The sequence below is a fragment of the Kitasatospora sp. NPDC114501 genome, assembly GCF_055633695.1.
Genome location: NZ_JBVKDS010000002.1, coordinates 618,137 through 668,050, shown reverse-complemented (window position 1 = coordinate 668,050; position 49,914 = coordinate 618,137). Strand labels below are relative to the sequence as shown.

46 protein-coding genes and 1 rRNA gene (1 of these 47 running past the window's edge) are annotated in these 49,914 nt (G+C 72.0%); 7 read left to right on the top strand and 40 right to left on the bottom strand.

Annotated features, from left to right (window positions below; translation table 11 throughout):
• The 10 genes from ACZ7RU_RS06400 to ACZ7RU_RS06355 form a co-directional block, all read right to left on the bottom strand.
• Positions 1 to 87 (bottom strand): 16S ribosomal RNA (locus tag ACZ7RU_RS06400); the annotation flags it as partial.
• A 634-nt stretch (positions 88 to 721) separates the two neighbouring features.
• Entirely contained in the window at positions 722 to 2,245 is a 1,524-nt protein-coding gene (locus tag ACZ7RU_RS06395) for a CoA-acylating methylmalonate-semialdehyde dehydrogenase (protein ID WP_470339746.1), read from the bottom strand.
• Between the two features lie 222 nt (positions 2,246 to 2,467).
• The gene (locus ACZ7RU_RS06390) at positions 2,468 to 3,241 is read right to left on the bottom strand and encodes a nucleotidyl transferase AbiEii/AbiGii toxin family protein (protein WP_470339745.1); all 774 of its coding nucleotides are present in this window, start codon (positions 3,239 to 3,241) and stop codon (positions 2,468 to 2,470) included.
• Between the two features lie 105 nt (positions 3,242 to 3,346).
• A complete protein-coding gene (locus ACZ7RU_RS06385) occupies positions 3,347 to 3,778 on the bottom strand; it encodes a hypothetical protein (RefSeq protein ID WP_470339744.1) in 432 nt (143 codons plus the stop codon).
• Positions 3,779 to 3,910: 132 nt separating this feature from the next.
• Positions 3,911 to 5,305 carry an NAD(P)/FAD-dependent oxidoreductase gene (locus ACZ7RU_RS06380; RefSeq protein ID WP_470339743.1) on the bottom strand — a complete coding sequence of 465 codons (1,395 nt, stop codon included), beginning with the start codon at positions 5,303 to 5,305 and terminating at the stop codon, positions 3,911 to 3,913.
• A 113-nt stretch (positions 5,306 to 5,418) separates the two neighbouring features.
• The gene (locus ACZ7RU_RS06375) at positions 5,419 to 6,222 is read right to left on the bottom strand and encodes an ABC transporter permease (RefSeq protein WP_470339742.1); all 804 of its coding nucleotides are present in this window, start codon (positions 6,220 to 6,222) and stop codon (positions 5,419 to 5,421) included.
• Entirely contained in the window at positions 6,222 to 7,151 is a 930-nt protein-coding gene (locus ACZ7RU_RS06370; protein ID WP_470339741.1) for an ABC transporter permease, read from the bottom strand. Before ACZ7RU_RS06370 ends, ACZ7RU_RS06375 begins: the two co-directional genes overlap by 1 nt.
• Positions 7,148 to 8,290, bottom strand: coding sequence for an ABC transporter ATP-binding protein (locus ACZ7RU_RS06365; RefSeq protein ID WP_470339740.1), 1,143 nt, complete (start codon positions 8,288 to 8,290; stop codon positions 7,148 to 7,150). Before ACZ7RU_RS06365 ends, ACZ7RU_RS06370 begins: the two co-directional genes overlap by 4 nt.
• Before the next feature lie 40 nt (positions 8,291 to 8,330).
• Positions 8,331 to 9,581 carry a polyamine ABC transporter substrate-binding protein gene (locus ACZ7RU_RS06360; protein ID WP_470339739.1) on the bottom strand — a complete coding sequence of 417 codons (1,251 nt, stop codon included), beginning with the start codon at positions 9,579 to 9,581 and terminating at the stop codon, positions 8,331 to 8,333.
• Between the two features lie 55 nt (positions 9,582 to 9,636).
• The gene (locus ACZ7RU_RS06355) at positions 9,637 to 11,148 is read right to left on the bottom strand and encodes a gamma-aminobutyraldehyde dehydrogenase (RefSeq protein WP_470339738.1); all 1,512 of its coding nucleotides are present in this window, start codon (positions 11,146 to 11,148) and stop codon (positions 9,637 to 9,639) included.
• Between the two features lie 252 nt (positions 11,149 to 11,400).
• On the opposite strand from ACZ7RU_RS06355, the gene ACZ7RU_RS06350 reads away from it, so the two are divergent.
• Positions 11,401 to 13,053 (top strand): PucR family transcriptional regulator, encoded by a 1,653-nt coding sequence (locus ACZ7RU_RS06350; RefSeq protein WP_470339737.1) that lies wholly within the window; start codon positions 11,401 to 11,403, stop codon positions 13,051 to 13,053.
• A gap of 61 nt (positions 13,054 to 13,114) precedes the next feature.
• On the opposite strand, the gene ACZ7RU_RS06345 is transcribed toward ACZ7RU_RS06350, so the two are convergent.
• The 3 genes from ACZ7RU_RS06345 to ACZ7RU_RS06335 all read right to left on the bottom strand — a co-directional run bounded on the left by ACZ7RU_RS06345 (position 13,115) and on the right by ACZ7RU_RS06335 (position 17,412).
• A complete protein-coding gene (locus tag ACZ7RU_RS06345) occupies positions 13,115 to 14,314 on the bottom strand; it encodes a polyamine ABC transporter substrate-binding protein (protein WP_470339736.1) in 1,200 nt (399 codons plus the stop codon).
• A 69-nt stretch (positions 14,315 to 14,383) separates the two neighbouring features.
• A complete protein-coding gene (locus ACZ7RU_RS06340; RefSeq protein ID WP_470339735.1) occupies positions 14,384 to 15,742 on the bottom strand; it encodes an aminotransferase class III-fold pyridoxal phosphate-dependent enzyme in 1,359 nt (452 codons plus the stop codon).
• A gap of 176 nt (positions 15,743 to 15,918) precedes the next feature.
• Positions 15,919 to 17,412, bottom strand: coding sequence for a gamma-aminobutyraldehyde dehydrogenase (locus ACZ7RU_RS06335; RefSeq protein WP_470339734.1), 1,494 nt, complete (start codon positions 17,410 to 17,412; stop codon positions 15,919 to 15,921).
• A 252-nt stretch (positions 17,413 to 17,664) separates the two neighbouring features.
• Here ACZ7RU_RS06335 and ACZ7RU_RS06330 point away from each other — a divergent pair, with 252 nt between their 5' ends.
• The 4 genes from ACZ7RU_RS06330 (at position 17,665) to ACZ7RU_RS06315 (ending at position 21,716) form a co-directional block, all read left to right on the top strand.
• Positions 17,665 to 18,138 carry an Lrp/AsnC family transcriptional regulator gene (locus tag ACZ7RU_RS06330; RefSeq protein ID WP_030243538.1) on the top strand — a complete coding sequence of 158 codons (474 nt, stop codon included), beginning with the start codon at positions 17,665 to 17,667 and terminating at the stop codon, positions 18,136 to 18,138.
• Positions 18,135 to 19,529 (top strand): aspartate aminotransferase family protein, encoded by a 1,395-nt coding sequence (locus tag ACZ7RU_RS06325; RefSeq protein ID WP_387759407.1) that lies wholly within the window; start codon positions 18,135 to 18,137, stop codon positions 19,527 to 19,529. The genes ACZ7RU_RS06330 and ACZ7RU_RS06325 overlap by 4 nt, the downstream gene beginning before the upstream one ends.
• 235 nt (positions 19,530 to 19,764) lie before the next feature.
• Entirely contained in the window at positions 19,765 to 20,520 is a 756-nt protein-coding gene (locus ACZ7RU_RS06320; protein ID WP_470339733.1) for an ABC transporter ATP-binding protein, read from the top strand.
• 44 nt (positions 20,521 to 20,564) lie between these two features.
• On the top strand, positions 20,565 to 21,716 hold the full coding sequence (locus ACZ7RU_RS06315) for a hypothetical protein (RefSeq protein ID WP_470339732.1): 1,152 nt from the start codon (positions 20,565 to 20,567) through the stop codon (positions 21,714 to 21,716).
• A 19-nt stretch (positions 21,717 to 21,735) separates the two neighbouring features.
• Here the strand turns inward: ACZ7RU_RS06315 and rlmN are convergent, their stop codons facing one another.
• The 6 genes from rlmN to rpsB all read right to left on the bottom strand — a co-directional run bounded on the left by rlmN (position 21,736) and on the right by rpsB (position 28,104).
• On the bottom strand, positions 21,736 to 22,866 hold the full coding sequence (rlmN, locus tag ACZ7RU_RS06310; protein ID WP_470339731.1) for a dual-specificity RNA methyltransferase RlmN: 1,131 nt from the start codon (positions 22,864 to 22,866) through the stop codon (positions 21,736 to 21,738).
• 85 nt (positions 22,867 to 22,951) lie between these two features.
• Complete coding sequence (locus tag ACZ7RU_RS06305; protein WP_470339779.1) at positions 22,952 to 24,208, bottom strand: phosphatidate cytidylyltransferase; 1,257 nt, start codon at positions 24,206 to 24,208, stop codon at positions 22,952 to 22,954.
• 320 nt (positions 24,209 to 24,528) lie between these two features.
• Positions 24,529 to 25,086: a ribosome recycling factor gene (gene frr, locus ACZ7RU_RS06300; protein WP_470339730.1), complete on the bottom strand. Its 558-nt coding sequence runs from the start codon at positions 25,084 to 25,086 to the stop codon at positions 24,529 to 24,531.
• Positions 25,087 to 25,182: 96 nt separating this feature from the next.
• A complete protein-coding gene (gene pyrH, locus ACZ7RU_RS06295) occupies positions 25,183 to 25,947 on the bottom strand; it encodes a UMP kinase (protein WP_030056790.1) in 765 nt (254 codons plus the stop codon).
• A gap of 261 nt (positions 25,948 to 26,208) precedes the next feature.
• Positions 26,209 to 27,048, bottom strand: a complete 840-nt coding sequence (tsf, locus tag ACZ7RU_RS06290) for a translation elongation factor Ts (protein WP_470339729.1) — start codon at positions 27,046 to 27,048, stop codon at positions 26,209 to 26,211.
• A 129-nt stretch (positions 27,049 to 27,177) separates the two neighbouring features.
• Positions 27,178 to 28,104: a 30S ribosomal protein S2 gene (gene rpsB / locus ACZ7RU_RS06285; RefSeq protein ID WP_470339728.1), complete on the bottom strand. Its 927-nt coding sequence runs from the start codon at positions 28,102 to 28,104 to the stop codon at positions 27,178 to 27,180.
• 825 nt (positions 28,105 to 28,929) lie between these two features.
• Between rpsB and ACZ7RU_RS06280 the strand changes: the two genes are divergently transcribed.
• Positions 28,930 to 29,346 (top strand): peptidoglycan DD-metalloendopeptidase family protein, encoded by a 417-nt coding sequence (locus ACZ7RU_RS06280; RefSeq protein WP_470339727.1) that lies wholly within the window; start codon positions 28,930 to 28,932, stop codon positions 29,344 to 29,346.
• 56 nt (positions 29,347 to 29,402) lie between these two features.
• Here the strand turns inward: ACZ7RU_RS06280 and ACZ7RU_RS06275 are convergent, their stop codons facing one another.
• From ACZ7RU_RS06275 to proS, 18 genes are all read right to left on the bottom strand, one after another.
• Positions 29,403 to 29,987, bottom strand: a complete 585-nt coding sequence (locus tag ACZ7RU_RS06275) for a TetR/AcrR family transcriptional regulator (protein ID WP_470339778.1) — start codon at positions 29,985 to 29,987, stop codon at positions 29,403 to 29,405.
• Between the two features lie 166 nt (positions 29,988 to 30,153).
• Positions 30,154 to 31,002 (bottom strand): RNA polymerase sigma factor WhiG, encoded by an 849-nt coding sequence (whiG, locus tag ACZ7RU_RS06270; RefSeq protein ID WP_470339777.1) that lies wholly within the window; start codon positions 31,000 to 31,002, stop codon positions 30,154 to 30,156.
• A gap of 590 nt (positions 31,003 to 31,592) precedes the next feature.
• Positions 31,593 to 32,789, bottom strand: coding sequence for a DNA-processing protein DprA (gene dprA, locus ACZ7RU_RS06265; protein ID WP_470339726.1), 1,197 nt, complete (start codon positions 32,787 to 32,789; stop codon positions 31,593 to 31,595).
• Positions 32,786 to 34,501, bottom strand: a complete 1,716-nt coding sequence (locus ACZ7RU_RS06260; protein ID WP_470339725.1) for a YifB family Mg chelatase-like AAA ATPase — start codon at positions 34,499 to 34,501, stop codon at positions 32,786 to 32,788. Before ACZ7RU_RS06260 ends, dprA begins: the two co-directional genes overlap by 4 nt.
• A gap of 1 nt (position 34,502) precedes the next feature.
• Positions 34,503 to 35,006: a YraN family protein gene (locus ACZ7RU_RS06255; protein ID WP_470339724.1), complete on the bottom strand. Its 504-nt coding sequence runs from the start codon at positions 35,004 to 35,006 to the stop codon at positions 34,503 to 34,505.
• Between the two features lie 168 nt (positions 35,007 to 35,174).
• Positions 35,175 to 35,501 carry a DUF2469 domain-containing protein gene (locus tag ACZ7RU_RS06250; protein ID WP_188301739.1) on the bottom strand — a complete coding sequence of 109 codons (327 nt, stop codon included), beginning with the start codon at positions 35,499 to 35,501 and terminating at the stop codon, positions 35,175 to 35,177.
• Positions 35,502 to 35,555: 54 nt separating this feature from the next.
• Complete coding sequence (locus tag ACZ7RU_RS06245; protein WP_470339723.1) at positions 35,556 to 36,029, bottom strand: NUDIX hydrolase; 474 nt, start codon at positions 36,027 to 36,029, stop codon at positions 35,556 to 35,558.
• 112 nt (positions 36,030 to 36,141) lie between these two features.
• A complete protein-coding gene (gene lepB / locus ACZ7RU_RS06240) occupies positions 36,142 to 36,894 on the bottom strand; it encodes a signal peptidase I (RefSeq protein WP_470339722.1) in 753 nt (250 codons plus the stop codon).
• Between the two features lie 160 nt (positions 36,895 to 37,054).
• Positions 37,055 to 38,062: a signal peptidase I gene (gene lepB, locus ACZ7RU_RS06235; protein ID WP_470339721.1), complete on the bottom strand. Its 1,008-nt coding sequence runs from the start codon at positions 38,060 to 38,062 to the stop codon at positions 37,055 to 37,057.
• Positions 38,063 to 38,304: 242 nt separating this feature from the next.
• Positions 38,305 to 39,084 carry a signal peptidase I gene (gene lepB, locus ACZ7RU_RS06230; RefSeq protein ID WP_470339720.1) on the bottom strand — a complete coding sequence of 260 codons (780 nt, stop codon included), beginning with the start codon at positions 39,082 to 39,084 and terminating at the stop codon, positions 38,305 to 38,307.
• Positions 39,085 to 39,292: 208 nt separating this feature from the next.
• Complete coding sequence (lepB, locus tag ACZ7RU_RS06225; RefSeq protein ID WP_470339719.1) at positions 39,293 to 40,270, bottom strand: signal peptidase I; 978 nt, start codon at positions 40,268 to 40,270, stop codon at positions 39,293 to 39,295.
• Between the two features lie 78 nt (positions 40,271 to 40,348).
• Complete coding sequence (gene rplS, locus ACZ7RU_RS06220; protein WP_030056776.1) at positions 40,349 to 40,699, bottom strand: 50S ribosomal protein L19; 351 nt, start codon at positions 40,697 to 40,699, stop codon at positions 40,349 to 40,351.
• A 154-nt stretch (positions 40,700 to 40,853) separates the two neighbouring features.
• A complete protein-coding gene (trmD, locus tag ACZ7RU_RS06215) occupies positions 40,854 to 41,672 on the bottom strand; it encodes a tRNA (guanosine(37)-N1)-methyltransferase TrmD (protein ID WP_470339776.1) in 819 nt (272 codons plus the stop codon).
• Between the two features lie 104 nt (positions 41,673 to 41,776).
• On the bottom strand, positions 41,777 to 42,349 hold the full coding sequence (gene rimM, locus ACZ7RU_RS06210; protein WP_470339718.1) for a ribosome maturation factor RimM: 573 nt from the start codon (positions 42,347 to 42,349) through the stop codon (positions 41,777 to 41,779).
• 157 nt (positions 42,350 to 42,506) lie between these two features.
• The gene (locus ACZ7RU_RS06205) at positions 42,507 to 42,746 is read right to left on the bottom strand and encodes an RNA-binding protein (protein ID WP_030056773.1); all 240 of its coding nucleotides are present in this window, start codon (positions 42,744 to 42,746) and stop codon (positions 42,507 to 42,509) included.
• 2 nt (positions 42,747 to 42,748) lie between these two features.
• The gene (gene rpsP, locus ACZ7RU_RS06200) at positions 42,749 to 43,177 is read right to left on the bottom strand and encodes a 30S ribosomal protein S16 (protein WP_045700219.1); all 429 of its coding nucleotides are present in this window, start codon (positions 43,175 to 43,177) and stop codon (positions 42,749 to 42,751) included.
• 374 nt (positions 43,178 to 43,551) lie between these two features.
• On the bottom strand, positions 43,552 to 44,130 hold the full coding sequence (locus tag ACZ7RU_RS06195; protein WP_049650398.1) for a hypothetical protein: 579 nt from the start codon (positions 44,128 to 44,130) through the stop codon (positions 43,552 to 43,554).
• A gap of 444 nt (positions 44,131 to 44,574) precedes the next feature.
• Positions 44,575 to 45,987: a proline--tRNA ligase gene (gene proS / locus ACZ7RU_RS06190; RefSeq protein ID WP_470339717.1), complete on the bottom strand. Its 1,413-nt coding sequence runs from the start codon at positions 45,985 to 45,987 to the stop codon at positions 44,575 to 44,577.
• 212 nt (positions 45,988 to 46,199) lie between these two features.
• Here proS and ACZ7RU_RS06185 point away from each other — a divergent pair, with 212 nt between their 5' ends.
• Entirely contained in the window at positions 46,200 to 47,024 is an 825-nt protein-coding gene (locus ACZ7RU_RS06185) for a class I SAM-dependent methyltransferase (protein WP_470339716.1), read from the top strand.
• A gap of 52 nt (positions 47,025 to 47,076) precedes the next feature.
• On the opposite strand, the gene ftsH is transcribed toward ACZ7RU_RS06185, so the two are convergent.
• From ftsH to ffh, 3 genes are all read right to left on the bottom strand, one after another.
• On the bottom strand, positions 47,077 to 49,113 hold the full coding sequence (ftsH, locus tag ACZ7RU_RS06180) for an ATP-dependent zinc metalloprotease FtsH (RefSeq protein ID WP_470339715.1): 2,037 nt from the start codon (positions 49,111 to 49,113) through the stop codon (positions 47,077 to 47,079).
• Between the two features lie 93 nt (positions 49,114 to 49,206).
• Positions 49,207 to 49,731, bottom strand: coding sequence for a GNAT family N-acetyltransferase (locus ACZ7RU_RS06175; protein WP_470339714.1), 525 nt, complete (start codon positions 49,729 to 49,731; stop codon positions 49,207 to 49,209).
• A 144-nt stretch (positions 49,732 to 49,875) separates the two neighbouring features.
• Positions 49,876 to 49,914: the end of a signal recognition particle protein gene (gene ffh / locus ACZ7RU_RS06170; protein ID WP_470339775.1), read on the bottom strand. 1,527 nt of this gene lie beyond the right edge of the window; only the last 39 of its 1,566 coding nucleotides appear in the window; its start codon lies off the right edge, out of view; it ends in the stop codon at positions 49,876 to 49,878.

Genomic DNA, 49,914 nt, shown 5'->3' with positions numbered 1-49,914 from the left:
CCACCCCGAAGGGCTTCACCGTTCGACTTGCATGTGTTAAGCACGCCGCCAGCGTTCGTCCTGAGCCAGGATCAAACTCTCCGTGAATGTATACCCGTAATCGGGTCGACACCCGCGTTGAGCGGCACGGCAACCACCGGAATAGGGCGGCCCCGCGCACTGCGTCCTCGCTAGTGTTTGTTTCAAAAGGAATCTCCAACCCCGATCAAACGACCGAGGCCGGGGATGTCAACATATCTGGCGTTGACTTTTGGCACGCTGTTGAGTTCTCAAGGAACGGACGCTTCCTTCGGACTGCCTTCCAGCAGGCCCTCCGGGCTTCGTTCTTTCGTGTTTCCAGCTTATCAGATGTTTTCCGCTCCGTTTCCGGGGCTTCGTTCATCCAACTCGCCGGTGTCTTCCGGGGTTTGACGCCCCGTCCGACGTTTCAAACTCTAGCCGATCCCCGCTCCGAAAAGCGAATCCAGCCGCAACCCAATTAAACGCGCACGCCGAATAAGCACCAGGCCGTCACGCGGAAAAGCGAAACGACCGGCACGAACCGAGAAGTGGTGTTTCAGAGGATTGGCTGCCCCGGGACCGTCCGCGCAGACGCGTGTCCGGTGCTCCCTGCCGGGCAGCTCGAAGAACTGTACGCGCTTCTGCGAGCGGATGCAAACGTCGCGCAAAGACGGCCGGCCGGACCCCGGGGGGAGGGGTCCGGCCGGTGGAGCCGTGCGGCTCAGCTGTTGGTGGGGAAGCCCAGGTTGATGCCGCCGTGCGACGGGTCCAGCCAGCGCTGGGTCACGGCCTTGCCCCGGGTGAAGAACTGCACGCCGTCCTGGCCGTACGCGTGGGCGTCGCCGAACAGCGAGGCCTTCCAGCCGCCGAAGGAGTAGTAGGCGACCGGGACCGGGATCGGCACGTTGATGCCGACCATGCCGACCTCCACCTCGAACTGGAAGCGCCGGGCCGCGCCGCCGTCGTTGGTGAAGAGGGCGGTGCCGTTGCCGTACGGGTTGGCGTTGATCAGCGCCAGGCCCTCCTCGTACGAGTCGACGCGCACGACCGAGAGGACCGGGCCGAAGATCTCGTCGTTGTAGACGGACATGCCGGGCTTCACGTGGTCGAACAGCGTGGGGCCGAGCCAGAAGCCGTCGGCCGTCGGGGAGCCGTTCCGGTCCTCGGCGGTGACCGGGTGCTTGCGGCCGTCCACGGCGAGCTCGGCGCCGTCGGCGACCCCGGACTCCACGTAGGAGGTGACCTTGTCGCGGTGCTGGCCGGTGACCAGCGGACCCATCTCGGAGTCGCCGTTGCAGCCCGGGCCGACCTTCAGGGTGGCGATCCGCTGCTTGATCTTCTCGACCAGCTCGTCGCCGATCGGGTCCACCGCGACCAGCACCGACACCGCCATGCAGCGCTCGCCGGCCGCGCCGAAGCCGGCGTTGACGGCGGCGTCGGCGGCGAGGTCGAGGTCGGCGTCGGGCAGGACCAGCATGTGGTTCTTGGCGCCGCCCAGGGCCTGCACGCGCTTGCCGTAGCGGGTGCCGGTCTCGTAGACGTAGCGGGCGATCGGGGTGGAGCCGACGAAGCTGACGGACTTGACGTCCGGGTGCTCCAGCAGGCGGTCGACGGCCACCTTGTCGCCGTGCACGACGTTGAAGACGCCGTCCGGCAGACCGGCCTCCTTCCACAGCTCGGCGAGGAAGTTGGCGGCGGACGGGTCCTTCTCCGAGGGCTTCACCACGACGGTGTTGCCGGCCGCGATGGCGATCGGGAAGAACCACATCGGCACCATGGCCGGGAAGTTGAACGGCGAGATGATCGCGACCGGGCCGAGCGGCTGGCGGATCGAGTAGACGTCGACACCGGTCGAGGCCTGCTCGGTGAAGCCGCCCTTGATCAGCTGCGGGATGCCGCAGGCGTACTCCACGACCTCCAGGCCGCGGGCGATCTCGCCCAGCGCGTCGGAGTGCACCTTGCCGTGCTCCGCCACGATGATCGAGGCCAGCTCGTCGCGGCGGGCGTTCAGCAGCTCGCGGAAGGCGAAGAGCACCGTCGTCCGCTTGGCGATCGAGGCGGTGCGCCACTCGGTGAAGGCCGCGGCGGCGGCGGCCACCGCCTGGTCGACCTCGGCGATCCCGGCGAAGTCGACCTGACCGGAGACCTGGCCGGTGGCCGGGTCGAAGATCTCGCCACGACGGGGGGCCGCACCGGCGGTGGCGACCGGCTTGCCGCCGATCCAGTGAATGATGTGCTTGCTCAAGGTCCGTCTGCCTCCGAAGTCCCGGGCGGCGTCCTGCCTCCGGTCCGGTCTGGCGCCGCCCACGGATGGGCCGGGCGAGGGGAACCACGGGGCTACCGCGCTCGCCTCCCAGTCTGGTCGCCGCTTCGGCCCGGCTCAACGAACAGGCTGACGGGGATCACGGATTCAGCCTTACAGGTCGTCCGGTCACTCGGCCGAACGGGTGACCCGCCCGACCGGGGCTCAGGACTCCCCGTCCTCCGGCTCCTCCAGGTACGGGTCGTGCAGCCCGTCCGGCGCCTCCTGGGTCTCCAGCAGATCCAGCCGCAGATCCTGCGCCCAGGCCAGCGCCCAGCGCTTCCGCTCGTCCACCTCGTCGGCGGGGACGCCCCGGGCGCGGAACCGCCCGTCCGCCGCCTCGGCGAGCGTCTCCAGCCGGTCGGCCAGCGCCGCGGGCTGGAAATCCTGGTCCAACTCCCCTGCCAGTACGAGGAGTTCGCCCTCCCGGTAGCAGCGGGTGAGGGCGTGCACGTCGATCAGGTCACGCGGCATGCCCCGGTCCACGAGCAGCGCGGTGGTCAGCGCCGCCGCGTCCTCCAGCGCGACTACGGGCAGCACCACCGGCGGCTCGTCCGGTCCGGGCGCACCGAGGTCCAGCCGGACCGGGCGGTGGCCCAGCGGTTCCTTGCGCAGTTCCACCGAGTGCGATCGCCCGCCCAGCGCCAGCCGGACGGTGAGCTGCTCCAGCCGCGGGGTGCCCGGCCGCTCGGCGACCCCGCCGCCCGCCGCCCGGTACGCCTCGCCCAGGGCGGCGGCCACCTCCGGCAGGTCGGCCCCGCCGGTCACCAGGGTCAGCCCGTCCTGCGGACAGGCCGCGAGGCCGTGGGCGCGCAGCGCGTGCCCACCGGCCAGTGCGAGGCCGTAGCGGTCGCAGACAGGGGCGGCCAGCGCGGCCAGGCGCAGCTGGGCGGGGCCCGGACGGAGGGACGCGTCGACGGCGTGCGGGACGGTGGTCACGCCTCCAGTCTGACGCGCCCGCCCGCTCCGCGCGCCGGCGCCGTCGAGCGCCGCCGGGTGCCGCCGGGTGCCGAAGGAGACTCGACGCCGGGCGCCGAAGGAGACTCACCAGCCGCCGAGCCTCGCCGCCGCCTCGTGCAGGACGAGCTCCAGCAGCACCGGGTCGTTGAGCTGCCCGGAGCCGTCGGGCGGGAGCAGCCAGCGCACGCCCCGGCTGCTCCGCTCGGGGTGCGGGACGACGATCCAGGTGCCCTCGCCCGCACTGCGCACGCCGGTGCCGATCCAGCGGGCGGCGGTGCCGACGGGCACCAGGAAGCTGACGTACTCGCCCGCGAGGTCGGTGAGGACCGGGCCGCCGGTGCACGGGTCCATGATCTCCAGGGCCGGGCGCCCGAGCCGTCCGGGAACGGAGAGGACGTCCCAGCGCCGGCCGGCCGGCAGCAGCATCAGGCCCAGCCCGGTGCGCTCCCACTGCTCCCGGAGGGATTCCGGGTCCGGTGCCACCTGGGCGAGCCAGTGCAGTCCGGTGGTCTCCATGTCGTGTCCCCGCTTCTCGCCGTTCGTACTGTTCGGAGACGGCGGGAGGTGCGAGACCCGCCGTCACCAAGGAGAGGCGGACGGCGGGTCCCGATTACACGACTACGGGCACCCGACTGGGGGATTCACGGTTCAGCTGTCGAAGCCCAGCCCCAGCCGGTCAAGCGTGCGCAGCCAGAGGTTGCGGTGGCCGCCGGTGCGGTCCGCCCGCTCCAGCGAACGGGTGGTGAGCTCGATCCCGGCCCAGCGCACCGGCTCGGGCGGGAACGGCAGCGGCTTGCTGCGCACCATGTCCAGCGAGGTGCGCTCGGTGCGCTCGCCGGCGAGCAGGTCGAGCATCACCTCGGCGCCGAAGCGGGTCGCGCCGACCCCGAGCCCGGTGTAGCCGACGGCGTACGCCACCTTGCCCCGGTAGCCGGTGTCGAAGAACGCCGAGAACCGGCTACAGGTGTCGATCGCGCCGCCCCAGGCGTTGGTGAAGCGCAGGCCCTCCAGCTGCGGGAAGCAGCGGAAGAAGTGGGTGGCCAGGGTGCGGAAGGTCTCCGGCCGCTGGTCGTACTCGTGCCGGACGTGACCGCCGAAGTGGTAGACCGCGTCGTAGCCGCCCCAGAGGATCCGGTTGTCGGCGGAGAGCCGGAAGTAGTGGAACTTGTTGGCGCTGTCGCCGAGGCCCTGCCGCCCGCGCCAGCCGATCGAGGCGAGCTGCTCGTCGTCGAGCGGCTCGGTCATCAGCGCGTAGTCGTACACCGGGACGATGTACGGGCGGACCCGCTTGAGCAGCGACGGGAACACGTTGGTGCCGAGCGCGACCTTGCGGGCGAGGACCCGGCCGTACGGGGTGCGGACGGCCATGCCGCTGCCGTGCTCCCGCAGGTCGGTGGCCCGGGTGTGCTCGAAGATCCGCACGCCCTGGCCCAGGCAGGCGGCCTTGAGGCCCCAGGCGAGCTTGGCGGGGTGGACCATCGCCACGCCCTCCTTGTCCCAGAGGCCGCCGAGGAAGGTCGGCGAGTTCACCTCGGCACGCAGTTGGTCGGCGTCCAGGACGGTGATGTCGAAGCCGTACCGGGCGACCGCCTCGGCGATCTCGTGGAGTTCCTCGACCTGGTGGGGCTGCGTGGCGACGTCGATCTCGCCGGTGCGCTCCCACTCGGCGTCGATGCCGTAGCGCTCCAGGGTGGCCTCGATGCCGTCGAGGTTGGCGGCACCGAGGCGTTCCAGCTGGGCGAGTTCGGACGGCCAGCGGTCCAGGCCGTTGCCGAAGCCGTGGGTGAGGCTGGCCGCGCAGAATCCGCCGTTGCGCCCGGACGCGGCCCACCCGACCTCGTTGCCCTCGACCAGCACGACGTCCAGTGAGGGGTCGCGCTCCTTGGCGATGAGGGCGGTCCACAGGCCGGAGTAGCCGCCGCCGACGACCAGCAGGTCGCAGGTGGTGTCGCCGACCAGGGCGGGCAGCACCGCCGGCCGGCCGGGATCCTCCAGCCAGAAGGGGGTGGGCCTGGCGTCACTGAGCGCGCGGGCGGAGTCCATGCATTATCAGCCACTTTCTACGAATAGACGACGGTCTTACGTGCCACCGCTGTCAGCCGCTGTCGAGCCCTGCCGGGCCCTGCCGGGCCCTGTCGACCGCTGCCGACCGTACGTCAGGCGGTGGCCTTCCGACGGTTGCCCAGCCACTGGCCGACGACCGTCAGCACGACGGCGGCCAGGAACATCGCGGTGCCGATGACGTTCACCTGCACCGGGATGCCGCGCTGCGAGGCGCCCCAGACGAACATCGGGAAGGTGACCGTGGTCGGCCCCGAGTTGAACTGGGTGATGATGAAGTCGTCGAAGGAGAGCGCGAAGCTGAGCAGCGCACCCGCCGCGATGCCGGGCGCCGCCAGCGGCAGGGTGACCCTCAGGAAGGTCTGGGTGGGGGTCGCGTAGAGGTCCTGGGCGGCCTGTTCCAGCCTCGGGTCCATGCTCATCACACGCGCCTTGACCGCCGTCACCACGAAGCTGAGGCAGAACATGATGTGCGCGATGAGGATGGTGGTGAAGCCGAACGGGATGCGCATGTTGAGGAAGAGCGTCCCGAGCGAGGCCGCCATGACCACCTCGGGCATGGCCATCGGCAGGAAGATCATCGCGGTGGTGGCCGAGCGGCCGCGGAAGCGGTAACGGGCCAGCGCGAAGGCGACCATGGTGCCGAGCACGGTGGCGCCGACGGTGGCGAGCACCGCGATCTGCAGGCTGAGCGAGAGCGACCGGCACATGTCGGCCACACCGCAGGGGTTGGTCCAGGCGTCGGTGGAGAACTCGTTCCACTCGTAGTTGAACTTGCCCACCGGCTTGTTGAACGAGAAGGCGAGCACGACCAGGTTGGGCAGCACCAGGTAGGCGAGGGCCAACAGGCCGGCCAGCACCACCAGGTGGGCGCGGATCCACTTGGACATCCGGGACATCAGACCAGATCCTCCGTCCCGGCCTTGCGCATGTAGACCGTCACCATGCCCAGGATCAGGGCCATCAGGATGAAGCTCAGCGCGGCCGCCGTGGGGTAGTCGAGCACGTTCAGGAACTGCTTCTGGATGCCGTTGCCGACCATCTGCTCGCTCGGCGAGCCCAGCAGCTGGGCGTTGATGTAGTCGCCGGAGGCCGGGATGAAGGTCAGCAGGGTGCCCGCGACCACCCCCGGCAGCGAGATCGGGAAGGTCACCTTGCGGAAGGTGGTGAACGGCCGGGCGTAGAGGTCGCCGGCCGCCTCGTGCAGGCGCGGGTCGATCCGCTCCAGCGAGGTGTACAGCGGCAGGATCATGAACGGCAGGAAGTTGTAGGTCAGGCCGCAGACCACCGCGAGCGGTGTGGCCAGCACCCGGTCGCCGTCGGTGAGCCCGAGCAGGCTGGTGACGTCCAGGACGTGCAGCGCGTTCAGCGCGCCGACCACCGGGCCGCCGTCGGACAGGATGGTCTTCCAGGCCAGCGTACGGATCAGGAAGCTGGTGAAGAACGGCGCGATGACCAGGATCAGGATGACGTTGCGCCAGCGCTTGCCCGCCTTGAACGCGATCGTGTACGCGAGCGGGTAGCCGACGGCCAGGCAGAGCACGGTGGCGACGGCCGCGTAGGAGAACGAGCGCAGGAAGTGCCACCGGTACTCGACCAGGGCGTCCCAGTAGGTCGAGACGTGCCAGGTGACCTTGAAGCCCTCTTCGAGCGAGCCGGTCTGCAGCGAGGTCGACGCCTGGTAGACCATCGGGACGGCGAAGAAGACGACCAGCCAGGCGAGGCCGGGCAGCAGCAGCCAGTACGGGGTGAGCCTGCGCCTCGGCTTGCGCTCGCCCGGTTCCAGCGGGACGACTTGCGGCGGCGCGACCGGGGTGGTGGCGGTCATGCGACCTCCTCCGCGGTGCCCGCGTCGATCGCCTGGGCGGCGTCCAGGGCGAAGGAGTGCGCCGGGTTCCAGTGCAGCTGGACGGCGGCGCCGGGGACGATCCGGGCGTCGCGCTCCATGTTCTGCTCGAAGACGGTGACCTCCTGGCCGCCGTCGGTGCGCACCAGGTACTGGGTGGAGACGCCGATGAAGCTGGAGTCGAGCACCGTGCCGGCCAGCCGGTTGCGGCCGTCGGCGACCTGCTCGGAGGCGTGGGTGATGGTGATCTTCTCCGGCCGCACGCCCAGGTGGACGCGCCTGGCGTCGGTGGCGCAGCGCGCCTTCGGTACCGCGAGGCGGGCGCCGGCCGCGCTGAGCAGCAGGTTGCCGCCCTCGGTGCCGGTGACCTCGGCGGGCAGCAGGTTGGACTGGCCGAGGAAGTTGGCCACGAAGGTGGTGGCGGGATTCTCGTACAGCTCGGCGGGGGCGCCCAGTTGCTCGACCCGGCCGCCGTTCATCACCGCGATGGTGTCGGCCATCGTCATGGCCTCCTCCTGGTCGTGGGTGACGTGCACGAAGGTGATGCCGACCTCGGTCTGGATCCGCTTGAGCTCCAGCTGCATCTGGCGGCGGAGCTTGAGGTCGAGCGCGCCGAGCGGCTCGTCCAGGAGCAGCACCTGCGGGTGGTTGATCAGCGCGCGGGCGACCGCGACGCGCTGCTGCTGGCCGCCGGAGAGCTGGTGCGGCTTGCGCCGGGCGTACTGGCCGAGTTCGACCAGCTCCAGCATCTCCTCGACCTGCTTCCTGACGTCCTTCCGGCCGCGCCGGCGCAGGCCGAAGGCGACGTTCTCGAAGATGTCCAGGTGCGGGAAGAGCGCGTAGCTCTGGAAGACGGTGTTCACCGGACGCTTGTACGGGGGCAGGGCGGTGACGTCCTGGCCGCCGATCAGGACGGTGCCGCTGGTGGGCTCCTCCAGGCCGGCGATCATGCGCAGGGTGGTGGTCTTGCCGCAGCCGGAGGCGCCGAGCAGGGCGAAGAACGATCCCTGCGGCACGGTCAGGTCGAGCGGGTGGACGGCGGTGAAGGAGCCGTAGGTCTTGCCGATGCCGGTGAGCCGGACGTCGCCGCCGGCGGCCGCGTCGCGCTGCTGGTCTGTCATGGGGTGGTGTCTTCCTGGGTCTGTCTGCCGGGAGTCGGGGTCAGGCGCCGATGAGCTTGGAGAACTTCTGCTCGAAGTCGCTCTCCTCGCTCTCGGAGAGCGTGCGGAACACGTGTGCCCTGACCGCCATCTCGGGGGTGGGTACGACCAGCGGGTTGGCCGCGGTGTCCGGGGCGATGCCGGCGAGCTCGTCCTTCATCCCGGTGACGGCGGAGACGAAGCCGATGCCCGCGACCAGCTGCGCCGCGATCTTCGGCTGATAGTAGAAGTCGATCAGCTTCTCCGCGTTCGCCTTGTGCTGGGCCTTGGCCGGGACCAGCATGTTGTCGGTCGAGGCGATGTAGCCCTTCTCCGGGATGACGAACTCGATGTCCGGGTTGTCGGCCCGCAGTTGGATCAGGTCGCCGCCCCAGGCGATGCAGGCCGCGATGTCGCCGGCGGAGAGCTCCTGGCCGTAGTCGTTGCCGGTGAAGCGGCGGATCTGCTTGTTGTCGACGGCCTTCTGCAGCCGGGCGACCGCGCCGTCGTAGTCGTCGGCGGTGAACCTCACGGGGTCCTTGCCCTGGTCCAGCAGGACCATCCCGATGCTGTCGCGCATCTCGGAGAGGAAGGTGACCCGGCCCTTGAGGTCGGGGTCGTCCAGCAGTTGGGAGACGCTGGTGACCTCCTTCCCCCTGGTCGCCTTCCGGTTGTACGCGACGACGGTCTGGATGCCGGCCCACGGGTAGGAGTACAGCCGCCCCGGGTCCCAGTCGGGGGCGCGGAAGCGCGCCTCGATGTTGGTGATCGCGGTGGTGACGTTCGCCGGGTTGAGCTTCTGCGCCCAGCCGAGCCGGATCAGCCGGGCGGCCATCCAGTCGGTGAGCACCATCAGGTCGCGGCCGGTGTCCTGGCCGGCGGCGAGCTGCGGCTTGACCTTGCCGAAGAACTCGACGTTGTCGTTGACGTCCTCGGTGTACCTGACCCTGATGCCGGTGGCCTCGGTGAAGGCGTCCAGCGTGCCGTGCCTCTCCTTGTCCTTCTCGTCCGTGTCCACGTACAGCGGCCAGTTGGAGAAGCCGACCTCCTTCTGCGATTCCGAGAGGTCCTTGGCGGCGTTCGCGGTCGAGTCCCCGGACGCCCGTGGGGCCGCCGGGATGCCGCAGGCGGCCAGGGTGCCCGCTCCGGCGGTCAGCGCGGCGGCGCGCAGCAGGGTGCGGCGGCCGAGCGCGGCCCGGCCGCCGGCCAGGCTGCGTTCCCAGGCCCTTCGGACCGGTTCGGGCAGACCGTCGGTGAGCTCGTTGAACGCCATGGAACGGGCCTCCTGGGGGGAGAGGGGGTGTGGGGGCACCCGCTGGGCCTGGGGGTTATCTGTCTCCGAAGACGGTGCGGTGCCAGTCCTTGCGGGCCACCGCGGTGGTGTCGAACATGACGTGCTTCACCTGGGTGTACTCGTCCAGCGAGTACTGGGACATGTCCTTGCCGTAGCCGGACGCCTTGTAGCCGCCGTGCGGCATCTCGCTGATGATCGGGATGTGGTCGTTGACCCAGACGCAGCCCGCCGCGATCTCCCGGGTGGCGCGCAGCGCGCGGTGCACGTTGCCGGTCCAGGCGGAGGCGGCCAGGCCGTACGGGGTGTCGTTGGCCAGCCGCAGGCCCTCGTCGTCGCCGTCGAACGGCAGCACGACCAGCACCGGGCCGAAGATCTCGCCCTGCACGACCTCGCTGTCCTGGGCCGCGCCGGTGATCAGGGTGGGCCGGTAGTACGCGCCCCGGGTGAGGTCGGTGCCGTCGTGGCCCTTCTCCGGGGCCCGGCCGCCGGTGACCACGGTGGCGTACGAGCGGGCGCGCTCCACGAAGCCGGCCACCCGGTCCCGGTGGGCGTACGAGACCAGCGGGCCGAGGTCGGTGCGCGGGTTCAGCGGGTCGCCGATCCGGATCGCCGCGTACAGCTCGGCCACCCCCGCCACGAAGGCGTCGTACAGCGGGCGCTGGACGTAGGCGCGGGTGGCGGCGGTGCAGTCCTGGCCGCCGTTGATCAGCGAGGCCGCGACCGCGCCGTGCACGGCGGCGTCCAGGTCGGCGTCGTCGAAGACCACGAACGGGGCCTTGCCGCCGAGCTCCAGGTGGGTGCGCTTGACGCCCGCGGTGGCGATCTCGGCGACCCGCCTGCCGACGCCGGTGGAGCCGGTGAAGGAGACCATCGCGACGTCCGGGTGCCCGACCAGGTGCTCGCCGGCGGTGCGTCCGGCGCCGGTGACCACGTTGACCACACCGTCCGGGATGCCCGCGGCGGTGCAGGCGCGGGCGAACATCAGCGAGGTCAGCGGGGTCAGCTCGGCCGGCTTGAGCACGATGGTGTTGCCCGCGGCGATCGCCGGGAGGATCTTCCAGGCGGCCATCTGCAGCGGGTAGTTCCACGGCGAGATCGAGCCGACCACGCCGACCGCCTCGCGCCGCACGTACGAGGTGTGGTCGCCGGAGTACTCGCCGGCCGCCTTGCCCTCCAGGTTGCGGGCGGCGCCGGCGAAGAAGGCGGCGTTGTCGACGGTGCCGGGCACGTCGAACTCGGTGGCCAGCTTGACCGGCTTGCCGGTCTGCGCCGTCTCCACCCGGGCCAGGTCGTCGGCCGCGTCGGCCAGGACGGCGGCCAGCCGGGTGAGCGCCTCGGAGCGCGCGCCGGGGGTGGCCGAGGACCAGCCGGGCAGAGCGGCCTTCGCGGCGGCGACGGCGGTGTCCACGTCCCCGGTGGTGGCCAGCGCGACCTGCTCGACGACGCTGCCGTCGGCGGGGTTGACGACCTGGAAGGGGTCACCGCTCCCCCTGGTCTGCCGGCCCGCGATGTACTGCGCGCCCGGGCCGAAGTCGGTCAGGTCCATCTGGTTCCTCCAAGTGCCGTGGTTCGACCGCTGCGGGGTCACGCGTCCGCGGTTGGGGGTCTGCGGTCCCGCTGACCTTGCCCGTTGCGGGGTCGGGGTGACAAGGGTCACTCCGGCAGTCTCGGCACGAAGGGCCTTACAGGGTGCAAGGGTGCGGGCAGGGCGACAGGTCGTCGGGGCGATGGATGATTACCTGACACCCTGATCACCCGGAGCCCCCCCGCTCCGGTCCCACGGCTCCGGAGGCCCGCGATGCTCCCCACCGTCGCCCGAGTCCTCGACCTGGACGTGATGCGCCGCGGCCTGCCCCAGGTGGTGGCCGGCGCCGACCACCTGGAACGGCCGGTCCGCTGGGTCCACGTCAGCGAACTGCCCGACGTCGCCGGGATGCTCCGCGGCGGCGAGCTGGTGCTGACCACCGGGATCGCGCTGCCGGAGGACCGCGAGCGCCTGACCCGCTACGTGCGCGAGCTGGACGAGGTCGGGGTGGCCGGCCTGGTCGTCGAGTTCGGGCGGCGCTACTTCGACTCGCTCCCCCGCGCCCTGGTCCACGCCGCCGAGCAGCGCGGACTGCCGCTGATCGCGCTCCGCCGCGAGCTGCGCTTCGTCGCCGTCACCGAGGCCGTGCACGCGCTGGTGGTCAACGCCCAGCTGGAGCAGCTGCGGATCTCCGAGTCGGTCCACCAGGTCTTCAACGAGCTGGTGGTGGAGGGCGCGGAGGCGCCCGAGGTGATCCGCCAGGTGGCCCGGATGGCCGGCGCCCCTGTCGTTCTGGAGAACCTGGCCCACCAGGTGCTCGCCCACGACACCGCCGGACGCCCGGAGGCCGAGGTGCTGGAGGACTGGGAGCGCCGCTCGCGCGGGGTGCGCCCGGCCGGGCGCACCGGCCACGACCCGCGCAGCGGCTGGCTGGTCACCACCGTCGGCGCCCGCGGCCAGGACTGGGGCCGGCTGGTCCTGGTGCAGGAGCCCGGCCCGCTGCCCGAGGGCGAGGCCCACCCGCACGCCATGCTGCTGGAGCGCGGCGCCTCCGCGCTGGCGCTCAACCGGCTGGTGGTGCGCGACCGGGAGAGCCTGGAGCGGCAGACCCACCGCACCCTGCTGTCCGGCATCCTCACCCACGCGCTGACCGTCTCCGAGGCGGCGCTGCGCGCCCAGGCCCTGGGCGTTCCGCTGGAGGGCCGCCGGCTGGTCGGCGTGGTGCTGCGGCAGCGGCGCGGACCGATCCCCGCCGCGCTGGAGGCCCAGGCCCGGCTGCGCGACTTCACCGAGCTGGCCGCCGGCGCGGTCCGGGCCTGCCGGCTGTCCGCCCTGGTCGGGGCGCTGGACGACGAGGCCGTCGGCCTGCTGATCGCACTCGGCACCCAGCAGGACGAGCACGCCGCCCTGGACGCGCTCTCGGCCGCGCTGCGCCGGATGTCGGCCGAGCCCGGGCGGGAGAGCGGCGACCCGGCGGGCCCGGTGGTCGCGGTCGGCTCCTCGGTCGGCTCGGTGCGCGACGCCCGGCGCACCCTGCTGGAGGCCACCCAGGTCGCCGACGCCGCCCTGCACGACGCGCCCGGCGGCCGCAGCTCCTCCTACTACCGCCTGCCGGACGTCCGACTGCGCGGCCTGCTCCACCTGTTGCGCGACGACGCCCGGCTGCAGACGTACGTGGAACGGGAGTTGGGCCCGCTGCTGGCCCACGACGCCGAGCACAACGGCCAGTTGGTGCAGATGCTGCGGATCTACCTGGAGCAGGGCCGGAACAAGTCGGCCGCGGCGGACGCCGCGCACCTGTCCCGGCCGTCCTTCTACGACCGGCTGCACAAGGTCGAACGGATCCTCGGCGTCGACCTCGACCAGGTGGAGTCCTGCCTCTCCCTGCACGTGGCGCTGCTCGCCCTGGACGCCGTCCGGCGCTGAGCGCCGCGCGTCCCACCCCGTACGCCCCACACCGCCGCACCCCGCACACCGCCCGTGCCCCTCACACCCCGGTGATGCGGCCCCAGACCTTGTGCAGCTCGGGCCGCTCGGCCGAGGTGACGTCGCGCATGGTGTGCAGCCGGGCGCGCATCTCCTCGGTCGGGAAGACCAGCGGGTTCTCGGCGAGTTCGGCCTTCTCCCGGTCGCCGCTGGCCGCCAGCACCTCGCGGGCGGCCGGCACCGGACAGATGTACTGGACGAACGCGGCGAGTTCGGCGGCCACCTCGGGCCGGTAGTAGTGGTCGACCAGCAGCTCGGCATTGCGCTTGTGGGCGGCCCGGTTGGGGATCATCAGGCTCTCCGCCCACAGTTCGCCGCCCTCCTCCGGCACCACGAACTCGATGTCGGGGTTCTCGGCGGTGAGCTGGACCGCGTCGCCGGAGTAGGCCTGGCAGGCGAGCGCCGCACCGGAGGCGAGGTCGCTGGTGTAGTCGTTGCCGGTGAAGCGCCGGACGTGGCCGCTGTCGACCATCTTCTGCACCAGGTCCATCGCCCGGCGCGCGTCGTCGCCGCCGAACTTCGCGATGTCCGCGCCCTGGGACAGCATCAGCAGCCCGAGCGCCTCGTCCAGCCCGGCGAACAGCGTGACCCGGCCCTTGAGGTCGGGCGCCCACAGGTCCGCGGTGGACCTGATCTCCCGGCCGAGCGCCTTGCGGTTGTAGGCGATGCCGGTGATCCCGGACTGCCACGGCACGCTGCGCCTGCGCCCGGGGTCGAAGGCCGGGTCGGCGAGCTGCGGGTCCAGGTTGGCCGTGACGTTGGGCAGGTTGTCCCGGTCCATGGCCTGCACCCAGCCCAGCGAGACGTACCGCCCGGCCATCCAGTCGCTGACCACCATCAGGTCCCGGCCGGGGGCGGCGCCCTGGGTGAGCACCGGGCTGATCTTGCCGAAGAACTCGTCGTTGTCGTTGATGTCCTCGGTGTAGGCGACCTCGATCCCGGTCCTCTCGCTGAAGGCGTCCAGGGTCGGGCGGCCGCCCTCGTCGTCGGTGTCGATGTACTGCGTCCAGTTGGAGAAGACGAGCCGCTTGTCGCTCTCCGAGCGGTCCGGCGCCGAGCGGCGTTCCTCGGCCACGTACGCGGACGGGATGCCGCAGCCGGTCAGCGTGCCGGCGCCGAGCAGCGCGGCCCCGCCGAGCACGGAACGTCGGCGCACGGCGACCGGGTTGGACGAGCGGGTCAGGGTGGTGCGGCTGGGCATGGCGGGCCTTCCGGAGCGTGGCACGGCCCCGGGCACACGCGGGTGTCCGGGGCCGTCCTGGTAGGTACGTCAGACAGTGTGGGCGTCGGTGAGCGACAGCACCTCGTCCAGCACCGCGAGGCCGGCCTTGGCCTCCTCCTCGGTGACGGTGCACGGCGGGACGGCGTGGAAGCGGTTCATGTTGACGAACGGCCAGAGCCCGCGCTGCTTGCAGGCGGCGGCCAGCTCGGCCATCGGGGCGTTGTCGGCGCCGGCCGCGTTGTACGGCACCAGCGGCTCGCGGGTCTCCCGGTTCCGCACCAGGTCGAGCGCCCAGAACACGCCGAGGCCGCGGACCTCGCCGATCGACGGGTGCCGCTCGGCCAGCTCGCGCAGGCCGGGGCCGAGCACGGTCTCGCCGATGTGCTTGGCGTTCTCGACGATGCCCTCCTCCGCCATGGTGTTGATGGTCGCCACCGCGGAGGCGCAGGCCAGCGGGTGGCCGGAGTAGGTGAGCCCGCCGGGGAACGGCCGCTCGGCGAAGGTGGCCGCGATCTCGGCGCTGATCGCCACGCCGCCGAGCGGCACGTAGCCCGAGTTGACGCCCTTGGCGAAGGTCAGCAGGTCCGGGGTGACGCCCCAGTGGTCGGCGGCGAACCACTCGCCGGTGCGGCCGAAGCCGGCCATCACCTCGTCCAGGATGAACACGATCCCGTAGCGGTCGCAGATCTCCCGCACCCCGGCCAGGTAGCCCGCCGGCGGAACCAGGACGCCGGCGGTGCCGACCACGGTCTCCAGGATGACCGCCGCGACGGTGCCCGGCCCCTCGAACGCGATCACCTGCTCCAGGTGCTCCAGCGCGCGCTCGCACTCCTGCGCCTCGTTCTCGGCGTGGAAGTTGGAGCGGTAGGGGTACGGCCCCCAGAAGTGCACCACGCCGGAGACGCCGGTCTCGTTGGCCCAGCGCCGCGGGTCGCCGGTGAGGGCGATCGCGTTGGCGGTGGCGCCGTGGTACGAGCGGTAGGTGGAGAGGACCTTCTGCCGGCCGGTGTGCAGCCGGGCCAGCCGGATGGCGTTCTCGTTGGCCTCGGCGCCGCCGTTGGTGAAGAAGATCTTGTCCAGGTCACCGGGGGTCCGCTCGGCGATCAGCCGGGCGGCCTCGCTGCGCGACTCGACCGCGAAGCCGGGGGCGATGGTGCAGAGCTTCGCCGCCTGCTCCTGGATCGCGGCGACCACCTTCGGGTGCTGGTGGCCGATGTTGGTGTTGACCAGCTGCGAGGAGAAGTCGAGGTAGCGGTTGCCGTCGTAGTCCCAGAAGTACGAGCCCTCGGCGCCGGCCACCGCGAGGGGGTCGATCAGCGCCTGGGCGGACCACGAGTGGAAGACGTGCGCGCGGTCGGCGGCCTTGACGGCCTGGCCGGCGGCTGAGTCAGCGGTGGGGATGCTCATGCCGGTAAGGCTAGGGCGGCCGGTCCCCGAAGGGGAGTGCCATCGTGTCAGCCGGGCGCGTGAACCGCCGACAGGGTGCAAAAGACGCACGGGCCCGGGTCGAGAAGACCCGGGCCCGTGGTCACTTCAGCCGATGATCAGATCGCGGTCATACGGCGCCGACGGTCACGACCCGCTCAGATCGCGGTCATGACGTGCTTCACGCGGGTGTAGTCCTCGAAGCCGTACGACGACAGGTCCTTGCCGTAGCCCGACTTCTTGAAGCCGCCGTGCGGCATCTCGGCGACCAGCGGGATGTGGGTGTTGATCCAGACGCAGCCGAAGTCCAGGCGGCGCGACATCCGCATGGCGCGGGCGTGGTCCTTGGTCCACACCGAGGAGGCCAGCGCGTACTCGACGCCGTTGGCGTACTCGACGGCCTGGTCCTCGTCGGTGAACTTCTGCACGGTGATGACCGGGCCGAAGACCTCGTTCTGGATGATCTCGTCGTCCTGGTTCAGGCCGGAGACGACGGTCGGGGCGTAGAAGTAGCCCTTGTCGCCGACCCGGTGGCCACCGGCCTCGACCTTGGCGTGGGCGGGCAGCCGCTCGATGAAGCCGGAGACCTGCTGCAGCTGGTTGGCGTTGTTCAGCGGGCCGTACAGCACGTCCTCGTCGTCCACGCCGCCGGTCTTGGTCTCGGCCGCGGCCTTGGCCAGCGCCTCGACGAAGGCATCGTGGATCGACTCGTGCACCAGCACGCGGGTGGCGGCGGTGCAGTCCTGGCCGGCGTTGAAGTAGCCCGCCATCGAGATGCCCTCGACGGCCTCGGCGATGTCGGCGTCCTCGAAGACCACGACCGGGGCCTTGCCGCCCAGCTCCAGGTGCACGCGCTTGACGTCCTTGGAGGCGGACTCGGCGACCGAGATGCCGGCGCGCACCGATCCGGTGATGGAGGCCATCGCCGGGGTCCGGTGCTCGACCATCAGCTTGCCGGTCTCGCGGTCGCCGCAGATGACGTTGAAGACGCCGGCCGGCAGCTCCAGCTCCTTGAGCACACCGCCGATGATCTCGGCCAGCAGCACGGTGGAGGCCGGGGTGGTGTCGGACGGCTTCAGCACGACGGTGTTGCCCGCGGCGATGGCCGGGGCGAACTTCCAGACGGCCATCATCATCGGGTAGTTCCACGGCGCGACCTGGGCGCAGACGCCGACCGGCTCGCGGCGGATGATCGAGGTCATCCCGTCCATGTACTCACCGGCGGCCTTGCCCTCCAGCAGGCGGGCGGCACCGGCGAAGAACCGGATCTGGTCCACCATCGGGCCGATCTCCTCGGAGAGGGTCAGCGCGCGGGGCTTGCCGGTGTTGCGGACCTCGGTGTCGACGATCTCGTCGGCACGGGCCTCGACCGCGTCGGCGATCTTGAGCAGCAGCTTCTGCCGGGTGCTCGGGGTGGCGTCGCGCCAGATCGGGAACGCGGCCGCGGCGGAGGCCATGGCGGCGTCCACGTCCGCGGCACCGGACAGCGGCGACGTCGCGTACACCTCGCCGGTGGTCGGGTCCACGATGTCGAGCGTGCGGCCGTCGGCCGCGTCGACGAACTCACCGTTGACGTAGTTGCGCAGCGTGCGAAGGTCGCTCACGGATCTCTCCTCGGTCTGGGCCTGCGGCGTTGCAGATTCCGGCGCCATGGTACGTCGGCGGATCCGGCGTACGAAGGGTCCCGAGTGGCCGTGCCCGGAGCGGCGCGGTCCACTGGTGGCGGTACGTGCGCCGCCCCCTCGGGGGCGCGCGCGTACGGTGCCCAGGGTAGCTGCACTACTGCCGGTATCGACAGGCCGAGTGCGGTTCAGCGATGAAATCCGCATACGTTTTCCAAGATCACGACGAAATCAGCAGTTTCCACGCTTGCGAACACGGGAACGATCAGGCACAGTGGCCGCGTGGCCAACCGCGACCGGAACGCCAGCGTTCCCCTCGATGCCGCCTCCAAGGCGATCATCGAGCAACTCCAGGAGGACGGGCGCCGCCCGTACGCCGCCATCGGCAAGGCCGTCGGCCTGTCCGAGGCGGCCGTCCGGCAGCGCGTCCAGAAGCTGCTCGACCAGGGCGTGATGCAGATCGTCGCCGTCACGGACCCGCTCACCGTCGGCTTCACCCGCCAGGCGATGGTCGGCATCCGGGTCGAGGGTGACATCGAGCCCGTCGCCGACGCGTTGGCCGCCCTCGACGAGGTCGACTACGTGGTCTGCACCGCAGGCTCGTTCGACCTCCTGGCCGAACTGGTCTGCGAGGACGACGAGCACCTGCTCGAACTGATCAACAAGCGCATCCGCGCCCTTCCCGGCGTGCGGAGCACCGAGAGCTTCGTTTACCTGAAGCTCCGGAAACAGACCTACACCTGGGGCACCCGATGACAGCCGACCCGGCGCAGAAGGACCTTTCCAAGACCGCCTACGACCACCTGTGGATGCACTTCACCCGCATGTCGTCGTACGAGAACTCCCCCGTGCCGACCATCGTCAGGGGCGAGGGCACCTACGTCTGGGACGACAAGGGCCGCAAGTACCTCGACGGCCTGGCCGGCCTGTTCGTCGTGCAGGCCGGTCACGGCCGCGAGGAGCTCGCCGAGGCCGCCGCCAAGCAGGCCAAGGAGCTCGCCTTCTTCCCGGTGTGGAGCTACGCCCACCCGAAGGCCGTCGAGCTGGCCGAGCGCCTGGCCCACTACGCCCCGGGCGACCTGAACAAGGTCTTCTTCTCCACCGGCGGCGGCGAGGCCGTCGAGACCGCCTGGAAGCTCGCCAAGCAGTACTTCAAGCTGACCGGCAAGCCGACCAAGTACAAGGTCATCTCGCGCGCCGTCGCCTACCACGGCACCCCGCAGGGCGCGCTGTCCATCACCGGCCTGCCGGGCCTGAAGGCCCCGTTCGAGCCGCTGGTGCCGGGCACCCACAAGGCCCCGAACACCAACATCTACCGCGCCCCCGCCTTCCTGGAGGGCCCGGACGGCACCGTCGACCCCGAGGCCTACGGCCGCTGGTGCGCCGACGAGATCGAGGTGGCCATCCTCAACGAGGGCGCCGAGACCGTCGCCGCCGTCTTCGTCGAGCCGGTGCAGAACGCCGGCGGCTGCTTCCCGCCGCCGCCCGGGTACTTCCAGCGCCTGCGCGAGATCTGCGACCGCCACGACGTGCTGCTGGTCTCGGACGAGGTCATCTGCGCCTTCGGCCGCCTCGGCACCATGTTCGGCGCCGACAAGTTCGGCTACCAGCCCGACATGATCACCTGCGCCAAGGGCATGACCTCGGGCTACTCCCCGATCGGCGCCACGATCATCTCGGACCGCCTCGCCGAGCCGTTCTACAAGGGTGACAACACCTTCCTGCACGGCTACACCTTCGGCGGCCACCCGGTCTCCTCCGCGGTGGCGCTGGCCAACCTCGACATCTTCGAGCGCGAGGGCCTGAACCAGCACGTCCTCGACAACGAGGCCGCCTTCCTGGGCACCCTGAACAAGCTGCGCGACCTGCCGATCGTCGGCGACGTCCGCGGCAACGGGTACTTCTACGGCATCGAGCTGGTGAAGGACAAGGTCACCAAGGAGTCGTTCAACGACGACGAGGTGGAGCGCGTGCTCTACGGCTTCCTGTCGAAGGCGCTCTTCGACAACGGCCTGTACTGCCGCGCCGACGACCGTGGCGACCCGGTCGTCCAGCTGGCCCCGCCGCTGATCTCCGACCAGTCGACCTTCGACGAGATCGAGCAGATCCTGCGGACCAGCCTCACCGACGCGTGGGCGAAGATCTGATCCCCTGAGCCTTCTTCCCCACCCTCCGCCGAAGGGCGGCCCCGCTCCCCGCGGGGCCGCCCTTCGGCGTTCCCGGACCACCGCACCCCGCCCCGCAACATCACAGTCGTACGACCAAACATGCCTGAATGCGGGTGATATGCCCGTGATGGACCAGTGCGGCGCCACCGCGACCAGCCCCCGTCGTTCTAATCTGACGACTGTCATATCCCTGCGGCCCCCAGGATGGATCCTCATGTCAGCGGCACCGCCTGACAACGACGTGCTGTGGGCCCGAGGGATCGTCAAGTCCCACGACGGCACCCCCGCCCTGCGCGGCATCTCGATCGGCGTCCGCGAGGGCGAGGTGCTCGCCGTCACCGGCCCGCGCGGCTCCGGCAAGAGCACCCTGCTCGGCTGCCTCTCCGCGCAGCTCCCGGTCGACGAGGGGGAGGTCTGGTTCAACAGCGCCCCCGTGCACACCCTCGCCCGGGCCGGCCGCGAACGGCTGCGCCGCGACCGCTTCGGCTTCGTCGGCTCCGAGCCGCACCTGGTGCCCGAACTGACCGCCCGGGAGAACGTCGCCCTGCCGCTGCTGCTCGCCGGGGCCGGCCACAAGGCCGCCTACACCGCCGCCGACGAGTGGCTGGAACGCCTCGACGTCGGCGACTGCGCGCGCCTGCGCCCCGAGCGACTGGTCCAGAGCCGCCGCCAGCGGGTCGCCGTCGCCCGCGCGCTGGCCCCGCTGCCGCCCGTCGTCTTCGCCGACGACCCCACCGCCCCGCTGCACCGCGAGGCCGCCGACCAGGTCATGCGGATACTGACCAGCGCGGCCCGGTCGCACCAGCTCACCCTCGTCCTGGCCACCCACGACCCCGAGCTCGTCCGGTTCGCGGACCGCGCCGTCGCCCTCGTCGACGGACGGCTCACCGCCCCCGCCGCCCCCGTCCCCCGCGGCACCGCCGCCCCCGGGGCCGCCGCGGCGCCCGCCGTCACGGCCACCCGCCGCTGACGACGCCGGGCCACCGACGACGCCGAGCCGCTGAAAGAGTCGACGTGTTCTATCTCCGTCTGGCCCGGGGCTACCGGGTGCCCGACCTCGGCCGCTGGCTGCTCACCGCACTGGCCGCCACCGTGGTCGCCGCCTTCCTGCTGCGCTCCCTCGGCCGGGCGATGAGCGACCCGACCGGCGGCGCCGACCCACTGGTCCGGCTGCTCTGGTGCCTGCCCCCGCTCGCCGCCGTCGCCTGGTTCGCGGCCGTCGCCGCCCGCGCGGTGCCCGCCCGGCGGCCCGAGCGGATCGCCGGCCTCACCGCCGCCGGGGCCGGCTCCCGCCGGATCCGGACGCTGATCGCCGGCGAGGTCGCGCTCGCCTGCACCCTCGGCAGCGTGCTCGCCCTCCTGGCCTTCCTGGTGCTGCGCAACGACGTCGCCGGGCCCTCGCTCGCCCCCGACCTCGGCATGGGCGTGCCGCTGCCGACCGCCGCCCCGGTCGCCCTGCTCGCCCTGGTCCCGCTCACCGCCGGCACCGCCGCCGCCTGCGCGGTGCCCGTCACCGACACCCTGCCCGGCGGCCGCCCCCAGGCTCCGACCGGCTTCGGCGTCTGGCGGATCGCCCTGGGGATCGGGCTGGGCGTGATCGGCGCCGCGCTCGAACTCATCGCCCTGCGGCCCGGCGCCGCCGTCGACGGCCGCCCGATCCACCTGCCGGCCGGGCTCGGTTCCACCAGCACCGCCGCCCTCGGCGGCTGGGCCGCCAGCGCGCTCGGCCTCGCCCTGCTCACCGGCCCGCTGCTGGCCTGGGCCGGGAAGCTGCTCGCCGTCGGGCGGCCCACCCCGCTGCGTCTTCTGGCCGGGCGCGGGCTCACCGCCCAGGCCCGCCGGCTCGGCACGCCGCTGGCCGTGCTCACCCTCGCCGTCGCGCTGGTGCTCACCACCATCCGCTACTGGATCGGCACGCCCGACAGCGCCGACGCGCTGCCCGCCGTCGAGGCCTGCCTGGTGCTCGGCTGCGCGGCCGCCGCGGTGGTCACCCGGCTCGCCGAGGTCCGCACCGACCGCCGGGAGGTCACCGACGCGCTGCTGCGCCTCGGCACCTCGCCCCGGCTGCTGTTCGGCGCGGTCGCGCTGCGCACCCTCGCGGTGGGCAGCACGCTGCTGCTGACCGGCGGGGCGACCGCCGCGCTGGCGGCCGCCGGACTCCGGTAGCGGTATTCCCCGGTGCGGCTCAGCCCGCCGCGGCGAGCTGGCCGCAGGCGCCGTCGATCTCCTGGCCGCGGGTGTCGCGGACGGTCGTCGGCACGCCATGCGACTGGAGCCGGCGGACGAACTCGCGCTCGTCCTCGGGCCGGGAGGCCGTCCACTTGGAACCGGGCGTCGGGTTCAACGGGATCAGGTTGACGTGCACCCGGTGGTTCTTGATCAGTCGGCCGAGCAGGTCGGCCCGCCAGGCCTGGTCGTTGATGTCCTTGATCAGCGCGTACTCGATGGAGACCCGGCGACCGGACTTCTCCGCGTAGTTCCACGCCGCGTCCAGCACCTCGGCGACCTTCCACCGGGTGTTCACCGGCACCAGCTCGTCGCGCAGCTCGTCGTCCGGGGCGTGCAGCGACAGCGCCAGGCGGCAGCTGAGGCCCTCGTCCGCGAACCGGTTCATCGCCGGGACGAGGCCGACGGTGGAGACCGTGATGCCCCGCTGCGACAGGCCGAAGCCGTCCGGCGCCGGGTCGGTCAGCCGGCGGATCGCGGCCAGCACCCGGTTGTAGTTGGCCAGCGGCTCGCCCATGCCCATGAAGACCACGTTGGACAGCCGCGCCTCGCCGCCCGGGCCGCCCTCGTCCTGGGAGGCCCGCGCGCCGAACTCCCCCGCCTTGAGCGAGCGCATCCCGGCGGCGATCTGCTCGACGATCTCGGCGGTGGACAGGTTGCGGGTCAGCCCGGCCTGGCCGGTCGCGCAGAACGGGCAGTTCATGCCGCAGCCGGCCTGCGAGCTGATGCACATGGTGACCCGGTCCGGGTAGCGCATCAGCACGGACTCCACGAGCGTGCCGTCGAAGAGCTTCCAGAGCGTCTTGCGGGTGGCGTCGTCGTCGCAGGAGACGTGCCGGACCACCGACATCAGCTCGGGCAGCAGGCTCTCGGTGAGCTTCTCCCGGCTGGCGGCGGGGATGTCCGTCCAGCTCGCCGGGTCGTTCGACATCCGGCCGAAGTAGTGGTTGGAGAGCTGCTTGGCGCGGAACGGCTGCTCGCCCAGCTCGGCGACGGCCTCCTTGCGCTCGGCGGGGCTCAGGTCGGCGAGGTGTCGCGGGGGCTTGGCGCCGCGCGGCGCGACAAACGTGAGTTCTCCGGGCTTAGGCATGGTTCCTCAAGTGTCGCAGACGCGCGAGGGCCCCGGACGCCAGGCGTCCGGGGCCCTCCCACGTGCGTCTTTCCGCCCGCGCGGGTCAGCTGCCGACGAACGCGGCCAACAGCAGCCAGACCACCGGGGCGGTCGGCAGCAGCGAGTCCAGCCGGTCCATGATGCCGCCGTGGCCGGGCAGCAGCGTGCCCATGTCCTTGATCCCGAGGTCGCGCTTGATCATCGACTCGCCCAGGTCGCCCAGGGTCGCGGTGACCGCCGCGCAGCCGCCCAGGATCAGGCCCTGCCACCAGCTGCCGTCGTCGATGATCAGCTGCATCAGCAGCGCGCCCGCGAGCATCGACAGGGCGATTCCGCCGGCCAGGCCCTCGCGGGTCTTGCCGGGGCTGATCGTCGGGGCCAGCTTGGTCTTCCCGAACTTGTAGCCCACCGCGTAGGCGCCGGTGTCGCTGCAGATCGTCACGATCAGGAAGAGCACGATCCGCTGGGGGCCGTCGTCGGCCGCCAGCATCATCGCCACGAAGGTCGCCAGGAACGGCACGTAGAACGCCGTGAAGACGCCCGCGGTTATGTCCCGCAGGTAGTCCTCCGGCGGCTCGGCCATCCGCCAGACCATCACCGCCAGCCCCGTCAGCGCGAGCGAGGCGGCGGCCCACTGGACGCCGGCCCAGTAGCCGGTGGCGACCATCGCGAGGCCGCCCACGACCAGCGGCACCAGCGGCGCCTTGATCTGCTTGCGCTCGGAGAGCCGGCTGGTCAGCTCCCAGACGCCGACCGCGACCGCGGCCATCACGACGACCAGGAACAGCGCCTTCACCACGAACAGCGAGGCGATGATCACCGCGCCGAGGCCGACGCCGACGCCTATGGCTGCCTGGAGGTTACGGCCGCCGCGCTGCTTGCGCGGCTGCGGCTGCGGGGCGGGCTGCGCGGCCACGGGTGTCTCCTGCCCTGGATGGGACGACGGCACGAAGTGGGGCTGCCCGGCCGCCAGGTGGTTCGCCGGCGGCGCGGGACGCACCGGTGCCCCCGGGTGCGGCGGGATGCCGTGGCCGGGGGCAGGGGCGGCGTCGTCGGATATCGCGCGCAGCACGACCGTCTCCGTCACACCCGGCGGCGCCGGCTCGGGCCGCTCGTCCCGGAACAGCGGACCGCTCAGCCGGCCGGACTCCGCGGCCTGCCCCTCGGCGGGGTCGGCCGGTCCGCCGGTGGCGGGCCGGCCGTGGGCCGCGGGCCGGCCATGGGTCGCGGGCCGGCCATGGGTCGCGGGCCGGCCATGGGTCGCGGACGGACCGTGGGCCGCGGGCCGGCCGTGGCCGGCCGGGCGACCGGGGTCGGGCATGCCGGGCGGCGGGCCGGGCTCGGCCGGTACGGGAGGCATGACCTGAGTCTCCTCCGCGTCGCCGCCCCAGTACACCGGAGGCTGCTGCGACTGATCCGAACGGTGGCCCGGCGCCCCCTGGGCGAAACCCGGCGCGCCCGGGGGCACGGCGTGGCCGCCCGGGTGGCCGGGGTGTCCCTGGGACGGCGCCGCCTGCGGGCCGTACCCCGGCGCCGGATGGGCCGGGGTACGGGCGGCCTGCTGGTGCGGCGCCGGAGGGTGGGGCTGGAACTGCTGGTCGGACGGGCCCCAGTAGCCGGGGGCGTCAGGGGCGTCGTTCATCAGACCTCGAGCAGCTCGGCTTCCTTGTGCTTCAGCAGCTCGTCGACCTGGGCCACGTACTTGGCCGTGGTGTCGTCGAGCTCCTTCTCGGCGCGGCGGCCGTCGTCCTCGCCGACCTCGCCGTCCTTCACCAGCTTGTCGATGGCGTCCTTGGCCTTGCGGCGCACCGAACGGATCGAGACCTTGGCGTCCTCGCCCTTGGTGCGGGCGATCTTGATGAACTCCCGGCGGCGCTCCTCGGTCAGCTCGGGCAGCACCACGCGGATGATCGAGCCGTCGTTGGACGGGTTGACGCCCAGGTCGGAGTCGCGGATCGCCTGCTCGATGGCCTTCAGCGCGGTCTTGTCGAACGGCGAGACGACCGCCATCCGCGGCTCCGGCACCGAGAACGAGGCCAGCTGGTTGATCGGCGTCACGGTGCCGTAGTACTCGGCGACGATCTTGGCGAACATCGCCGGGTGCGCGCGGCCGGTGCGGATCGCGGCGAGGTCGTCCTTGGCGACGCCGACGGCCTTCTCCATCTTCTCCTCGGCCTCGAGGAGGGTCTCTTCGATCACTGTGGTCTCCCTGTCCGGTTCATCTGCTGTCGTTCCGACCGGTGTCGGGCGGTCGCCGGTCGCGGCGCCCGCCCGTTCCGTACGGCTGGTTACTGCTCAGGCCCGGACAGAATCCTGGCTGATGAGTGTGCCGATCTTCTCACTCTTCACCGCGCGCGCGATATTGCCCTCCGCCAGCAGTTCGAAGACCAGCATCGGAAGGTTGTTGTCCTTGCACAGCGTGATCGCGGTGAGGTCGGCCACCTTGAGGTCGCGCGCGATGACCTCGGAGTACTCCAGCGCGTCGAACTTGACCGCGTCGGGGTTGGTCCGCGGGTCGGAGTCGTAGACGCCGTCCACGCCGTTCTTGCCCATCAGCAGGACGTCCGCGTGGATCTCCAGGGCGCGCTGGACGGCCGTGGTGTCGGTGGAGAAGTACGGCATGCCCATACCGGCGCCGAAGATCACCACGCGGCCCTTCTCCAGGTGCCGGACGGCCCGCAGCGGCAGGTACGGCTCGGCGACCTGGCCCATGGTGATGGCGGTCTGGACCCGGGTCTCGATGCCCTCCTTGACCAGGAAGTCCTGGAGCGCCAGGCAGTTCATGACGGTGCCGAGCATGCCCATGTAGTCGGAACGGGCGCGGTCCATGCCGCGGACCTGGAGCTCGGCGCCCCGGAAGAAGTTGCCGCCGCCGATGACCACCGCGACCTCGGTACCGGCGCGGACGACCGTGGCGATCTCCCGGGCGATCGCGTGCACGACGTCCGGGTCGACGCCGAGCCCGCCGCCACCGGCGAAGGCTTCACCGGACAGCTTGAGCAGCACCCGGCGGCGCGAGCCGGCCTTGGGGTCCTGCGCGGTCTCCTGCGTCTCCTGCATGGACTTCTCCTTTTTGCACCTACTGGTCACAGGCGCGGGTGTGCGGATGCCCCGCCTGCGTGTACACGAGAGGAGGCCACTGCCGCGGGAACCGGTTCGGTGTCCTGCACGGCAATGGCCTCCTCGTCGTTCATGGTGCCGACGCGAGCCCGCCCGTTGACGGTGGGCGCGGGGTGAGCCCGTTCGGCGTTCCTCCCGCCCGGGTCAGCGGGCGGGGGCGGTTCCCAGCGTAAAGGGGCCGGGGACCAGGTGGAACGTGGCTCAGGCGCCGACGCGGAAGCGGGCGAAGCGCTTGAGGGCGACGCCGTTCTCCTCGAGGACCTTGGCGACGGTCTTCTTGTTGTCCTTCGCGAAGGCCTGCTCCAGGACGGAGTTCTCCTTCACGAAGCCGGTGACGCGACCCTCGACGATCTTCGGCAGGGCGGCCTCCGGCTTGCCCTCCTCGCGGGCGGTAGCCTCGGCGACGCGGCGCTCGTTCTCGAGCTCCTCGGCCGGGATCTCCTCGCGGGACAGGTACTTCGGCGCGAAGGCGGCGATGTGCTGCGCGACGTCCTTCGCGACCTCGGCGTTCTCCTTGTCCAGCTCGACCAGGACGCCGACGGCCGGCGGCAGGTCGGGGCTGGTCTTGTGCAGGTAGACCGCGACGAAGCCGTCACCGTCGAACTGGGCGAAGCGACGGAAGACGATCTTCTCGCCCAGGGTCGCGTTGGCCTCGTCCACGAACTGCTGGACGGTCTTGCCGGCCTCGATCTCGGAGGCCAGAGCGGCGTCCAGGTCGGCCGGGGCGGTCTTGGCGACGTGGGCGGCGATCGCGTCGGCGACGTTGACGAAGTTGTCACCCTTGGCGACGAAGTCGGTCTCGCAGTTCAGCTCGACCAGAACGCCGGACTTCTTGTCCTCGGCGATCAGCGCGGCGACGGCGCCGTTGGAGGCGTCACGGCCCTCGCGCTTGGCAACGCCCTTCTGGCCCTTGATGCGCAGGAGCTCGACGGCCTTCTCGACGTTGCCCTCGGCCTCGTCCAGGGCCTTCTTGCAGTCCATCATGCCGGCGCCGGTGAGCTCACGGAGCTTCTTGACGTCCGCGGCGGTGAAGTTCGCCATGGTGTGAATCTCTTCTCGCGTCTCGCGTGTCTGCGTGGAGTGGCGCCGGGACCGCTGGTTCGGTCCCGGCGCTGGAGAGAGGGGCACCTGCCGGCTTCGTACCGGCGGGTGCCCCTCACCCTGGGTACGTCAGGCCTGCTCGGCCGGCGCCTCGGTGGCGGCAGCCTCGGCGACGGGAGCCTCGGCGGGGGCCTCGGTGGCGGGGGCCTCGGTGGCGGCAGCCTCGGCGGCGGGGGCCTCGGTGGCGGCAGCCTCGGCGGCGGGGGCCTCCTCGGCCTTCTTCTCGCCCTCGATGAGGTCCTTCTCCCAGGCGGCCAGCGGCTGGTCGGCACCCGGCTCGGCCTTGGCGTCGCCCTTGGCGACACCGGCGCGGGACTTCAGGCCCTCGGCCACGGCGTCGGCGATCACGCGGGTCAGCAGGGTGACGGAACGGATCGCGTCGTCGTTGCCCGGGATCTTGTAGTCGACCTCGTCCGGGTCACAGTTGGTGTCGAGGATGGCGACGACCGGGATGTTGAGCTTCCGGGCCTCGCCGACCGCGATGTGCTCCTTCTTGGTGTCCACGATCCAGACGGCGCTGGGGACGCGCTGCATGTCGCGGATACCGCCGAGGGTCTTCTCCAGCTTGTCGTGCTCGCGCTGGAGGACCAGGAGCTCCTTCTTGGTCAGGCCGGAACCGGCCACGTCCGAGAAGTCCAGCTCGCCGAGCTCCTTCAGGCGCTGGAGGCGCTTGTAGACGGTCGAGAAGTTGGTCAGCATGCCGCCGAGCCAGCGCTGGTTCACGTAGGGCATGCCCACGCGGGTGGCCTGCTCGGCGATGGCCTCCTGGGCCTGCTTCTTCGTGCCGACGAAGAGGACGCTGCCGCCGTGGGCAACGGTCTCCTTGATGAACTCGAAGGCGCGGTCGATGTAGTTCAGCGACTGCAGGAGGTCGATGATGTAGATGCCGTTGCGCTCGGTGATGATGAAGCGCTTCATCTTCGGGTTCCAGCGGCGGGTCTGGTGACCGAAGTGGACGCCGCTCTCCAGCAGCTCCCGCATCGTGACGACGGCCATTGCCGTGCTCCTTGGTGTTACGGCCCGGCAGCGGCACTGCGTCGCAGCGATAGCCCACAGCCGGGTCAGGCTCGGTTTGTCCGTGGCGGCCAGGTGACAGCCACGCCTGACGCCCCGAACGTGCCGAGCCGCTTTCCCCTCACGGCCCGGGGCCGGTCGGGCTCGGCGGACCGAGCGGCACTCGCACCTGGCGGGGCTGCGGACGAACCGCGTCCGACCGCCGGTGGCGGGGCGTGCGAAGTCGACCCGGCGGACCGGGTCGCGTGTGAAGTGTACGGGAAGCGCCGAGGGGCGAGCGACTCCACGCGTGGCCGGGGGCCCGCCGGGACCTGGGCGGAGCCCGGGGAACGGCCGGGGTGGGCCGGTTCCGGCGGGGCGGCGGCGGGGGCGTGGCGGGGCACGCTGGTGGCGCGGGCTGGTCTGTCGCCTGCCCGGGGACGCCGCAGGTATGCCGCTTGTACACCGGATGGCGGCGCCCGTACACCCGTCCGAGGGATGACGTTCGGGCGTGGGGGTGGTTTGTCCACAGGAATCCGGATGTGGGTGGTGCGGGGGCGACGGGGCGGCGAGCCTGCGGGCATGACTGGTCGCGGACGGTTCGGCAGGGTGTCGGTGATGGTGGCGGCGGTGGTGGCGGTGGCGCTCGTGCTGTCGGGAGCCTCGGGCGCCCCGAGGGCCTCAGGGACCTCAGGGGTCTCATTGGCTTCGGGGGCTTCGGGGGCTCCGGGGGCTCCGGGGGCTTCCGGGAACTCGGGCGGTATCGGTGTGGATGGCGCTCCGGCCTCGGGTCACGGGGCCGGGTGGGGTGGTGCTCGGGCCTGGCCGGTGGGCGGGCCCGGTGGGGTGCTGGGCCGGTTCGAGCCGCCGGCGAAGGTCTGGGCCGCCGGGCACCGGGGGGTGGACCTCGCCGCCGGGCCCGGGGTTGAGGTCCGCGCGGCGGCTCCCGGAGTGGTCGCGTTCTCCGGGATGGTCGCTGGGCGGCCGGTGGTGACCGTCTCCCACCCCGGCTCGGGCTCTCCCCCGCTGCGGACCACCTACCTGCCCGTCACCGGCACCGTCCCGGTCGGCACTCCGGTGAGCGCGGGGCAGACGGTCGGACTGCTCGCCGCGGACGGGCGGCACTGCGCCGGGCGCGACTGCCTGCACTGGGGGCTGCTGCGCGGAAGCCGCTACCTGGACCCGCTGGCCCTGTTCGGCGCGGGCACGGCGCGACTGCTGCCGTTGGCGGGCGGAGGCGGGTAGGGCGTGCCGCCGGGCGCTGCCGGCCGGCGGTTGGGACTCGGGACTCGGAGCTGGGCTCAGGTGCGGACGAGCCCGTGCAGCACCATCGCGACGGCGGCGTCGGCGATCTCCTCGGGGCTCTCGGTCGCACAGCCGGCGCGACCCCCGGCGGCAGCCTGCTCGGCCCTGCGGGTCGCCGCCTCCACGACGCCCTGGACCAGGGCCGCGGCGAGCCGGGGCTGCTGGTGGCCGAGGTCCTCCAGCGTCCGGCCGACCAGGCCGGCCAGCCTGCCGTGCGCCGCCCGGATCCGCTCGCGCGCGGCCTCGTCGAGTTCCAGCGCCGAGATGGCCACGACCGCGCGGTGCCGGGGGTCGGCGGCCAGCGCCAGCTGGCCCCGGACGTAGGCCTCGATCCGTTCGACGGCGGTGTCGCAGCTCTCCATCCCGGCCTCGATCTCGGCCGCCCAGAGCGGGAGGTCCACCTCGCAGAGCGCCTCGACCACGGCGGCGCGGGAGCGGAAGTACTCGTAGACCGAGGAGCGCGCCAGCCCGGTGCGCGCCGCGAGCGCGGGGAAGGTCAGAGCCTCCATGCCACCCTCGGTGAGCAGGATGCGGGCAGCATCGAGGAGGGCTGCACGCTGGAGCTGGCGATGCTCGGCCACCGTGGCCGCTCGGATCTTCGGCACGCTCCCACTGTACGGAGCCATACCTCCGGCCGGTACGGCGCCGCGCATCCGAAGGGGCGCGGGCCCGACGGTCGGCTTCCCGCGACCGGCGTCCGACGGCCGACAGCCGACAGCCGGGGTGCAGCGCCCGGGGTGCGGCGCCCTATCGGATGTCCGACAGCTTGGCGCGCAGTTGGAGGACGGACTTGGTGTGGATCTGGCTCACCCGACTCTCCGTCACCCCCAGCACCTGTCCGATCTCGGCGAGGGTGAGGCCCTCGTAGTAGTAGAGCGTCACCACCGTCTTCTCCCGCTCGGGGAGGGTGTTGACCGCCTGGGCCAGCAGCCTGCGCAGCTCGCGGTCCTCGGCCACCTCGACCGGGTTGTCCGCGCCGTGGTCCTCCAGGGTGTCCATCAGGCTCAGCCGGTCGCCGCCCTCCCCCGCCGGGTGGAGCAGTTCGTCCAGCGCCACCACGTTGGCCAGCGACAGCTGGCTGAAGATGGCGTGCAGGTCCTCGATCGCGATGCCCATCTCGGCCGCGACCTCGGGCTCGTGCGGCGTCCGGCGCAGCCGGGCCTCCAGCGTCGCGTACGTCCGCTCGACCGCCTTCGCCTTCTGCCGCACCGAGCGCGGGATCCAGTCCAGGGCGCGCAGCTCGTCAATGATCGCGCCGCGGATACGGCTGATCGCGTAGGTCTCGAACTTGATGGCGCGGTCGATGTCGAACTTCTCGATCGCGTCGATCAGCCCGAAGACCCCGGAGGAGACGAAGTCCGCCTGTTCGACGTTGGAGGGCAGACCGACCCCGACCCGCCCCGCCACGTACTTGACGAGCGGTGAGTAGTGCAGGATCAGCTGCTCGCGCAGCCGCTGGTCCCCGGTCTCCTTGTAGGAGCGCCAGAGCGCCTCGAGCGCGGTGCGTCCCTGGGCCGCGGCCTGCCTGGCCTCCTGCCCCTGACCGCCGCCGGCCGTCCCCTCCCGGCGGGGCGCGGACAGCGGCGAGGCGGGCACCAGTGCGCCGGACGCCAGTGAGCCGGACACCGGCGAGGCGCAGGCCGGGGGGGTGGCACCAGGGGAAGGCGCGCTTTCGAGTGGCCGGGGCGCGCTGTCGACGACCGCGCCGGGGGGTGCGCCGGCGGGCGTACCGACGGGTGCGCCCGCGGGGCCGGCCACGTCGACGCCCTGGGCCGGCTCGGTGTCTCGGGCCGCATCCGCAGGTTGGGGCACCACCGTCGGCCGGCCGCCCTGGCGCGACAGGCCTCCCATCGCCCCCGCCGGCTTCGACGGGTAGTCGGGCGCGGGGCGCCGGTCGGTCCGCGGCCCTCCCGAGGACCGAGCACCACCGGTCACTCTGTGTCCGGGAATGTGTGTGGGCATGCGTTGGTCTGCGCCGTTCTGCCGAGTCATGTGCTGATAGGGAAGGCAGGTGGAGCGTAGCGTGACCGACTCACTGCAAAGCGCTACCGCCACCCGGTCGTCCCCCGATCCGGTGGCGTTCGCACACCGGATCCAGGCGACGAACAGGAGAACCGGATCGGCAGGTCAGCAGGGCGGCTCCGACGCGCGTTCCCCCGGCGCGAGCGTGTTCTCCGTTCCGGTGCTCACCTCCTCCGCACCACGCGCCAGTGCGCACCGTGCCGCTCCACGTAGCCGAGCGATCCCAACTCGTAGAGGCGTTGCAGGACTTCGTCCGGCGGGAGACCGGACTGCCGGGCCAGCCGCTCGACCGGTGCGCCCTCCGCCGTCGCCGGTACGGCCTCCAGCACCCTGGCCACCGCCGGCTCCAGCAGGTCGCGCGGGAGCACCGGGCCACTGCGCTGCGGCGCCAGGTCGTCCCCGATCGCCCCGATCAGCTCGGTGATCTCGGCCGCGTCGGTGACCAGGGTGGCGCCGCCGCTGCGAATCAGGGCGTGCACCCCGGCGGAGAGCGCCGACGTCACCGGGCCTGCGACGCCCATGGTGTGGCGGTTGAGGTCCCGCGCGCGTCTGGCCGTACTCAGGGCGCCGCTGCGCACCGCCGCCTCGACCACCACAGTTCCCCGGGTGAGCGCCGCGATCACCCGGTTGCGGAGGACGAAGCGGAAGCGGTTCGGGTGCTCCCCGGGCGGGAGTTCGCTGACCAGCAGGCCCTGGACGCCGATCCGCCGGATCAGTTCGGCGTTGCCCTTGGGGTAGGCCACGTCGACGCCGCAGGCGAGCACGGCGGCGGTCATCCCACCGACCGCGAGTGCCCCGCGGTGTGCGGCGGCGTCGATCCCGTAGGCGGCCCCGGAGACCACCACCCAGCCGCGCTCGGCCAGTTGGGCCGACAACTCCCCCGCGACATGGGCTCCGTAGGCCGTGCAGGCGCGGGAGCCCACCATCGCGACCGAGCGGAGCGCGAGCAGCCGCAACGAGCCGGTGCCCGCCACCCAGAGCCCGATCGGACGTCCGTCACCCAGGTCGTCGAGTTGACTGGGCCACTCCGTGTCCCCCGGAATGATGAACCGTCCACCGACGTCCCGTACCCGTTTCAGGTCCCTCTGCGGGTCCAGCCCGGGGAGCCTCGCCTGGTACCCGGCCAGTCGGGTGGCGTCCAGTCCGGGGTGGTCGGGCACCGTTCCGTCCCGGATCGCCTCGACCACGTCGACGGCGGGGAGCCGGCCGAGCCACCGGCCGACCACCGCGTCCCCCGGTTCACTGATCCGGCCGAGCTGCACCCGGGCGAGGCGCTCGGGCTCGAATCCGGTGTTGGTCGCGGTCACGGCCCCGGCCTCGGCCGCCGTGGGGATTCGAGGTTGCCTCAGCACCTGGTTCATACGTCACCCTCCTGGTTCCGCGGCTTCTCGTCCGGCGCCTCGGGCTTGCCGGGCCGACCGTCCTCCGGGCTGCCGCGCTGCGCCGGGATTCCGCCGAGCCGGCCGAAGACCCGCTCGGTCAGCGGCAGCCCGTGCTCCACCCCCGTACGCAGGACCAGGGCCGTGCGTACGTCCCGCTGGTCCGGCCGGTCGCGTCCGGCGAGGTCGGCGACCGTCCAGGCGACCCGGAGCACCCGGTCGAGGCCCCGGGCGGTCAGCAGCCCCCGCTCCAACTGCCGCGCGGCGTCGTTGAGTGCCCCGGCCGCGAGCTGCCAGCGGGTGCGCAGCTCGTGGCCCGGTACCTCCGCGTTGGTCCGCCACGGGGTGTTCGCCAGCCGGGACGCCGCCCGCTCCCGCGCGGCCAGCACCCGGGCCGCGACGGTCGCGGTGGTCTCCGCCGTGGTGTCCCGCTCCATGAGCTCGACCCTCGTCACCGGGGCCACCTGGACCTGGAGGTCCACTCGGTCCAGCAGCGGCCCGGAGAGCCGCCCCTGGTAGCGGCTGACCATGGCAGGGGTGCACTCGCAGCCCTCGCCCCGCCGCGAGTACCGGCCGCACGGGCAGGGGTTGGCCGCCAGACAGAGCAGGAAGCGGGCCGGGAGCCGCAGCGATCCGGCCGAGCGGGCGATCACCACCTCGCCCGACTCCAGCGGCTGGCGCAGCGCATCGAGCACCCGGACCGGGAACTCCGGCGCCTCGTCCAGGAAGAGCACGCCCCGGTGGGCCAGCGAGACCGCCCCCGGTCTCGGCAGGCCGCTGCCGCCGCCGACGATGGCCGGCATCGTCGTGGAGTGGTGCGGGGCGCAGTAGGGGGCGGTGTCGATCAGTGGACGCCCGGCCGGGAGCAGCCCCGCCACCGAGTGGACGGCGCTGACCTCCAGGGCCTCCTTCTGGGTCAGCGGCGGGAGCAGCGCGGGCAACCGCTCCGCCAGCATCGTCTTGCCCGCGCCCGGTGGGCCCTTCAGATAGAGGTGGTGTCCTCCGGCCGCCGCGATCTCCAGGGCCCGCCGGGCCTCGTACTGGCCGGCCACGTCGGCCATGTCGAGCCGGGCCGTCCGGTCGTCCGGCAGGCCCCGCACACCCGCGCAGGGCAGCATCAACCCGGCCATCAGCGGATCCGGCCGGCCGCTGATCGGATCGGGCGGCTCCTCCGGTGCCGGCGTGCCGGTCAGGATGGCGACGAGCTGGCGCAGGCTGCGGACGCCGATCACCGTCACCCCGGGGACGAGCGAGGCCTCGGGTGCGGTCTGCTCGGCGACCACGACCCGCTCGTACCCGGCGTCGGCGGCGGCCAGCACCGACGGCAGCACCCCTCTGACCGGCCGCACCCGGCCGTCCAGCCCCAGCTCGCCGATGATCAGCAGATCGGCGATGGCGGAGGGGTCGAGCCGTTCGGCGGCGGCCAGCACGGCGCAGGCCACCGCGAGGTCGAAGCCGCTGCCGCTCTTGGGCACCGAGGCGGGGCTGAGGCCGACTGTCAGCTTGCGCTGCGGCCAGGCCTCGCCGCTGTTCACGACCGCGGCACGGACCCGGTCGCGGGCTTCGGTGAGCGCCTTGTCGGGCAGGCCGACCAGGGTGAACGCGGCCACCCCGGGCTCCAGATCGGCCTGGACCTCGACGATCACTCCGTCGACGCCGACCAGCGCGACGGAACAGGTACGGGCGAAGGCCATCTCAGACCACCCCCCGCAGGTGGTCGACCAGGGCCGCACCCCGCGCCCGGTTGACCACCGCGACCAGGTCGATCCGCACCCCGCCCGGTGGGGCGGGCGGCCACTGGGGATCGGTGGGCCCCGGGTCGTAGCCGGGCCCGGCCAACTCGGCGAAGTGACGGGGCCAGCGCTCGGCCATCCAGCGCTCTGCCAGGCGTTGCAGCCGGGCGGCCTTGGTCCGGTCGATGGCCTCGGTGGGCTGCTGGAATCCCCGCTCGGAGCGGGTCTTCACCTCGCAGACCGCCACGGTGTCGCCGTCGAGGGCGACGATGTCCAGCTCGCCCTCGACGCAGCGCCAGTTGCGGTCCAGGATGCGGAGCCCGGCCTCCGTGAGTCGGCGGGCGGCGACCCGTTCCCCGTAGCGGCCGAGCCCGTTCTTGGTGCTGCGGTCCGGGATCGCCCGCGGGGCCTTCCCGGCTGCGGCCGCGTCCGGTACGGCCTGGTCCTGCACGACGGTGTGCTGCATGGTGACCACCTCCGCCGAGGAGGCTGCACCACTGCGCACGGCGAGGCCCGGGATTTCCCGTTCCCTGTGGATAACCCGGACTTGTCGACAATTTTTGTCACCCGCAGGGGTGAGAAGCCCCGTTCCCGCGAAATTCGGCTGGACAACGCGGGACGGAGTCGTCCAACGTCAGCTCCCGAAGCCGGACTCGTCCGAGGGCAGCTCCAGATCGCTCTTCGCGAGTTCCTCGATGTTCACGTCCTTGAAGGTCAGCACCCGGACCTTGCGGACGAACCGGGCCGGCCGGTACATGTCCCAGACCCACGCATCCGCCATCGACACCTCGAAGAACACCTCGCCCTGGACCGAGTGCACCTGCAACTCGTAGTCGTTGGTGAGGTAGAACCGTCGCTCGGTCTCGATCACGTACTTGAACAGGCCGACGACGTCCCGGTACTCCCGGTAGAGCTTGAGCTCCATCTCGGTCTCGTACTTCTCGAGATCTTCGGCACTCATCCAGGCGTCCCCTCATTTGTCACGTCCACCCATTGTGGACCACCGCACCCGCGGTCAGAGCCGTACCGGATCCACCGGCGGGCCCTCGGCCAGCAGCCGCTCCAGGAAGTCCACCAGTCCGACCGGATAGACCGTCTCCGCGGTCCCCCTCAGTTCCTCGACCGTCCACCAGCGCGCCGCGAGCAGCTGGGCGTGCTCGTCCGCACCCATGCCCGAGTGGTCCAGGTCCGTCGCCGTAGTCCGGGCCAGGTGGAACCACTGCTCCTGCTCGTAACGCTGTCCCTGAAAGGAGAACGACACCGTGCCGTACGCCACCAAGGGCCCCAGGTTCACACCCCGGAGGCCGGTCTCCTCGGCGAGCTCCCGCTCGGCGGCCTCCCGCACGTCCTCCCCCGCCTCCAAGCCGCCCCCGGGCGTGAACCACCACGTCTCCCCCGGGGTGGCCGGGTCGGCCCCCAGGAAGAGGAGGATGCGGTCCAGCCCGTCCAGCAGCAGGATCCGCGCCGCCCTGCGACGCCGTGCTGTCATGGCAGCGCTCCACGCTCCTTCCGTTCGCATCGGTGGCGCTACCGATCCTGCCACCCGGCGCGGCCGTCCGGGGCGATGTTCGGCAGAGCGGCCCGCCGGGCGACGGTCCCGCTCAGGAGCTGCGCCCCCGGATCCGGCGGGCCAGGCCCGCCACCCCGCCCACCGCCGAGGTCACGAGGATCAGCGCCGCGCCCGCGACGGAGGCGAGGGCGAAGGGCCCCAGCGGCCCCGGCTGCGAGGCCTTCGGGCCCGCGAAGCCGTCGAAGCCCGTGACCCGGTCGAGCAGGCCCATCCGGTCGAAGGGCAGCACGGTGGCCTCGACCCTGGCCTCGACGGCGTCGGCCGGGACGGTCCCGCCGTCGACCTCCAGGTGGGTCCGGGAGTCGAGCGAGCCGACCCGGTTGTCACCGAGCAGGAACAGCCGGCCCTGCGGCACCGTCACGCTGAACGAGTCGCCCTGGCGGCCCTGCGTCGCGAGGTAGGGCTCGTCCACCGGCTGCCCGTTGACCGTCAGCCGGTGCTCGGCCCCGGTGGTGGCGACGGTGTCCCCGCCGACCGCGACCACCCGCTTGACCATGAGTTCGCTGCCCCAGGCCTGGTCCCGGAAGACCACCACGTCGCCCCGCCCGACGTCGCCGCCGCCGACCTTGCGGGCGAGCACGGTGTCCCCGATTCGAAGTGTCGGGTGCATCGAAGCGGTGGGGATCTTGTACGGCCGGTAGTCGATCGCGATCAGCGCGAAGCCGCCGACCATCAGCACCAGCCCGAGCGCCAGCGCGACGCCCTGCAGCACCGTGGCCGGCCGACGGCCCGCACGGGCGGGCGCGCTCGGGTGGTCGGTCGTCTGCTCCACGACACTGCTCATCAGAACCGTCCACCTCTGGCCGACCGGAGATCACCACTGGCACGCCGGAGGCACGGGCGGAAAAGCCGACGGGCCGTGGCACGTCCGAGAAGATTACTCGTCGGTACCACGGCCCGCGCAAGAGCCGGGGACAACCCGGGGGAACACGATCCGGTCGAGTTCAGGACTCCTTGCGGCGCTCCGCGCGACCCCGCACCCGACGCACCAGCGGGAGCAGGGCGACGGCCCCCACCGCGCCGGCCACGGGGGGCGCCATCGGCGCGGCCGCCGCCAGGCCCTTCTGGTCGAAGGTGTCCGGCACCGGCAGCGTCGACCAGTGGTCGACCGGCCAGGCCACCACGAAGGCGCGCCCGATCACGTTGTCCACCGGGACGGTGCCGCCACCCGGCTGGTCCATGTGGAAGCGGGAGTCCAGCGAGTTGGCGCGGTGGTCGCCCATCACCCAGATCCGGTCCTTGGGCACCTTGACCGGGCCGAACGGACGGTCGCCGCAGGGGGTGTTGCCCTGGTAGACGTACGGCTCGTTGAGCGCGACGCCGTTGACCTTGACCGGCCCGTCGCCCTCGCACTCGACGGTGTCCCCGCCGACCGCGATGACTCGCTTGATCAGGTCCTTCTCGTTGGCGGAGGGCATCAGGCCGACGAAGCTGAGCACGTCCTGCACGCCGCGCAGGAAGGAGTTGCTGCTCTGCTGGGTCGGCTCGTCGTTCAGCCAGCCGCCCGGGTCGTGGAACACCACGACCTCACCGCGCTCGGGCTCGGCCCCGAACCAGGGGGTCAGCTTGTCCACCAGGACGCGGTCGCCGACCTGCAGCGTGTTCTGCATCGATTCCGACGGAATGGAGAACGCCTGGACGAAGAAGGTCTTGATCACCAGTGCGAGGATCAGCGCGATGCCGACCAGAATCGGCAGTTCCTTCCAGAACGAGCGCGGCTTGCGCGGCTTGGACGGAGCCTCCGACTCCGACCCGTCCGCGGGCTCGGCCCCCGGGTGCGGGGAGTCCGGGGGGTCCTCCGAACCGGTGCCACCCTGCCCGTCGGCCGTCTGGGCCGCCGCGTCCTCGACCGAGGCCGAGGAGGACGCGGACTCGGCGGACCGGTCCGCCCGACGGCCCGGGCCCTCGGGCTCTCCGGCGCCTGACCGGGCGCCGATCACCAAATCCCCCACAACGTCTCCTCCCTGCTGTGCGGACGCCTGCGCGCCCGCGCTCAGAGTGCCGCACAGCGGGCACCACGCTCACCACGACCATGAACGCCTCAGGGCTGCCCATCGCGGACTCCCCTGACACCAGCACGGCCTCGGCCCACGGCCGGGAGCACTCCCGGCCGCACCTGCACTTCTCTATCACTCCAAGGCATCCGGCTCGCGGTCCCACACGCGAGGCCTGTCCGGTCGGCGGCCGGCGCGGCTCACTCCGGAGGCCGCCCGGACCGGCGAACCACGAGCGGAAGGATGCCCAACACCCCCATAACGAGCGGAGGTTCCACAGGAACCGGCCCAACGCCCACCGATCCCGCGGCAGTTCCACCGGCCTGCGGCATCCGGGAGAGAGAGGAGAGTGAACTCGGCGCATCGAGTTGATGGAAGCGGTCCAGCGGCCAGGCGATCACGAACGCGCGACCGACCACGTCACCCAACGGGATCGTCCCCTGTCCCGGATTGCCCATGTGGAAACGGGAGTCGGCGGAGACGTCCCGGTGGTCGCCCATGACCCACAGCCTCCCCTGCGGCACCAGCACCTTGAAGGTCTGCCGGGAAGGCGGGTTGCCCGGCGCGAGGTAGGACTCCTCCACCGGACGGCCGTTGACGCTGAGGCGCCCCTGCGCGTCGCAGCACTCGACGGTGTCCCCGCCGACGCCGATCACCCGCTTGATCAGGTCCTGCTCGTCGTCGGAGGGCAGCAGTCCGACGAAGGTCAGCACCTGCTTGGTCGCGCCCAGCACCGGGCCGTCCCCGGACGGCTTGTGGTCGCGCTCCAGCCAGCCGCCCGGGTCCTTGAACACCACGACGTCGCCGCGCTGCGGCTCACTGCCGAACCAGGGGGTCAGCTTGTCGACCAGTACCCGGTCCCCGATCAGGATGGTCTGCTCCATCGAGCCCGAGGGGATCACGAACACCTGGACCAGGAAGGTCTTCATCACCAGCGCCACCAGCAGGGCCACCAGGATGATCAGCGGCACCTCGCGCACCAGCGAACGCTTGCGCCGACGGGCCGCCTTGCGGGCACTGCGCCGTCGATCGGCCCGGCCGCGGGCCGGCGGGGTCCCGGTCGGACCGCGGCCTGCCGCACCGTCCCCTCCCGCTCCCCTCGCGGACGCTCCCCTGGCGGCCCGGCGGCCGGCAGCCGACGGGTTCGCGGCCTGGCGGTCGGCGGCCGGGCGATCGGCGAGCCGCCCCTTACCCCTGGTCCCCATGACCACCCGTTCCCGCAGTCACGGCGAAGGCCGCGGGCCGGTCCAGGCTGGTCCAGCGGGAGAACGGGTAGACCACCCAGTCCGCCCGCCCGATCACCTTCTCCTCGGGCACGAAGCCGCCACCGGGCTCGCCGAGGTGGTCGCGGGAGTCCCGGGAGGCGCTGCGGTGGTCGCCCATCACCCACAGCTCGCCGTCCGGCACGACGACGTCGAAGGCCACGCTCGACGGATCGTCGCCCGGGAACAGGTAGGAGGTCTCGTCGATCGGCACGCCGTTGACGGTGATCGGGGCGCCCGGGCCGGTGCTGGTCACCCGGTCCCCGCCGACGCCGATCACCCGTTTGACGTAGACGGTGTCCCCGGCCGGGGCCAGGCCGAGGTCCTGCGCGAAGGAGCGCAGGCCGTCCCGGAAGCCCGACGGCTTCGCCGACTCGCGCAGGAAGGAGCCCGTCCCGTCGAAGACCACGACGTCGCCCCGCCGGGGGTGGCCGCCGAAGGCGTAGGCGAGCTGGTTCGCGACCAGCCGGTCGCCCGGGCGCAGGGTCTGCTCCATCGACCCGGAGGGCACCGCGAACGGTCGCGCGACGAAGGCGTTCACCAGCAGCAGGGCCGTCAGGCAGATCCCGACCAACAGCAGCAGGTCGCGCGAACGCGAGTGCCCGGGCTCCTCGTCCTGATCCGGGTCGTCCTCGCGGGAGCCGTCGGCCTGTTCCGGATCCTCGGCGCGCTCGGGGCCGTCGGCCTGGGCCGGCCCCTCGGCCCGCTCCAGAACCTCACCGCGCGCCGGCCCGCCGCCGCGCTCCGGGCTCTCGACGCCGTCCGCCGCCGCACCGCCGGCGGCGGCCCCACCGGAGACGGCCGCGGAATCGCTCCCGGAAACGACCGCGGACCGCGACAGCGAGTCCGCACCGGTGGGTGCGGGACTGCCGTCGCGGTCCGCGGGTGGTTCGTGCGTGCTCATCGGGGGGTGAGCTTACCTTGCGGCCGTTCGGCCCCCTCTGAGCGTTCCGATCCCCCGGCGAGGCCGGGGGCCGGTGGATCAGCGGTCGCGCTTCTCCTTGATCTTCGCGGCCTTGCCGCGGAGGTCACGCAGGTAGTACAGCTTGGCGCGGCGAACCGCACCGCGGGTCACGACCTCGATCTTCTCGACGACCGGGGTGTGCACCGGGAAGGTGCGCTCCACGCCGACGTTGAAGCTGACCTTGCGGACGGTGAAGGTCTCACCGATACCGGCGCCGTGGCGACGGATGACGACGCCCTGGAAGACCTGGACACGGGAGCGGTTGCCCTCGATGACCCGGACGTGGACCTTCAGGGTGTCACCGGCACGGAAGGCCGGAATGTCGGTACGCAGCGAGGCCGCGTCGACAGCAGCGAGCTTGTTGCTCATGTTGCTCTCCATCGCAGGCGCCACGGGCCGCCCACGGAAAATCGTCTCAATGGGGTGTGCTGCGGGCCGCATCGGCTGACGACGGTCCCCCCGTGGCGGGGGCGCCGGTCCACGTGCCCCCTACGAAAGGGAACCAGCGACAGACAGCAGCGGCCTATTCTTCCACATCACCGGCCACGGACCGAAATCGGCCGAGCCGCTCGTCCCAGGCCAGGCCGAGGATGCTCAGCGCCTCCCGCTCCTTCTTGTCGAAGGAGCCGTACTGCCAGCGCTCGACCAGGTCGGGCCGGTTGGCCAGGGTCCGGGCGAAGGCCTGCTCACGGCGCCAGCGGGCGATCTTGCCGTGGTTGCCGCTGAGCAGCACGTCCGGCACCGTCCGGCCGCGCCACTCGGCGGGCTTGGTGTAGACCGGGCCCTCCAGCAGGTCGGCCATCGCGCCCGGCGCGAAGGAGTCGTCGCGGTGGGACTCGGCGTTGCCGAGCACCCCGGGCAGCAGCCGGGCGATCGCCTCGACCATCACCAGCACGGCGACCTCACCGCCGGCCAGCACGTAGTCGCCGATCGAGGCCTCGACCACCGGCATCCGGGTGGCCGCCTCCTCGATCACCCGGCGGTCGATGCCCTCGTACCGGGCGGGGGTGAAGGCCAGCCAGGGGCGGCCGGCCAGCTCCTGGGCGAGCTCCTGGGTGAACGGGCGCCCGCTCGGGGTCGGCACGACCAGGGTGGGCACCTGCCCCTCGGGGCCGGCGGCGACCACCGCGTCCAGCGCCTCGCCCCACGGCTCGGGCTTCATCACCATGCCGGGGCCGCCGCCGTACGGGCTGTCGTCGACCGTGCGGTGCACGTCGTGGGTCCACCCGCGCAGGTCGTGGACGTGCACGTCCAGCTGGCCGCGGGCGCGGGCCTTGCCGACCAGCGAGACGTCCAGCGGCTCCAGGTACTCGGGGAAGATCGTGACGACGTCGATCCGCATGCCGCTCTGCACGCCACCGGACACTGCGTCGCCGGAAACAGCACCGCCGGCCGCCGCGCCGCCGGAAACAGCCGCGTCGCCCGCCCCGGCGTTCTCCTCGACGGTCACTCCGACTCCTCCGGGCCCTCGGCCCCCTCGGCCGAGGAGGTCCCCGCGACCTCGGCCGACTCCGGGTCGATCAGCCCGGCCGGCGGGGTGATCACGGCGCGCTGGTTCTCCAGGTCGATGGTCGGCACGATCTGGGTGACGAACGGCACCAGCACCTCCGTCCCGTCGGCCTTCCGGACCGTGAGCAGGTCCTGGTACGGCAGGTGTACGACCTCGGTCAGCTCGCCGACCGGGGTGCCGTCGAGCAGCACCACGTCCAGGCCGATCAGCTGGTGGTCGTAGTACTCCTCCGGGTCCTCGGGGCTCTCCTCCGGGTCGACCTCGGAGATGAGCAGGGTCCCGCGCAGGGCCTCGGCCGCGTTGCGGTCCTTGACGCCGGCGAAGCGCAGCAGCAGCCGGCCGCTGTGCACCCGCCCGGACTCGACGGTCAGCGGTCCGACCGACGCGGGGTCGGTGAGTACGACGGCACCGGGGCCGAGCCGGAGTTCCGGCTCGTCGGTGCGGACCTCGACACTGACGTCCCCCCTGATGCCGTGGGCACGGCCGATCCTGCCGACGACGAGCTGCACGGTGATCGTTCTCCTGGAGTTCCTGAGCCGAAACGAAAAGCGACGGGCTGCGAAGCGATGATGCGACGGAAATGCGAACGGAAATGCGAAAGACCGACCGGGACGACATGCGTCCCGGTCGGCCTCACAAGCCCTGACGGCTGAACGAGCAGCAGCGTCAGCGAATGTTGTCCACGTCGACCAGGTCGACCCGGACGTTGCGACCGCCGAGGGCGCCGACCACGGTGCGCAGCGCGCGCGCCGTACGGCCACCCCTGCCGATCACCTTGCCGAGGTCATCGGGGTGCACCCGCACCTCGATGGTGTTACCCCGACGCAGGTTGCGCGAGCGCACCTGCACCTCGTCGGGGTGCTCGACGATGCCCTTCACCAGGTGGTCGAGGGCGTCCTCGATCACGATCAGGCCTCGGCGGCGGCGTCGGCCTCAGCCTCGGCCTTGTCCGACTTCTTGGCCTTCGGGGTGATGGCGACGCCGGTGGTGGCGTCCTCGAAGCCGGCGACGGCCTTCGCGAACAGGTGCGAGAAGTCCTCGACCTTCGGCTCGGCGACCTTCAGCGGCGCCGGGGCCGGCAGACCCTTGAACTTCTGCCAGTCGCCGGTCAGCTTCAGGATGGCGAGCACCGGCTCGGTCGGCTGGGCGCCGACGGACAGCCAGTACTGGGCGCGGTCGCTGTCGACCTCGATCTTCGAGGGGTTGTAGGTCGGCTGGTAGATGCCGATCTCCTCGATCGCGCGGCCGTCACGCTTGGTGCGGGCGTCGGCGACGACGATGCGGTAGTGCGGGGAGCGAATCTTGCCGAGACGCTTCAGCTTGATCTTGACTGCCACGGGAGTGGATTCTCCTGGTGTTGACGTGGGTGAACGGGCTCGCCATCGCGTGGGGTTGCGCGGCGGACCGTTCAAGGGACACGCCAGCCGTAGGAGAGAGGGGTCCTTACCCGGCTGCCGAGTACTCAGCTGTCCATTCTGCCACATCGGCGAGAACCGCCTGTACTCGGGACCGGGCGCCCGGTCAGGGCTCGACCGGGAGCCCCCGCTCCCGGTCCAACCCGAAGACATCACCGCTGTCCTGCTGTACCGCTCACTCTGCACTGCTCAGGTGCTCAGGTGCTCAAGCGCTCAACCGCTCACGGCTGCGACGCCGCACCGCTCATTCCGGCGGGACCGCTGCCCGCACAGCAGCCCGCCGGGACGTCGGCCGACTACGCGATCTTGAACGGCTGCTGGCACGCCCCGCAGACGATGGACGCCTGCGCGAGCACCGACGGGACGACCCGGACGTTGCGCCCGCAACCGCAGACCGCCTTGACCCGCACGCCGCCCCCGGAGGAGCCGTGCCGGGCCGCCGGGCCGCGGAAGGCGCGCGTCGCGCCGTCGCCGGCCACCGCCTCCTGGTGCGCTCCCAGGGCGCGGTCCAGGCGCTCGATGGTCTCGGCGTACCGCTCCTGGGTCTCCTTGAGCATGGTCACCTGGGAGAAGCCGCTGCTCGCGTGCGGTTCGACCGGGTGCGCCAGGCCCAGCTCGGAAGCGAGCATCAGGAAGCGCCGGTTGTGGTAGCGGCCGGCCCGCGAGGTGTCCCGGATGTCCCGGGCCGCGGCCAGACCGTGGGCGGCCTCATGGAGGAGGCGCTCGAATCCGAGCCGCGTCCCGCAGGCCGAGGAGGACTCTCCGATCAGCGCCTCGGGCGAGGCGAGGTCGGGGAGGTCCTGGTGGTAGGCCTGGATGTCGCTCCAGGCGGCGGCCAGTTCGGCCGCGAGAACGAGGGGCTGTGTCGTGCTCACGCTAGACCAACGATGGAGTGCGAGCCGATGTTCCGCATGTTCTCGTTCCCGGGGAATTCACAGGGAACTCCCAGGAATGCAAGGCCGCGCGCGAATTGCGCGTTCCGGATCTGACGCAAGACCAACCCCCTGCCGGTTTCGGCCCGTCGCAACGCCGACGGGCCTGCTGAATTCCGTCCGGGAGGCGGGCTGTCGCCACCCAGGACGTACGGCCCGTGGGCCTGCCGGATTGACAGGGCCACGGGCCGTACACCGTACCGCTATTCCGTTAATACCGGGAGTTGACCGGCCAGTAGGGATGTCCACCGCTGGGACGCCCCTCAACAGTTACCGGATTCTTACCCATCCGCATTCCGGGCAAATGTCGCCGGTGACGGCCATTACCCGTGCACGACGGACGTCCGGCGGACATCGAGGGGACATCCGCCGAACACCGGACGGAGGTCAGTACGCGCGGGCGACGATCGCGACATTGCCTTCCTGGTCGTCCGCCTGCGGCACCGAGCCGTCGGCCGCGACGATGCAGCGCACCGTGACGCCCTGCTCGGCCAGCTTGGCCTCGCCCTCCGCGCCGAGCTCGGCCCAGGAGATCCGGCCCCAGCCGGTCGCGGAGGCCTCGACGGCCTCGTCGACGGTCTTGACATCGACCGTGCGGGACTCGCGGCGCTCGCGGGACTGGCGCAGCAGCAGCGCCTGGTCCTCCTCCAGCACGCCCGGGAGCAGCGCGGCCAGGGCGTCGATGGAGACCGGCTCCTTGCCGCCCGGGATACGGCGGGCCAGCATCGCGGTGCCGTTCTCCAGGTCGCGCGGGCCGACCTCGATGCGCAGCGGAACGCCCTTGAGCTCCCAGTCGACGGCGCGGCGGCCGAACGGGGTGTCGGTGCGGTCGTCGACCACGACCCGGATGCCGGCGGCCTCCAGCTGGGCGCCGATCTCACGGACCTTGGCGATGACCGCGTCGTCGCCCTTGATCGCGAGCACGACGGCCTGGACGGCGGCCAGGCGCGGCGGGACCCGCAGGCCGTTGTCGTCACCGTGGGACATGATCAGGCCGCCGACCATGCGGGTCGAGACGCCCCAGGAGGTCTGCCAGACGTACTCGCGCTCGGCACCCTGCAGCTGGTAGGTGGTGTTGAACGCCTTGGCGAAGTTCTGGCCCAGCTCGTGGCTGGTGCCCATCTGCAGCGCCTTGCCGTCGCCCATCATGCCCTCGAGGGTGAGGGTGTTGATGGCGCCGGCGAAGCGCTCCTTGGCGGTCTTGCGGCCGAGCACGACGTCGATGCCGAGCACGTTGGTCATGAAGTCGCCGTAGACCTGGGTGTGGATCATCGACGCGTAGTCGCGGGCGTCCTCGTAGGTGGCGTGGGCGGTGTGGCCCTCCTGCCAGAGGAACTCGGTGGTGCGCAGGAAGACGCGCGGGCGCAGCTCCCAACGGACCACGTTGGCCCACTGGTTGATCAGCAGGGGCAGGTCGCGGTGGCTCTGCACCCACTTCGAGAAGTACTCGTTGATGATCGTCTCGGAGGTCGGCCGGACGACGACCGGCTCCTCCAGCTGCTTGCCGCCGCCGTGGGTGACCACCGCGAGCTCGGGGGCGAAGCCCTCGACGTGCTCGGCCTCCTTGGTCAGGTAGGACTGCGGGATGAACATCGGGAAGTAGGCGTTCTGCGCGCCGGCCTTCTTGATCCGCGCGTCCATCTCCTGCTGCATCCGCTCCCACAGGCCGTAGCCGTACGGTCGAATGACCATGGTGCCGCGCACCGGACCGTTGTCGGCCAGCTCGGCCTTGTTGATGAGGTCCTGGTACCAGCGCGGGAAGTCTTCCGCCTGAGGGGTGAGAACGGGTGCCTTAGCCATGGGGCGAATGGTACGGGGCCCGGGGCCCCGGTTTCGAATCGGTATCACCGGACGGGGACGCGCCGCATCGCCGGACGGGGGCGCACCACCGCGACGGGCGCGCACCACCCCGCACCCCTCTGGACGCCGGGCCCGACCCGCTGTTGGCTGGTGTGGGGCGGGACTTTGGGGGAGCCGTAGCAGCACACCGAAGGACCGGATGGGAGGCCGCCATGGCTTCAGCTCGGACGACCGGCACGACCGCACGACCGGCGGGCGCACGACCGCACCACCCGCGGACCGGGTCCGCCCGTTCCGCGCGGGCGCGCGACTGGGCGGAGATCCAGGAACGCATGCTGGTACCGCTCTACGAGGCGGTCTACGACCGGCTGGAGGTCGGCCCGGCGACCAGCGTGCTGGGCCTGGGCTGCCGGTCCGGACTGGCCCTGCTGATCGCGGCCGGCCGGGGCGCCCAGGTCGCCGGGCAGGAGCCGCGGGACGAGCTGCGCGAGCTGGCCCACGACCGTCGGCTGCGGGTGTGCGCCGGGTCCGGGACGGCCGCCGCCGTCCCCCGCTCGGCCCATTCGCTGGTGACGGTTTTCGAGCAGTTGCCCGGCGGCGCCGGGTCCGGTCCGGTGGTCGGCGAAGCCGCCCGGCTCACCCTCCCGGGCGGGCACGTGGTGCTGGCCGCCTGGGGCCCGCCGGAGCGCTGCGAGAGCGCGCCGGTGCTGGACGTGGCCCGGAGGATGGCCGGCCGGACCACCGCGCGCGACCCGTTCGAGCTGAGCGCGCCCGGCGCCCTGGAGGACCTGCTCGCCCCGGCCGGTCTGCGCCCGGCCGGCAGCGGCCGGGTGAGCTGCCCGTTCGCCTACCCCGATCTCGACAGCGCGGTGCGGGGCCTGCTCTCCACCGGCCTGTTCGAACCGGCCGAGGAGTTCTCCGGCGCCTCGCTGGTGGCCAAGGAGCTGGAGGAGGCGCTCCAGCCGTACCTGCGCGCGGACGGCTCGGTGCGGATGGAGAACCTGTTCCGCTACCTGGTCGCCGAGCGCCCGCGCTAGCCCGCAAACCGGGGGCGCCCGCCACCACGGCGAGCGCCCCCGGCACCCTGCTTCACGCCCGGTCGATCGACTTCCCGTCAGGCCCGTCAGGCCCATCAGGCCCATCGGACGCGTCGGACGCGTCGGACGCGCCGGAGCCCTCGGCCCCCTCGGCCCTTCCCGCTCCTCCGGAACCCGTCGAGGTCCCCTCCCGAGGCACCCCCGCCGCCCGGTACGCCGCCTCCTCGTCCAGCGTCTCCGCCTCCAGCAGCGCCGCCGCCAGCGCGTCCAGCCGGTGCCGCTGCTCGGTCAGGATCCGCACCGCGTCGTCGTAGCACTCGGAGACGATCCGCCGGGCCTCCTCGTCCACCGCGTCCAGGGTGGTCGGCGCGGCGGAGAGCCCGTACGCGCCCTGCGGGTCGGAGGGCACCGCGGTGAGCCGGCCGACCCGCTCGCTCATCCCCCAGCGTCCCGCCATCCCCCGGGCGATGTTGGTGACCTGCTCCAGGTCGCTCTCCGCACCGGTGGTGATCACCCCGTAGACCACCTGCTCGGCCGCCATGCCGCCGAGCGCACCGATGATCCGGCCGCGCAGGTACGGCTCGGTGTACGAGTAGCGGTCGTTCTCCGGGGTGGAGAGGGTGACGCCGAGCGCCCGGCCGCGCGGCACGATGGTGATCTTGCGGACCGGGTCCGCGCCGGGCTGGAGCATGCCCAGCAGCGCGTGCCCGCTCTCGTGGTACGCCGTCCGCTCGCGCTCCTCCTGCGGCATCACCAGCGGCCGCACCGCGCCGAGCTGGACCTTCTCCAGGGCGTCCGAGAGGTCCCGCTCGTTGACCGCGTCCTGCTCGCGCTTGACGGCCAGCAGCGCGGCCTCGTTGACCAGGTTGGCGAGCTCGGCTCCGGTCATCCCCGGCGTGACCTTGGCCAGCTGGTTGAGGTCGGCGTCGCCGGACAGCGGGACGCTGCGGCTGTGGATGCGCAGGATCGCGGCGCGGCCCTCCCGGTCGGGCGGGCTGACGGTGATCCGGCGGTCGAAGCGGCCGGGGCGCAGCAGCGCCGGGTCGAGCACGTCCGCCCGGTTGGTCGCGGCGATCACGATGACGCCCTCGGAGCCGCTGAAGCCGTCCATCTCGGTGAGGATCTGGTTGAGGGTCTGCTCGCGCTCGTCGTGCCCGCCCATGCCGCCGCCGGCGCCGCGCTGGCGGCCGATGGTGTCGATCTCGTCGATGAAGATGATCGCCGGCGCGACCTTGCGGGCCTCGGCGAACAGTTCGCGGACCCGGCTGGCGCCGACGCCTACGATCATCTCGATGAACTCGGAGGCGGAGGCGGAGAAGAACGGCACGTTCGCCTCGCCGGCCACCGCCCGGGCCAGCAGGGTCTTGCCGGTTCCGGGCGGGCCGCTCAGCAGCACCCCGCGCGGCATCTTGGCGCCGAGCCTGCGGTACCGCTCGGGGTTCTTCAAGTAGTCGACGACCTCGGTGAGTTCGGCCTCGACCTCGTCGATGCCGGCCACGTCGGCGAAGGTGGTGCGCCTGCCCTCCTCGGCGGTGACCGGCTTGGGCGGCGCCTTGCGGCCGAGCGGCCCGCCGCCGAGCCCCCCGGCCATCCGGCGGGCGAGCAGCACCCAGATGAAGACCAGCAGCAGCATCGGGGCGAGCGAGAGCAGCAGGTTGGTGAGGAAGCTGCGCTGCTGGACCGGCGAGGTGGCGGTGACCTCGACGCCCTGCTGCTGCAGGGTGGTCCAGAGGTTGTCGCCCGCGAAGGAGGGCCGCTGGGTTTCGAACTCGGTGTAGTCGCCCTTGCCGCCGTCCGGCTTGGGCTGGGCCGCCTTGAGGGTGCCCTCGATCGCGTCGCCCTTGGCGTAGATCTTGGTGATGTTGCCCTTGTTCAGCTGGTTGTTGAACTCGGTGTACGAGATCGTGGTCGCACCGGCGGGGCCGAAGAAGGACAGCAGCAGGTCCGAGATCAGGAACACCACGAGGGCGGTGAGGGCGAGGCCCACCCAGCCGCCGGGCATCCGGCGCCTGGGCGGCGGCGGGGGCGGAGCGCCCTCCGAACGCCAGGGCTGGTCGGGGGTCTGACGTGGCGGCACGGGTTCGGTCACCCGTCGGACAATACGGACAGGCGCTCGGGCGAGCCAATCGCAACGCCGCGCCCGGCCCTCCGCACGCCCCCTCCCGGGCCGTCCCACCAGCGGCTACGCCGTCGCGCCCGGCCACTCCTCGGCGGTCAGCGCGAACCGCTCGTGGTCGCGCCAGTCCCCCTGGAGGAACAGCATCCGCGGGGAGAAGCCCTCGTGCCGGAAGCCCAGCCGCCTGGCCATCGCGACCGAGCGTTCGTTGTCCGGCTGGACGTTGATCTCCAGCCGGTGCAGCCCCAGCCCGTTGGCCGACTGCGGGGCGAAGCAGCGGTCCACGACCAGCCGCATGCCCTCGGTCATCCGTCCGGTGCCGTTGAACGGGAGGTACGAGTCGTAGCCGAGCGTGGCGTTGCAGAACCGGCTCATCACGATGTTGGCGACGTTCACCTTGCCGACCAGTCCGCCGGTGTCCCGGTCGAGGATCAGGAAGGTGCGCAGCCCGGACCCCTGGCGCTTCAGCAGGTCGGGCAGTCCGTCCGGCTCGACCGGGTTCCACCGGCCGATGTGTTCGGCGGACCGCCGGACCGCCTCGGCGTACGCGACCCTGTCCTCGGCCCTCGGGGCCCTGATCATCACTCGCATGCCCCCATCATCGGACACGCGGTTCATCGGACACGCGATCGGCCCGCCGCCCGGGAAACCGGGCGACGGGCCGACCGCAATGGATCAAGACCGATCACTGACGATCAGGCGGTGATCGGAGGATGACCAGACGGCGTTCAAGGGCTACAGCATGTCCTTGAACTCCTTGGGCAGCTCGAAGTC

Bases quoted from the DNA above. Each gene is read 5' to 3' on its own strand.
- ACZ7RU_RS06385 (WP_470339744.1), bottom strand. From the start codon at position 3,778: ATGGAGACCACCGGACTGCACTGGCTCGCCCAGGTGGCACCGGACCCG.
- ACZ7RU_RS06380 (WP_470339743.1), bottom strand. From the start codon at position 5,305: ATGGACTCCGCCCGCGCGCTCAGTGACGCCAGGCCCACCCCCTTCTGG.
- ACZ7RU_RS06375 (WP_470339742.1), bottom strand. From the start codon at position 6,222: ATGTCCCGGATGTCCAAGTGGATCCGCGCCCACCTGGTGGTGCTGGCC.
- ACZ7RU_RS06370 (WP_470339741.1), bottom strand. From the start codon at position 7,151: ATGACCGCCACCACCCCGGTCGCGCCGCCGCAAGTCGTCCCGCTGGAA.
- ACZ7RU_RS06365 (WP_470339740.1), bottom strand. From the start codon at position 8,290: ATGACAGACCAGCAGCGCGACGCGGCCGCCGGCGGCGACGTCCGGCTC.
- ACZ7RU_RS06360 (WP_470339739.1), bottom strand. From the start codon at position 9,581: ATGGCGTTCAACGAGCTCACCGACGGTCTGCCCGAACCGGTCCGAAGG.
- ACZ7RU_RS06355 (WP_470339738.1), bottom strand. From the start codon at position 11,148: ATGGACCTGACCGACTTCGGCCCGGGCGCGCAGTACATCGCGGGCCGG.
- ACZ7RU_RS06350 (WP_470339737.1), top strand. From the start codon at position 11,401: ATGCTCCCCACCGTCGCCCGAGTCCTCGACCTGGACGTGATGCGCCGC.
- ACZ7RU_RS06345 (WP_470339736.1), bottom strand. From the start codon at position 14,314: ATGCCCAGCCGCACCACCCTGACCCGCTCGTCCAACCCGGTCGCCGTG.
- ACZ7RU_RS06340 (WP_470339735.1), bottom strand. From the start codon at position 15,742: ATGAGCATCCCCACCGCTGACTCAGCCGCCGGCCAGGCCGTCAAGGCC.
- ACZ7RU_RS06335 (WP_470339734.1), bottom strand. From the start codon at position 17,412: ATGGCGCCGGAATCTGCAACGCCGCAGGCCCAGACCGAGGAGAGATCC.
- ACZ7RU_RS06325 (WP_387759407.1), top strand. From the start codon at position 18,135: ATGACAGCCGACCCGGCGCAGAAGGACCTTTCCAAGACCGCCTACGAC.
- ACZ7RU_RS06320 (WP_470339733.1), top strand. From the start codon at position 19,765: ATGTCAGCGGCACCGCCTGACAACGACGTGCTGTGGGCCCGAGGGATC.
- rlmN (WP_470339731.1), bottom strand. From the start codon at position 22,866: ATGCCTAAGCCCGGAGAACTCACGTTTGTCGCGCCGCGCGGCGCCAAG.
- ACZ7RU_RS06305 (WP_470339779.1), bottom strand. From the start codon at position 24,208: ATGCCCGACCCCGGTCGCCCGGCCGGCCACGGCCGGCCCGCGGCCCAC.
- pyrH (WP_030056790.1), bottom strand. From the start codon at position 25,947: ATGCAGGAGACGCAGGAGACCGCGCAGGACCCCAAGGCCGGCTCGCGC.
- tsf (WP_470339729.1), bottom strand. From the start codon at position 27,048: ATGGCGAACTTCACCGCCGCGGACGTCAAGAAGCTCCGTGAGCTCACC.
- rpsB (WP_470339728.1), bottom strand. From the start codon at position 28,104: ATGGCCGTCGTCACGATGCGGGAGCTGCTGGAGAGCGGCGTCCACTTC.
- dprA (WP_470339726.1), bottom strand. From the start codon at position 32,789: ATGAACCAGGTGCTGAGGCAACCTCGAATCCCCACGGCGGCCGAGGCC.
- ACZ7RU_RS06260 (WP_470339725.1), bottom strand. From the start codon at position 34,501: ATGGCCTTCGCCCGTACCTGTTCCGTCGCGCTGGTCGGCGTCGACGGA.
- ACZ7RU_RS06255 (WP_470339724.1), bottom strand. From the start codon at position 35,006: ATGCAGCACACCGTCGTGCAGGACCAGGCCGTACCGGACGCGGCCGCA.
- ACZ7RU_RS06250 (WP_188301739.1), bottom strand. From the start codon at position 35,501: ATGAGTGCCGAAGATCTCGAGAAGTACGAGACCGAGATGGAGCTCAAG.
- ACZ7RU_RS06245 (WP_470339723.1), bottom strand. From the start codon at position 36,029: ATGACAGCACGGCGTCGCAGGGCGGCGCGGATCCTGCTGCTGGACGGG.
- lepB (WP_470339722.1), bottom strand. From the start codon at position 36,894: ATGAGCAGTGTCGTGGAGCAGACGACCGACCACCCGAGCGCGCCCGCC.
- lepB (WP_470339719.1), bottom strand. From the start codon at position 40,270: ATGAGCACGCACGAACCACCCGCGGACCGCGACGGCAGTCCCGCACCC.
- rplS (WP_030056776.1), bottom strand. From the start codon at position 40,699: ATGAGCAACAAGCTCGCTGCTGTCGACGCGGCCTCGCTGCGTACCGAC.
- trmD (WP_470339776.1), bottom strand. From the start codon at position 41,672: ATGCGGATCGACGTCGTCACGATCTTCCCCGAGTACCTGGAGCCGCTG.
- proS (WP_470339717.1), bottom strand. From the start codon at position 45,987: ATGGCTAAGGCACCCGTTCTCACCCCTCAGGCGGAAGACTTCCCGCGC.
- ACZ7RU_RS06185 (WP_470339716.1), top strand. From the start codon at position 46,200: ATGGCTTCAGCTCGGACGACCGGCACGACCGCACGACCGGCGGGCGCA.
- ACZ7RU_RS06175 (WP_470339714.1), bottom strand. From the start codon at position 49,731: ATGCGAGTGATGATCAGGGCCCCGAGGGCCGAGGACAGGGTCGCGTAC.